Origin of the sequence: Pedobacter segetis (genome assembly GCF_016623585.1) — a bacterium.
GTDB lineage: Bacteria > Bacteroidota > Bacteroidia > Sphingobacteriales > Sphingobacteriaceae > Pseudopedobacter > Pseudopedobacter segetis.
This window is the reverse complement of the sequence record NZ_JAEHFY010000024.1, coordinates 1-51,053: the sequence shown is the minus strand read 5'-3', so window position 1 is coordinate 51,053 and position 51,053 is coordinate 1. Positions and strand designations below refer to the sequence as shown.

49 protein-coding genes and 1 pseudogene are annotated in these 51,053 nt (G+C 35.8%); 29 read left to right on the top strand and 21 right to left on the bottom strand.

Annotated features, from left to right (window positions below):
* Window positions 1–278: 278 nt before the first annotated feature.
* The 3 genes from I5M32_RS14745 to folP form a co-directional block, all read right to left on the bottom strand.
* Window positions 279–947, bottom strand: coding sequence for a metallophosphoesterase (locus I5M32_RS14745; protein ID WP_200587709.1), 669 nt, complete (start codon window positions 945–947; stop codon window positions 279–281).
* 66 nt (window positions 948–1,013) lie between these two features.
* Window positions 1,014–1,805: a diadenylate cyclase CdaA gene (gene cdaA / locus I5M32_RS14740; RefSeq protein ID WP_200587707.1), complete on the bottom strand. Its 792-nt coding sequence runs from the start codon at window positions 1,803–1,805 to the stop codon at window positions 1,014–1,016.
* Window positions 1,806–1,853: 48 nt separating this feature from the next.
* Window positions 1,854–2,711, bottom strand: coding sequence for a dihydropteroate synthase (folP, locus tag I5M32_RS14735; protein WP_200587705.1), 858 nt, complete (start codon window positions 2,709–2,711; stop codon window positions 1,854–1,856).
* A 54-nt stretch (window positions 2,712–2,765) separates the two neighbouring features.
* Between folP and I5M32_RS14730 the strand changes: the two genes are divergently transcribed.
* The 6 genes and pseudogenes from I5M32_RS14730 (at window position 2,766) to I5M32_RS16765 (ending at window position 6,349) form a co-directional block, all read left to right on the top strand.
* On the top strand, window positions 2,766–3,308 hold the full coding sequence (locus I5M32_RS14730) for a DUF1599 domain-containing protein (protein ID WP_200587703.1): 543 nt from the start codon (window positions 2,766–2,768) through the stop codon (window positions 3,306–3,308).
* A 1-nt stretch (window position 3,309) separates the two neighbouring features.
* Window positions 3,310–4,470 (top strand): BT_3928 family protein, encoded by a 1,161-nt coding sequence (locus I5M32_RS14725; protein WP_200587701.1) that lies wholly within the window; start codon window positions 3,310–3,312, stop codon window positions 4,468–4,470.
* The gene (locus I5M32_RS14720) at window positions 4,470–5,525 is read left to right on the top strand and encodes an ABC transporter permease (RefSeq protein WP_200587699.1); all 1,056 of its coding nucleotides are present in this window, start codon (window positions 4,470–4,472) and stop codon (window positions 5,523–5,525) included. Before I5M32_RS14725 ends, I5M32_RS14720 begins: the two co-directional genes overlap by 1 nt.
* 356 nt (window positions 5,526–5,881) lie before the next feature.
* Complete coding sequence (locus I5M32_RS16775) at window positions 5,882–5,992, top strand: ORF6N domain-containing protein (RefSeq protein WP_234461977.1); 111 nt, start codon at window positions 5,882–5,884, stop codon at window positions 5,990–5,992.
* Window positions 5,993–6,001: 9 nt separating this feature from the next.
* Window positions 6,002–6,172: pseudogene (locus I5M32_RS16890) on the top strand (ORF6N domain-containing protein); the annotation flags it as partial.
* A 36-nt stretch (window positions 6,173–6,208) separates the two neighbouring features.
* Window positions 6,209–6,349 carry a hypothetical protein gene (locus tag I5M32_RS16765; protein ID WP_234461980.1) on the top strand — a complete coding sequence of 47 codons (141 nt, stop codon included), beginning with the start codon at window positions 6,209–6,211 and terminating at the stop codon, window positions 6,347–6,349.
* A gap of 334 nt (window positions 6,350–6,683) precedes the next feature.
* Here I5M32_RS16765 and I5M32_RS14710 read toward each other — a convergent pair whose 3' ends face one another.
* The 4 genes from I5M32_RS14710 to I5M32_RS14695 are packed head-to-tail and all read right to left on the bottom strand — an operon-like array spanning window position 6,684 to window position 10,030.
* On the bottom strand, window positions 6,684–7,139 hold the full coding sequence (locus I5M32_RS14710) for a hypothetical protein (protein ID WP_200587697.1): 456 nt from the start codon (window positions 7,137–7,139) through the stop codon (window positions 6,684–6,686).
* 2 nt (window positions 7,140–7,141) lie between these two features.
* The gene (locus I5M32_RS14705; RefSeq protein ID WP_200587695.1) at window positions 7,142–8,374 is read right to left on the bottom strand and encodes a hypothetical protein; all 1,233 of its coding nucleotides are present in this window, start codon (window positions 8,372–8,374) and stop codon (window positions 7,142–7,144) included.
* Complete coding sequence (locus I5M32_RS14700) at window positions 8,374–9,603, bottom strand: DNA cytosine methyltransferase (protein ID WP_200587693.1); 1,230 nt, start codon at window positions 9,601–9,603, stop codon at window positions 8,374–8,376. Before I5M32_RS14700 ends, I5M32_RS14705 begins: the two co-directional genes overlap by 1 nt.
* Window positions 9,593–10,030 (bottom strand): helix-turn-helix domain-containing protein, encoded by a 438-nt coding sequence (locus tag I5M32_RS14695; RefSeq protein ID WP_200587691.1) that lies wholly within the window; start codon window positions 10,028–10,030, stop codon window positions 9,593–9,595. The genes I5M32_RS14700 and I5M32_RS14695 overlap by 11 nt, the downstream gene beginning before the upstream one ends.
* A gap of 333 nt (window positions 10,031–10,363) precedes the next feature.
* On the opposite strand from I5M32_RS14695, the gene I5M32_RS14690 reads away from it, so the two are divergent.
* Window positions 10,364–10,624 (top strand): hypothetical protein, encoded by a 261-nt coding sequence (locus I5M32_RS14690; RefSeq protein ID WP_200587689.1) that lies wholly within the window; start codon window positions 10,364–10,366, stop codon window positions 10,622–10,624.
* 161 nt (window positions 10,625–10,785) lie between these two features.
* The gene (locus tag I5M32_RS14685; protein ID WP_200587687.1) at window positions 10,786–11,310 is read left to right on the top strand and encodes a shikimate kinase; all 525 of its coding nucleotides are present in this window, start codon (window positions 10,786–10,788) and stop codon (window positions 11,308–11,310) included.
* Window positions 11,311–11,323: 13 nt separating this feature from the next.
* Here I5M32_RS14685 and I5M32_RS14680 read toward each other — a convergent pair whose 3' ends face one another.
* On the bottom strand, window positions 11,324–11,833 hold the full coding sequence (locus I5M32_RS14680; protein WP_200587685.1) for a phosphoribosyltransferase family protein: 510 nt from the start codon (window positions 11,831–11,833) through the stop codon (window positions 11,324–11,326).
* Window positions 11,834–12,195: 362 nt separating this feature from the next.
* Between I5M32_RS14680 and I5M32_RS14675 the strand changes: the two genes are divergently transcribed.
* The 9 genes from I5M32_RS14675 to I5M32_RS14635 all read left to right on the top strand — a co-directional run bounded on the left by I5M32_RS14675 (window position 12,196) and on the right by I5M32_RS14635 (window position 21,815).
* Complete coding sequence (locus I5M32_RS14675; RefSeq protein ID WP_234461976.1) at window positions 12,196–13,467, top strand: DUF2130 domain-containing protein; 1,272 nt, start codon at window positions 12,196–12,198, stop codon at window positions 13,465–13,467.
* A gap of 308 nt (window positions 13,468–13,775) precedes the next feature.
* Complete coding sequence (locus I5M32_RS14670; RefSeq protein WP_200587682.1) at window positions 13,776–14,489, top strand: ATP-binding cassette domain-containing protein; 714 nt, start codon at window positions 13,776–13,778, stop codon at window positions 14,487–14,489.
* Between the two features lie 163 nt (window positions 14,490–14,652).
* Window positions 14,653–15,381 (top strand): gliding motility-associated ABC transporter permease subunit GldF, encoded by a 729-nt coding sequence (gene gldF, locus I5M32_RS14665; protein WP_200587680.1) that lies wholly within the window; start codon window positions 14,653–14,655, stop codon window positions 15,379–15,381.
* Window positions 15,375–17,069, top strand: coding sequence for a gliding motility-associated ABC transporter substrate-binding protein GldG (gldG, locus tag I5M32_RS14660; protein WP_200587678.1), 1,695 nt, complete (start codon window positions 15,375–15,377; stop codon window positions 17,067–17,069). Before gldF ends, gldG begins: the two co-directional genes overlap by 7 nt.
* Before the next feature lie 44 nt (window positions 17,070–17,113).
* The gene (gene dnaN, locus I5M32_RS14655; protein WP_200587677.1) at window positions 17,114–18,238 is read left to right on the top strand and encodes a DNA polymerase III subunit beta; all 1,125 of its coding nucleotides are present in this window, start codon (window positions 17,114–17,116) and stop codon (window positions 18,236–18,238) included.
* A 78-nt stretch (window positions 18,239–18,316) separates the two neighbouring features.
* Window positions 18,317–19,606, top strand: coding sequence for a DNA (cytosine-5-)-methyltransferase (gene dcm / locus I5M32_RS14650; protein ID WP_200587676.1), 1,290 nt, complete (start codon window positions 18,317–18,319; stop codon window positions 19,604–19,606).
* Window positions 19,607–19,695: 89 nt separating this feature from the next.
* On the top strand, window positions 19,696–20,316 hold the full coding sequence (locus I5M32_RS14645; protein ID WP_200587675.1) for a hypothetical protein: 621 nt from the start codon (window positions 19,696–19,698) through the stop codon (window positions 20,314–20,316).
* 13 nt (window positions 20,317–20,329) lie between these two features.
* A complete protein-coding gene (locus I5M32_RS14640) occupies window positions 20,330–21,034 on the top strand; it encodes a DUF4397 domain-containing protein (RefSeq protein ID WP_200587674.1) in 705 nt (234 codons plus the stop codon).
* A gap of 124 nt (window positions 21,035–21,158) precedes the next feature.
* Entirely contained in the window at window positions 21,159–21,815 is a 657-nt protein-coding gene (locus I5M32_RS14635) for a DedA family protein (protein WP_200587673.1), read from the top strand.
* A gap of 99 nt (window positions 21,816–21,914) precedes the next feature.
* Here I5M32_RS14635 and I5M32_RS14630 read toward each other — a convergent pair whose 3' ends face one another.
* Window positions 21,915–22,634: an RluA family pseudouridine synthase gene (locus I5M32_RS14630; protein ID WP_200587672.1), complete on the bottom strand. Its 720-nt coding sequence runs from the start codon at window positions 22,632–22,634 to the stop codon at window positions 21,915–21,917.
* A 56-nt stretch (window positions 22,635–22,690) separates the two neighbouring features.
* Window positions 22,691–23,392, bottom strand: coding sequence for an NUDIX hydrolase (locus I5M32_RS14625; protein ID WP_200587671.1), 702 nt, complete (start codon window positions 23,390–23,392; stop codon window positions 22,691–22,693).
* Between the two features lie 124 nt (window positions 23,393–23,516).
* Between I5M32_RS14625 and pfkA the strand changes: the two genes are divergently transcribed.
* From pfkA to gap, 3 genes are read left to right on the top strand one after another with little or no spacing between them, the layout of a single operon-like run.
* Window positions 23,517–24,497, top strand: coding sequence for a 6-phosphofructokinase (gene pfkA / locus I5M32_RS14620; RefSeq protein WP_200587669.1), 981 nt, complete (start codon window positions 23,517–23,519; stop codon window positions 24,495–24,497).
* 3 nt (window positions 24,498–24,500) lie between these two features.
* Window positions 24,501–25,352 carry a hypothetical protein gene (locus I5M32_RS14615; protein WP_200587667.1) on the top strand — a complete coding sequence of 284 codons (852 nt, stop codon included), beginning with the start codon at window positions 24,501–24,503 and terminating at the stop codon, window positions 25,350–25,352.
* A 6-nt stretch (window positions 25,353–25,358) separates the two neighbouring features.
* The gene (gap, locus tag I5M32_RS14610; protein ID WP_200587664.1) at window positions 25,359–26,354 is read left to right on the top strand and encodes a type I glyceraldehyde-3-phosphate dehydrogenase; all 996 of its coding nucleotides are present in this window, start codon (window positions 25,359–25,361) and stop codon (window positions 26,352–26,354) included.
* 232 nt (window positions 26,355–26,586) lie between these two features.
* Here the strand turns inward: gap and I5M32_RS14605 are convergent, their stop codons facing one another.
* Together I5M32_RS14605 and I5M32_RS14600 are read right to left on the bottom strand one after the other, a co-directional pair.
* Window positions 26,587–27,120, bottom strand: a complete 534-nt coding sequence (locus tag I5M32_RS14605; RefSeq protein WP_200587662.1) for a DUF3833 family protein — start codon at window positions 27,118–27,120, stop codon at window positions 26,587–26,589.
* Window positions 27,121–27,162: 42 nt separating this feature from the next.
* A complete protein-coding gene (locus I5M32_RS14600) occupies window positions 27,163–28,068 on the bottom strand; it encodes a WD40 repeat domain-containing protein (RefSeq protein WP_200587660.1) in 906 nt (301 codons plus the stop codon).
* 132 nt (window positions 28,069–28,200) lie between these two features.
* Here I5M32_RS14600 and I5M32_RS14595 point away from each other — a divergent pair, with 132 nt between their 5' ends.
* Together I5M32_RS14595 and tnpA are read left to right on the top strand one after the other, a co-directional pair.
* Window positions 28,201–28,557, top strand: a complete 357-nt coding sequence (locus I5M32_RS14595; RefSeq protein WP_200587658.1) for a hypothetical protein — start codon at window positions 28,201–28,203, stop codon at window positions 28,555–28,557.
* Window positions 28,558–28,571: 14 nt separating this feature from the next.
* Window positions 28,572–29,033: an IS200/IS605 family transposase gene (tnpA, locus tag I5M32_RS14590; RefSeq protein ID WP_200587656.1), complete on the top strand. Its 462-nt coding sequence runs from the start codon at window positions 28,572–28,574 to the stop codon at window positions 29,031–29,033.
* 363 nt (window positions 29,034–29,396) lie between these two features.
* On the opposite strand, the gene I5M32_RS14585 is transcribed toward tnpA, so the two are convergent.
* Both I5M32_RS14585 and gltB read right to left on the bottom strand, forming a co-directional pair.
* Window positions 29,397–30,878, bottom strand: coding sequence for a glutamate synthase subunit beta (locus I5M32_RS14585; RefSeq protein WP_200587654.1), 1,482 nt, complete (start codon window positions 30,876–30,878; stop codon window positions 29,397–29,399).
* A 1-nt stretch (window position 30,879) separates the two neighbouring features.
* On the bottom strand, window positions 30,880–35,400 hold the full coding sequence (gene gltB, locus I5M32_RS14580) for a glutamate synthase large subunit (RefSeq protein WP_200587652.1): 4,521 nt from the start codon (window positions 35,398–35,400) through the stop codon (window positions 30,880–30,882).
* Between the two features lie 356 nt (window positions 35,401–35,756).
* Between gltB and I5M32_RS14575 the strand changes: the two genes are divergently transcribed.
* Complete coding sequence (locus I5M32_RS14575) at window positions 35,757–36,242, top strand: D-glycero-alpha-D-manno-heptose-1,7-bisphosphate 7-phosphatase (RefSeq protein ID WP_200587650.1); 486 nt, start codon at window positions 35,757–35,759, stop codon at window positions 36,240–36,242.
* A 5-nt stretch (window positions 36,243–36,247) separates the two neighbouring features.
* On the opposite strand, the gene I5M32_RS14570 is transcribed toward I5M32_RS14575, so the two are convergent.
* Complete coding sequence (locus tag I5M32_RS14570; RefSeq protein WP_200587649.1) at window positions 36,248–37,078, bottom strand: Type 1 glutamine amidotransferase-like domain-containing protein; 831 nt, start codon at window positions 37,076–37,078, stop codon at window positions 36,248–36,250.
* Between the two features lie 198 nt (window positions 37,079–37,276).
* Here I5M32_RS14570 and smpB point away from each other — a divergent pair, with 198 nt between their 5' ends.
* On the top strand, window positions 37,277–37,732 hold the full coding sequence (gene smpB / locus I5M32_RS14565; RefSeq protein ID WP_200587648.1) for an SsrA-binding protein SmpB: 456 nt from the start codon (window positions 37,277–37,279) through the stop codon (window positions 37,730–37,732).
* A 25-nt stretch (window positions 37,733–37,757) separates the two neighbouring features.
* The gene (locus I5M32_RS14560; protein WP_200587647.1) at window positions 37,758–38,384 is read left to right on the top strand and encodes a DUF2652 domain-containing protein; all 627 of its coding nucleotides are present in this window, start codon (window positions 37,758–37,760) and stop codon (window positions 38,382–38,384) included.
* Here the strand turns inward: I5M32_RS14560 and I5M32_RS14555 are convergent.
* Window positions 38,368–39,561, bottom strand: a complete 1,194-nt coding sequence (locus I5M32_RS14555; protein ID WP_200587646.1) for a Pycsar system effector family protein — start codon at window positions 39,559–39,561, stop codon at window positions 38,368–38,370. The genes I5M32_RS14560 and I5M32_RS14555 overlap by 17 nt on opposite strands.
* 96 nt (window positions 39,562–39,657) lie before the next feature.
* Here I5M32_RS14555 and I5M32_RS14550 point away from each other — a divergent pair, with 96 nt between their 5' ends.
* A complete protein-coding gene (locus I5M32_RS14550) occupies window positions 39,658–40,563 on the top strand; it encodes an SdiA-regulated domain-containing protein (protein WP_200587645.1) in 906 nt (301 codons plus the stop codon).
* Complete coding sequence (locus I5M32_RS14545; RefSeq protein WP_200587644.1) at window positions 40,553–44,302, top strand: metallophosphoesterase; 3,750 nt, start codon at window positions 40,553–40,555, stop codon at window positions 44,300–44,302. Before I5M32_RS14550 ends, I5M32_RS14545 begins: the two co-directional genes overlap by 11 nt.
* A gap of 303 nt (window positions 44,303–44,605) precedes the next feature.
* On the opposite strand, the gene I5M32_RS14540 is transcribed toward I5M32_RS14545, so the two are convergent.
* Window positions 44,606–45,013 (bottom strand): OsmC family protein, encoded by a 408-nt coding sequence (locus I5M32_RS14540; protein WP_200587642.1) that lies wholly within the window; start codon window positions 45,011–45,013, stop codon window positions 44,606–44,608.
* A gap of 145 nt (window positions 45,014–45,158) precedes the next feature.
* Window positions 45,159–45,884 (bottom strand): DUF4397 domain-containing protein, encoded by a 726-nt coding sequence (locus tag I5M32_RS14535; RefSeq protein WP_200587640.1) that lies wholly within the window; start codon window positions 45,882–45,884, stop codon window positions 45,159–45,161.
* Window positions 45,885–46,200: 316 nt separating this feature from the next.
* Here I5M32_RS14535 and I5M32_RS16760 point away from each other — a divergent pair, with 316 nt between their 5' ends.
* Together I5M32_RS16760 and I5M32_RS14525 are read left to right on the top strand one after the other, a co-directional pair.
* On the top strand, window positions 46,201–46,446 hold the full coding sequence (locus I5M32_RS16760) for a type II toxin-antitoxin system RelE/ParE family toxin (RefSeq protein ID WP_317193141.1): 246 nt from the start codon (window positions 46,201–46,203) through the stop codon (window positions 46,444–46,446).
* A complete protein-coding gene (locus I5M32_RS14525; RefSeq protein WP_200587638.1) occupies window positions 46,443–46,748 on the top strand; it encodes a helix-turn-helix transcriptional regulator in 306 nt (101 codons plus the stop codon). Before I5M32_RS16760 ends, I5M32_RS14525 begins: the two co-directional genes overlap by 4 nt.
* Window positions 46,749–46,964: 216 nt before the next feature.
* Here I5M32_RS14525 and sucD read toward each other — a convergent pair whose 3' ends face one another.
* The 3 genes from sucD to truA form a co-directional block, all read right to left on the bottom strand.
* Entirely contained in the window at window positions 46,965–47,837 is an 873-nt protein-coding gene (gene sucD / locus I5M32_RS14520) for a succinate--CoA ligase subunit alpha (RefSeq protein ID WP_200587636.1), read from the bottom strand.
* 351 nt (window positions 47,838–48,188) lie between these two features.
* Window positions 48,189–49,985 carry an ABC transporter ATP-binding protein gene (locus I5M32_RS14515; protein ID WP_200587634.1) on the bottom strand — a complete coding sequence of 599 codons (1,797 nt, stop codon included), beginning with the start codon at window positions 49,983–49,985 and terminating at the stop codon, window positions 48,189–48,191.
* A complete protein-coding gene (truA, locus tag I5M32_RS14510) occupies window positions 49,986–50,744 on the bottom strand; it encodes a tRNA pseudouridine(38-40) synthase TruA (protein ID WP_200587632.1) in 759 nt (252 codons plus the stop codon).
* Window positions 50,745–51,053 lie beyond the last annotated feature (309 nt).

Sequence of the window (51,053 nt, the reverse complement as noted above, 5' to 3'; positions counted from 1 at the left end):
TAGTTCATTGGTTCATTGGTATCTGCATGATGGTTTTTAGTTCATTGGGCATTGGTTCATTGGTATTTGCATGATGGTTTTCTAGTTCATTGGTTCATTGGTATCTGCATGATGGTTTTTAGTTCATTGGGCATTGGTTCATTGGTATTTGCATGATGGTTTTCTAGTTCATTGGGCATTGGTTCATTGGTATCTTCAAAAGCCTTGATTCTTGTCTCTTGGCTCTTGTCTCTTGGCTCTTGATTCTATATTCTTTGCGCTTGTCTCCTTCTAAAAAATCACAAAATACACGCTTCTTCTTCAACAGGTAAATCTTTATCATGGGTATCGATACTTATCAAATCTTTTATCTTCCCTGCCTTATCAATTACTATAGAGGTTAGTTTATTGCATTTATATGCTCCGGTATCGATGTTTATCGCATTGGTTGCTGCATCAAAAACCGCCTCTTCTTTAGGGGTATGCCCATACGCTTGAATTTGCGGCAAATCCTGGATTTCATCTCTATGCCAAACCACCCCATCAGGGTTATTGGGATCAAAAGGGTTTTCTGTCTTCGGCATCCCCGCATGGGAGATAAAAATATTTTCCTCCCTAAAATAAACAGGGAAAGTAGCAAACCATTTAGCATCTTCATCAATATTTCTGCCCATTGCAAGGTATTGGCCAAATGTACGTTCTCCAGATTTTTCGTACCAATCTTGGTTAAATTGGTTTAAACAATGATTGATAAAAAGTTGCTCATGGTTTCCCCTCAGCACAATCGTATCTGTGTTTTCTTTAGCTATTTTTTTGATGAGGGCCGCAACCTGCGGGCTATGATTACCGTGATCTATAATATCCCCTACAAAGATCAACTGTTGTTGGCCAGGGGTCCAATTTTTCAATAAAAGCTCTAAGGTGTAAAAGCAACCATGCACATCGCCAACAATAAAATAATCTTTCATAAACGTTAATAAGCTTAATCCTCTTTGTGGATATTCAAAAAACAGTCCAGTTTTACGTTTAAAGAATTAATTAAAATCTTTGTTCAGTAGCCTTTCCAAATCGGTAAAACTGATATTCATCTTAACCCTTCCTTGTTGGGCATAAGAAATTTCGCCTGTTTCTTCAGATACTATAAGTGCGGTAGCATCGCTAGATTCGGTAACGCCGATCCCCGCCCGGTGCCTTAAACCAAATTGTGGAGGTAATTTATCATTCTCTGTTAAAGGTAAAATACAACTGGCAGATTTAATTTTATTCTCTGAGATTATAACCGCACCATCATGCAATGGGCTATGTTTTTGGAAAATACTTTCTAATAGCCTTTTAGATATTTTTGCATCCATCATCTCACCGCTATTTACAAAAGCATCTTGATCAAAATATTTCGCAAAAACAATAAGCGCACCCGTCCGTGTTTTTTTCATGGTTTTACAGGCATCAACAATGGGTTTGATCTTGGCCATATTATCTTTCTCCAACTCTTCTTTTTTAAAGATAAATTTTAACCAGGTCCTGTTCCTTAACGATATATTTTTACCAATAGTTAATAAAAACCTACGTATCTCTTGTTGAAAAACTACAATTAATGCGATAAAACCCACGCTCACAAAACTCCCCAAAATGCCCGATAAGAGTTTCATCTTTAAAGCAACGGTTAAAAAATAGAGAACATAAATGAGGATAAAACCTATGAAAATGTTTACGGCAATAGTACCGCGTATTAAATTATAAATGTAATAGACTATAAAAGCCACCAACACAATATCAACAACATCAAGTATTGTTAATTTAAGGAAACTAAAGTCTAAAAAATCCATTTTGCAAAATAAGGAATTGTTTATTTGATAGGGTTATATCACAAAGATTTAATTTTTTAACAATTTCACAAGATTTATAGCTTCTTTGGCTTCCTTAACATCATGCACCCTTAAAATGCTTGCGCCATTTAACAAGGCAATGGTATTTAAAACAGATGTGCCATTTAAAGCTTCGTCTGGAGAGATTTTCAAAGTTTTCCAAACCATAGATTTTCTGGATAAACCTGCCAAAATCGGTAATTCAAAAATTTTGAATTCTGCCAATTTATTGAGCAATTCATAATTTTGATCTATGTTTTTCGCAAAACCAAAACCTGGGTCTAAGATAATATCATGCACACCCGCTTTTTTTAAAGCAGCTATCTTCTCAGAAAAATAATAACTAATTTCTTGCACCATATCATCATATTGTGATAAACTCCGCATAGTTTGCGGCGTACCTTTTAAGTGCATTAAAATGTATGGCGCTTTCAATCGCCCAACGGTCTCAAACATTTTATCGTCTAAACTGCCGCCAGAAATATCGTTGATCATATTTGCCCCATTTTTAATTGCCTTTTCGGCGATGCTTGCCCTAAAAGTATCAACAGATATAACCGCATCTTTAAAGTTTGATGTTATCGCTTTTAAAGCCGGCAATAACCTATTTTCTTCCTCTTCCATAGAAATATCATCCGCATCAGGGCGAGAGGAATAAGCACCAAGGTCCAAAATATCGGCACCTTCATCCAACATCTTTTTTGCCTGTATTATTATTTCATCTTCTGTTTGGGTTCTGCTACCTTTAAAAAAAGAATCTGGGGTAATATTTAATACGCCCATTACAATTGGAGTACTTAAATCTAACAGTTTGCCACCAACATTCAATGTAGTGTTTGCTTTAAAAAATGTATCTTTAGCCGTCATTTAACCAACAAATTAGGGATTTATTAATCATTATAACAAACAATAAAAAAAGATTTGGCACATAATACTTCATCAGAGTACGATGCGATAGTTAAGGTTTGCAAAGAACTTTTCATCAAAAAAACCAGAGATTATGGTACCGCTTGGCGCATTTTAAGACCATCATCAATTACCGATCAAATTTTCATCAAGGCACAACGCATACGCACCATTGAGGATAAAAAGATAAACAAAGTTGGTGATGATGTCATTGGCGAATATATTGGCATTATCAACTATTGTATAATTGCCATGATGCAGTTAGAGTTGGATAGTACTGCGCCCCAAGAACTAAATGCTGATGAGGTTGAAAAAAATTTCAATCAAAAAATTAACGAAACCAAAGATTTGATGTTGGATAAAAACCACGATTATGGAGAAGTTTGGAGAGATATGCGGGTAAGTTCTCTAACGGATTTAATTTTGATGAAGATTTTACGTGTGAAGCAAATTGAAGATAATGATGGCCAAACTTTGGCTTCTGAAGGGGTAAAAGCAAATTATCAAGATATGGTAAACTATGCCATTTTTGCTTTGATAAAATTAGGGGTTTCATAAAATGGATAAAAAAAGCACCTTCATAAATATTGCAAAAGTTTTAGTTGGCCTTTTATTTATATTTTCGGGCTTAATAAAACTGAACGATCCTTTAGGGTTTTCTTATAAGTTAGAAGAGTATTTTGAGGTTTTCCATATTACCTTTTTCAACCCGTTTTCTGTTTTTATCTCGGTGGTTTTATGTGCTTTAGAAGTTATTTTAGGTGCATTCTTATTAACGGGCTTTTACGCAAAAAAAGTGATGTGGGAATTATTACTGCTCATCATTTTCTTTACATTTTTAACCTTTTATTCTGCTTTTTTTGATGTGGTTAAAACTTGCGGTTGCTTTGGCGATGCCATCCCTTTAACCCCGTGGCAATCATTCTCTAAAGATTTGATTTTATTGGTTTTGATAGTGTTCTTATTTATTAAAAAAGATGCTTTAAAACCTGTTACAACCAATATAAGCAGCAGAAGAATAACTAGTTTAATTATTGTTGCATTGCCCTTGTTTTTTGGTTTATATACCTACACCTTTTTACCGATCATAGATTTTTTGCCCTATAAAGTTGGCACAAACATTATAGATGCCATGAAAATCCCACAAGGCGCACCGCAAGACGTTTTTGAAATTACCTACACTTTAAAAAACAAAAAATCTGGCGAAGAAAAGAAAATGACCGATAAGGAATATTTATCGACCAAGATCTATGAAAACCCAGATTGGGAGTTAATTAATTCATCAGAGCCTAAATTGATAAAAGCGGGTTATCAACCAAAAATCAAAGATTTGAATGTTTACGATTCTCAAGGCGTAAATTATACCCAAGAAATTTTTGGCAACCCTTATTATAATTTGGTTGCCGTTGGCTGGAAACTATCAAACACAAAAGAAAAAGCCATGGGAGATATTAATGCCATAGCAATCAATGCCGTAGATAATTTTAACATCAGAACGGTTTTTTTAACGGCCAACTCGGCACAAGATGCAACCAATTTTTCTAAGAAATTAAGATTAATGACAGAGGTTTTTTATGCCGATGCCGTTCCGTTAAAGAGTATGGTAAGATCTAACCCGGGTTTAATTTTATTAAAAGATGGGGTTATCATCAAAAAATGGCCTTCTTCTTCTTTACCTACCTATAATGAACTAGCCCAAAAGTATTTTAGCAAACAATAATGTTTAAATATCTACTACAAAAAATTGGTTACGGTGTGGCTGTTTTACTTGGAGTTGTAGTAGTGGTTTTTTTCCTTTTTAATATTTTGCCGGCAGATCCCGCAAGGATGACACAAGGGCAACGTTCTGACGTTCAATCTTTAGAAGCGATAAGAAAAGAATTTGGCTTAGATAAACCACTTCACATCCAGTTTCTTTATTATATCGATGACTTATCCCCTTTGGCGATCCATGGTGCCGATAGTGTTTCACAAGCTAAATATCATTATCAAAAACTTTTCAATATCAATGCCGATAAAGCTTTGGTAATCAAGTTTCCTTACCTCAGGCGGTCTTATCAAACAAAAAGGGACGTAAGTCAGATCTTAAAAGAAACAGTTCCCAATACTTTAATCCTAGCCTCAACAGCCATGGTTTTTGCTACTTTAATTGGGGTTTTATTAGGCGTTTTAGCGGCCGTTTATAAAGATACTTGGATCGATCAAACTGCAATTGCAAGTTCTATATTGGGAATTTCTGCGCCCTCCTTTTTTGCGGGTATCATCATCGCTTGGTTTTTCGGCTTTGTTCTGAGCGATTATACGGGTTTAAAAATGTCGGGCAGTTTATATGATTACGATCCATTTAAAGGAGAAGTAATTGTTTGGAAAAACCTGATTTTACCTATGCTAACTTTGGGTTTAAGGCCTTTGGCCATCATTATGCAACTGACCAGAAGTTCTATGTTGGATGTTTTAGGTCAGGATTTTATTAGAACCGCAAAGGCAAAGGGATTAAATAGCAAACAGATTATATTTAAACATGCTTTAAGAAATGTGCTAAACCCTGTAGTTACCGCCGTATCGGGATGGTTTGCTTCTTTGTTGGCAGGTTCTTTTTTTGTTGAATATATTTTTGGTTATAATGGCTTAGGGAAAGCAACGGTTGATGCTTTAGAACTCGCTGATCTACCCGTGGTAATGGGTGCTATCTTATTCATCGCATTTATGTTTGTGATCATTAATATTTTCGCAGATTTGCTTTATGCTATTTTAGACCCAAGGGTTAAATTATAAATGCTGATAACCAATAGAAGAACGTGATTATATTTCTGATTTCATCCCATCTATCCGTAGTTTTTAGGGTTGGGATTATGGGAAATATTGATCTAATGATTTGAAAGAGTTTGTAACTCTTCCAAAATATACCCGCGATGTTTTTGAGCTTTGAGACATTGATGAAAGTGTTTATCTTAACGATTACGTATAAGGGGTTAAGTTTGTAAAAACAGTTACCTACACCTGAGACATGCCCTAAAAAATCAATCCATAAAAAAAGTAATACAGATATGGGATAGGGGAAAAAACCTAAAAGAAGAATTTATGAAACACTATCTCTTGAAATAAAATGAATTAAAAATATGTTTTTGGATATGAGCAAGTTACAAGCCATTGCCATACCTGATGAAGTAGTGATGAGCAAGATCTTTATCATCAGAGAACAGAAAATAATACTGGATAGAGACCTAGCGAAACTTTACTGAGTAAAAACCATACGTTTAAGGGAGCAGGTAAAGCGAAACCAGAATCGGTTTTCAGAGAACTTCATGTTCCAACTTACCAAACAGGAGGCAGAATACATGGTATCGCAAAATGCGATACCATCGAAACAGGCACTAGGAGGATTTTTGCCTTACGCCTTTACAGAACACGGCGTAATGAGGCTGTCTAACGTACTGAAAAGTGAGAGAGCGATAAAGATGAGCATCCGAATCATAGAAATATTCGTGAAATTGAGAGAACTGCTGCTATTACATAAAGATGTATCGTTGCTGGTGGAGCAGGTAGAAAGAAAACTGCTCAAACAGGACGAGAAGATAGAATTGTTGTTTACCTATTAGAGAAAATTCATAGATAAAGAAGATAAACCGGGGACACCGATTGGTTTCAGAGTCAGAAGAGAAGAATAAACAGGCGTAAACTTTTAGAAAATGTAAATATCGGTTTGCGGCTTGGCGAAGGTGGCGATTTTTATCACAAATGTTGATGCAGAGACCCAAACTTTGATTAATAACAAATGTGTCTGCGGAGTACTGAACCTCCACTTTTGCCAAACCGCTGTTATCGCTTCGGTGTTCTTTTTTGTCCGTTTTAGTGGTGCGGTTGGACAGACACACTCTTTGCCTAGTTTTGGCTTGCGGGTCAACTTGTGCGACTTGGCAATGTGTGTGGCTGTTAGGGTAGGACTTCATTATCGTCAAAGTTTATTTGTACTTCTCCATTTTCAAGTGTGCTAATTAAAAAATCTATTCCGTCAATATTTTCTAATGATTTATTAATGTGTTTCTCAATTGCTGGTATTCCAATACCATAAAAAACTGATGTTATATTGTAATCTGATAGTATTGTATTCAAAGAATTTGAGTAGTTGCCTAAGTTTTTTATTTCTTTTAATTTTTCAAAGTCAGAAAGCACAAATCTATCTTTGTTTTCAAAGAATAAAGCAACAGAATTTCTGGTTGCTAAAATGTCTGGAATTATGCCACCTTTGTTTTTTGTTGTTCTGTTTTCATCTGAATTAGGATGAAGTAAAACTCCAGTACCGCTTTGAGGAAAATCATAACAAATGATTTTCCAGCCATTACTTTCCAACCAATTCAATATGTTTATAGTTACTCTTTCTTCTTTCATAACTAAGCATCTCTCCATAAAGCTCCGTCTGGAAACAAAATTGCATCAGCAAAATATGAAAACACGCGGATATGTTTAACTTTTGAATATGTAGAACCATATCTCACTTGCATATAATATCTTGGGATTTCGTGATTAGCAATATCAGCATATTCTTTTGATAGAATGTTTTTGTTTTCACTTGCTTGAACTGCTTTTACAAAATCATCTACTTTTCCTTTAGTTCCGGGTAATTCGATTGTATGATTTACATCATCAATATTAATATCAGACCAAGCAAGAACAAGATTAAACCTTCTTTCTTCAAAAGATTTACCTTCTCTACAAAGTAAATAGTCAATTGCTGCTAAGGCACCTGGATAAGGGTCGCCTCTAAAAGCTGCATTTACTTTGTAAATAATTGTTTCATCACGACTTCTCAATAATTCACCAATCGAGTAATTGGCATTTTCAAATTGAGAAAGGTAGTTTAACAAGTATTGAGTTGGGATTTTAATTGTGGCTGATAAAGGAGACATATTTAAGTGCCCTCCTTTATTCGTAAATTCCTGATTCATAAAAGTCCTTCTAGCGATTACCGTTCTATTGCTAAGGAGCTTTTCTCTGCCTTTAACTATTCCGTGTCTTTCAAATACTGCAATTATTTCGTTCATAGCGTTGAACATATTGGTCATTTCAGCATCTGTTCCTAATGGACTACCTGAATAATTTCTATTGGGGTCGTGTAAAATCCCTTTACTTAATTGATTTAAAGAGGCTGAAGCATCTGGATGAGTTCTATAGTCGCTTGGGTAATAATAAAGGAGTGCTGGAATGTTATAAATGGACATTACATCATCTAACGCTTTAAAAACTAAAGGATTTATTTTATCCCATTTTGGTAGTGTATTTTGTCGTGTAATGATTGCAGCTTCTGGATAAATGTAGAAAGCTGGAACATTATTTTCGACAGATGCTGCTAATCTAGCAAATCTTTGAAAAGCATTGTGACCTGTTCCAGCTTCGGTTGAAACTTCTACGGAGAAAATTGGCTCGTGGTCAATTTCTACAATTAAATCAGGAGCGTCCAAGTAAAGAATTTTCTTTATGTGGTCGGGCATTGTATGAAAGTTCTTTGCATTATTTGCGTCACTTTCATACATTTTTTTCTTAACGAAAGTTTTGTTTCTGAGTTCTGTATTGGCAATTACAAAATCGGCAAAAGGCTCAGTACTATACCATATTCTAAATTTCATTATAAGTATTTTTTAATTGCAAGAGCAACAGCCTTTGCCAATAACGGTGGAACAGCATTTCCAGTTTGTACTCTTCCTTGAACAATACCGCCTTTAACTATAAAATCATCTGGAAAACTTTGAATTCTGCAACGTTCACGAATTGACAATCCTCTTGCATCTTTGGGATGGCCAAATTGAAATTGAGGTCTTATTCCTCCAGAAACTTGTGTTGGACTTTGAATATCCCAAGCCAAACGAATCCTCTGTTTAAATTTTGGATACATTGGTTCTCCTGGTGTAGTGTTTTTGATTTTTTCGATTGTATCCTTTGGATGATTTGGTGCAGTATGACACTCCACAGAACCGTTTGTATTTAATCGCATAAGTTCCTGATACTCTGAAAATGGTTCTGTTTTATATTTCTTTTTTGTTTCTTTTGGCTTTAATGAAGGTAAATCACCAATCGCATCTTTAATAGTTACATAAGGTTTTCCAGTTTCAGGGCCGTGGGTTTTTTGAATTAAGTTAAAGTCAAATTCTTCGTCTCTGATTCCAACAAAAATTAGTCTGCTTCTTTTTTGAGGAACACCGTAATCTGGAGCATAAAGCAATTTGCTTTTTACGGTCATTTTACCTGCTCTTGAAAGGTCTTTTTCTATGTCCTCTACAAAATTACCTGTACTTTTCATTCCAGATACATTTTCTAAAACTACAACCTTGGGTTGCAGAATCTCAATAAAACGGACAAACTCTTTGTACATTAAATTTCTATCATCTTCTTGGTGTCTCTTTCTATTGTTTAATGAAAAACCTTGACAAGGAACTCCTGCAATAATTACGTCTAAAGGTCTACGATTAAGCAATTCCTTAATTGTGTATGGGTCAACTTTTTTAACATCCCCTAAAATTGTTGAACAATTTGGGTGGTTTGCTTTGAATGTTTGAATTGATGGAGCGTGTATATCACAACCTAAAACAACTTCAAAACCTGCCATTTCAAATCCCATTGAAGTCCCGCCACAACCACAAAACAATTCAACAATTATTGGTCTATCGTTTGGAATTTCTCCACCTTTGGTAAAAACAGGGTCTTTTTTCCAATAGTAACCATTTTCTTCAACTTTAACTGACTTGTCCCAAGCACTTTTTTCTAACACATCTGGCTCAACTTCTCCATAGATGTTGATTTGAGGTTCTTCAACAACTGAAATTTCTGTCGGCATTGTATCAATTAATTTATTTTCCATTTTTTAAAGTGTTGTAAGTGATTTGTTCTTCAGCAACTTTCAATGCTGATAAAGCGGATTCTTCATCTCTAACAATTGAGTAAACCTTGTTTGCAAGCCACAATGATTCAAGCTCTTCAATAGGCGTTTTAAAGAGTTCATTCAACTTTGTTAAATCTTCTCTTTTAAGGGGTTTTTGGTCATTTTCAACTTTGCTGAGAAATCCTTCTCCAATTCCAAGTTGATATGCTAATTCTCTCTGCTTAAGACCAGCTTGTTCCCTTAATTCTTTTATTTTCTGTCCAAGTGTCATTGTATGTTTTTGTACTTGTCTAATTTTGGTCAAAAGTAATATATTATTTTGATTATTCTGTCGAGCGTTGGAAAAAATGGCTCTTTTGGTTTTTTGAGATTTGGCTCGTGTGTCGGAAAAAACCAAATGTGCCATTTGCGGGTCGGCTTTTTACACTAAGCGGTATCATACCTCCAGATAATAGAAAAACCAATAAAAACAAAAAATACTATCTTTATATAAATTTAAAACGATGGATATTACAATGAAATATAAAATAGTAGAGAAAATCATCCAGAGCAATGATGATAACCTGCTTAACAAGTTAAATTCCCTTATGGGCTTATAAGAAACAGATTTATGGACAGAAATACTTTTAGAGATAAAACAGGATATTAATACTTCTAAGGCAGAGCTAAAACGTGGAAAGGGTGCTTCCTCATTCCCAAATCATGACTGAAATAAAGACAAGATTTCTAAATAAATAATATGAATGGTTACGCTGTTAAGTGGTCACCCAAATCAAAAATAAGCTATTTTAGCATATTAGAATATCTTGATGAGAAATGGACTTTTAAGGAATTAGAAGCTTTTGTTAATCGTAAAGAAGAAACGATAGATCATATTTCTAAAAACCACTTGTTATATCCTTATTCTAAAGAAAGCGATGCCCATAAATGTGTAGTGGTAAAGCAGGTAAGTCTTTTTTACAGAATAAAAGATAATAATATAGAGCTATTGGTGTTTTAGGATACCCGACAGAATCCTTCTAAAATAACTTTATAAGTCCGTATTCTTACCTCACAAACCGTATCCAAGTGCTTTTCACTCAGGAGAGCAGATTGACATAAATAATAAATTAACCATCAATAAAGTAATAAGATAAACATACTAATTATCAAGAAATAGAAATGCAAAATAATATCTCAAACATCGATAAAAAAATATTTTTAGTGGGCTTTATGGGCTGTGGGAAAAGCAAAATGGGTAAGGCTTTGGCTTCTAAATTAAATAAAACTTTTATTGATCTGGATGACTTGGTTGAGGCCAAAAACCAAATGAGCATCCCTGAAATGTTTTCTGCCTATGGCGAAGAAGGATTTAGAGAAAAAGAAAAAGAAGTTTTACAACAATCTGCTTTCGCCGATGATATAGTTATTGCCACAGGTGGCGGTGCATCTTGTTTTTTTGATAATATGGAGTGGATGAAAAACAATGGGCTTACTATTTTTATTGATACACCTGTAAAAGTTTTGGCAGATAGATTGATCAATGCCCGTGTAGAAAGACCGCTGGTAAAAGGTAAAAGTTATGAAGAATTAATTGAATTCATCCAAATAAAATTAACCGAAAGAAAGCCATTTTACAACCAGGCTCATATTATTTTAAAAGGTATTGATCTAAATGTGGAGACGATATTAGAGGCGATAAAATGATTTGAAAAACAACCTATTTCAAATAAACGCCATCTTCTTCCCCATTTTCATCTAAAATAACAGAAACGTGTTCTTTTAAAACTGTAGAAAGTTCTAAGCCAACAAAATCCGTGGCCACGGGAAAGTTTTTATGACTTCTATTTACCAAAACCACCGAACGCAACTTTTTAAGAGGGATATTTAAGAAAACACCCAAACCATAGGCTAAAGTTCTACCGCTGTTTAAAACATCATCAACCAAAATAATTACTTTGTTCTCACAGCTTGCCAAGGTAACATCAATCTTTGATTCTAGTTTAGAACTATCTTTTTCTAGCTCAAGCTTAATAATGGTGATTTTAAAATCGGCTATTTTGTTTAACACATCCTTTAACCTCAAAGCTAATCTATAGCCTCTAGCAACCACGCCCGCCAATATGATCTCATCCTCACCAAAATTATCTTCTAAAATTTGATGCGCAATCCTGTTTATTTTTTGTTGTATCTGGTTATGGTCTAATATCAATATTTTTTTCGCCGTCATGATGGTGTAGTTTCAGAGTTAAAATTAACCTTTTCTTGTGAAAGCTAAAATTTTTTAAATTCTGCCCTTGGCGCTAAAATTTGCAAAGTATAATGTCTTTATCGGTTTTTTAGCTATTGTTTAGGCAAAATACTAAAAATTCAATTTTAAGGTATCCTCGTGGCAGCACCTTTCAAAAAAAATCCTTAAACCTTTAAGGGTTTTAGTGGTAAGCTATTTCAATAGCATTAAACAAAAATTCAAGAGAAACAATCATCAAAACCCTAGCAAATAACGATTTTTAATAGAAGCTAAATCAAAATTTTAATTTTACATCTTCGAAACTCATAAAAAACCTTACCTTAATTATTCATTTTAAGATTATGTCAACAGAAGTTAAATGCCCTAATTGCGCCCATTCTTTTCCCATTGAAGAGGTTATGGCCGAAGAATATAAAAAAGGTTTACAAAAGCAGATGGCCGAATACAAAAAGAAGAAAGAAGATGAATCTGCAAAAGAACGATTAGAATATCAGAAAAGAGAACAAGAACTTTTGGATAAACAGAAACAACAAGAACAAGTTTTTCTGAAAAAGTTAGATACAGAAAAAGCGCAACTGCAAAAACAGCTAGAAGAAAGCATTAGAAAAAGCATTCATTCTGATTTTGAGAACCAAATGCAGTTGCTGCAAAACTCTAATAAAGAAACTGAAGAAAAACTTAAAGCCGCAAGGTTAAAAGAATTGGATTTTTTAAAGAAAGAAGCCGAATTAAAGAACAAAGAAGCCGATTTAGAGCTTTCTTTACAAAGAAAACTGCAAGAAGAACGTTCTGTTTTAACCGAGCAGATACGCAAACAAGAGATCGAAAAAAGTTTATTGAAAGATACCGAATACCAGCTCAAATTTAAAGAATATGAAAAACAGATCGAAGACCAAAAGAAATTGGTTGACGAGATGAAACGCAAGGCCGAACAAGGCTCCATGCAATTGCAAGGCGAAGTACAAGAACTGATCGTTGAAGAATTGCTACAAAATAATTTCCCATTCGATATTATATCTGAAGTGGGCAAGGGCATACGTGGTGCAGATTGCATACAAACGATAAGAAATACCAGCGGGCAAGAATGCGGTAAAATAATTTATGAAAGTAAGCGTACCAAAGATTTTGGTGGCGATTGGATAGAAAAATTGAAGAAAGATAAAATTGCCATTGGGGCAGATGTTGCCGTAATAGTTACCCAATGTTACCCAAAAGGAATGGATTGCTTTGGCGAAAAAGATGGCGTTTGGATTTGTTCTTTTGAAGAATTAAAAGCCGTAGCCTTTGTTCTGCGAGATAGCATCACCAAATTATTTGTGGCAACAAAATCTCAAGAAAACAGGGGCGATAAAATGCACATGCTTTATGATTATTTAACAAGTTCAGAGTTCTCTAGCCAGTGGAATGCCATTAGCGAGGGTTTTATGAGTATGAAAATGAGCATCCAAAGTGAAAGAAACGCCATGGAAAGAATGTGGAAATCGAGAGAAAAACAATTGGAAAAAGTATTATTGAACGCAGTACACATCAGCGGCTCCATAGAAGGAATTGCGGGCAAAGATGTGGTTAAACTAAGTTTAGGCAATGGCGACGAAGATTTCTTTTTAGAGTAAAACGATTTTGAGGGATTGCAGAATTAAAAGATAGAGAAGTTGGTGCCGCGAATTGGTTTCTTTTGATGATAAGTAGCTTTTTTTTGCGTTTATCTTTTTTTTTGCGTTTTAACACGCCATACACTGTATCTTTTTTTTTGCAACTGCATGGTTAAATAAGCAAAAAAAAGGATGCCGTTTCTGTCGTTAACGCTCTTACAAAACCCATCAAATTTCAACCGCCCTAATCCTTATTAAAAAATGTTAATTAACGTTTAATTTGATTTCCTTTTTTTTAGCTTTGGGTTTCAATCTAAAAATCCACAAAATTGGGCATTAGCGTACAATTATTAAGTAAAACCTATGGAAGCCAAAAAGCGGTAGATCAAATTTCATTTGAGGCAACAGAAGGCAAAATTTTGGGCTTTTTAGGGCCAAACGGTGCCGGTAAATCTACCACCATGAAAATACTGACCTGCTTTTTGCCACAAACCTCTGGGAAAGCATTTGTTTGTGGTTTCGATACTTCTAATGATTCTTTACAAGTGCGTAAAAACATTGGCTATTTGCCAGAGAGCAACCCGCTTTATCACGATATGTATGTGAAAGAGTTTTTATATTTTGTTGGGAACACCTACCATCTACAAAACTTAAAAACCAAAGTAGAGCAGGTAATTTTAGCTACCGGTTTAGAAAAAGAACAGCACAAAAAAATAGGCCAATTATCTAAGGGCTATAAACAAAGGGTTGGTTTGGCGCAAGCCATCATCCACGATCCAAAAGTTTTGATCTTAGACGAGCCAACATCGGGCCTAGACCCAAACCAATTGATAGAGATCAGAAAACTCATCAAAGAATTGGGCAAAACCAAAACCGTGATCCTATCAACCCATATCATGCAAGAGGTAGAAGCCATTTGCGATGAGGTAATCATCATCAATAAAGGAAAAATTGTTGCCAATAATACGTTACAAGGATTATTGGAAGAGCACCAAGAAAAAAGTTTGGAGCCAATTTTCGTAAAACTGACACGTGATGTTTAACCATGTAGATCACTATTAAAGCAAGCAAAAAACAGAAATGATTACAAATTTGAAAATAAACATGAAGGATCTTATAGGCAATAAGCCCATCTATTTTCTTCATTTATTATTAACGCCTTAACGGTTAATTTTTTTGCTCTCTATGCAATTGCAGTAAATAATTATGTTAACGATTTATAAAAAAGAACTTTACTCTTACCTCAGCTCTTTAGTGGCTTATATCACTATTGGCCTGTTTCTGGTGGTTTTAGGTTTGTTTCTATGGGTTTTCCCCGATACCAGCATTTTAGATTACGGGTATGCTACATTAGACAGCCTTTTTAGCACCATCCCATATTTGTTTATGTTCTTGATCCCCGCTATTACCATGCGTTCTTTGGCCGAAGAAAAAAAAGAAGGCACTTTTGAACTATTGGCAACACGCCCCTTAACCGATTGGGACATTGTTTTAGGCAAATATTTGGCCGCTTTAACGCTGGTTTTATTCTCGCTTATCCCAACATTAGTTTATTACATCTCGGTTTATCAATTAGGCACAACGCTTGGCAATATTGATAGCGGGGCCGTTATAGGCTCTTATATTGGCCTATTTCTACTAGGTGGTGCTTTTGTTTCTATCGGGATATTTTCTTCATCAATCACCAAAAACCAGATCATCGCTTTTGCGATAGCCGTGTTTTTATGTTTTTTCGCCTTCAGCGGATTTGAATCTGCAAGCCAAGTTTTATCGTTACAAAAATTTGATAGCATATTGATCGGTTTAGGGATAAATGAACATTACCAATCTATTAGCCGTGGGGTTTTAGATAGCCGAGACCTTCTGTATTTCTTAAGTTTCATCGTTTTGTTCTTATTGGTTACCAAAACAATTTTAGGAGGCAGGAAATGGTAAATCAACAAAAAAAGAAAGACCTGATACAGCTGCTGATTATTTTGATCGCCATCATCATCATCAACGTTTTATCGCAAAACACGTTTACACGGATAGATTTCACAAAAGAGAAGCGTTATACCATTTCTAACATCAGCACCCAGATCCTTCAGGGTTTAAAAGCACCCGTAAACATTACCGTTTATCTAGAAGGCGATTTCCCCGCCGGATTTAAAAGATTGAGAAATGCCACCAAAGATTTATTGATAGATTATAAAGCTTATGCGGGCAATAATTTAACCTATCAATTTATTGATCCCGTTGGTGGCAAAAACCAAAAAGAGCAAGAAGATATTTACAATCAATTATCGCAAAAAGGCATAGAACCAACCAACCTCAGCGTAAAAACAGAAAGCGGATTAACACAAAAAATGATTTTTCCCGCGGCGGTAGTTTCATTCAACGGCAAAGAAATTCCCGTTAAGCTATTGCAAACAAGAATTGGCGTAAGCCCAGAAGAGGTATTAAACAACTCCATCCAAAATTTAGAATATGCCTTTTCATCGGCCATAAAAAAGGTAAGCTCTGGCGGCAAACCCAGAGTTGGCTTTACAGAAGGCCATGGCGAATTAGATGATGCCCATTTAGAAGATGCCATAAAATCTTTATCTGATGGCTATGAAGCCGGCAGGATCAATTTATCACAGCTCACTTATAACGGCATCCAAAAATTAAAAGTGATGATAATTGATAAACCAGAAACGCAATTTTCTGAATTGGAAAAATATAAGATAGACCAATTTTTGATGAAAGGCGGTAAAATTATATGGGCCATAGACCAAGTGAACGCAGATTTAGATAGCATGAGAAGATCTAGAAACGGCGAGCAATTGGCTTTTCAGAAAAAACTCAATCTAGACGATCAACTCTTTACCTATGGCATCAGGATAAATTACGATCTAATTGGCGATATGAACTGCGGGCAGATCCCGGTAAGCGTTGGCGAAGTTGCAGGGCAAGCACAAATACAAATGGTGCCATGGTTATTTTATCCGATCATAATGCCCGTTAGCAAACATCCAATGGTAAAAAATTTAGATGGCATTAAAACAGAATTCGTAAATACCATTGATACCATCGCTATAAAAAACGTTAAAAAAACAATATTGCTCACCACTTCTCCATTTAACAGAGAACTAGAAACGCCAACAATCATATCCTTAAACATGATTGAAGACACCCCGGACCCCAAACGCTTCCAAAGCACCCCAAAACCAGTTTGCGTTTTGTTAGAAGGAAGCTTTAAGTCTAATTTCTTAAACAGGGCCGTACCAGAAGGCGTTAACTTTCCCATTGCAAGCATCAATAAAAGTGTAAATACCAAAATGTTGATATTTAGTGATGGCGATGTTTTTAAAAACGATGTTAGTGCAAAAGACGGTTCTATTTTTCCTTTGGGTTTTGATCGGTACAACCAGCAAACCTATGGCAATAAAACCTTTTTGCTAAACGCTTTAGATTATTTAACAGATGATTCTGGTTTAATTTCTTTACGCACCAAAGAGATAAAACTTAGGTTATTAGATAAAGGGAAACTGGTGGCAGAAAAAACGAAATGGCAGCTAATAAATACCTTATTGCCACTCATAATGTTGATAGCTTTTGGTATTTTTCAACATATTTACCGTAAACGAAAGTATGCAGTTTAAAATTTATATTTTTGATTTTTAAAAGCTAAAACCAAAACAGCAAAATGAGATTCATTGTTTCTACATCAACATTATTAAAGCACCTACAAGCGGTAAGCGGTGCACTTAGCAATAGCGCAGTTTTACCGATCTTAGAAAACTTCTTGTTTGAGATAAAAGACAACAGCTTAACCATTTCTGCAACAGACCTGCAAACCAGCATGACAACCTCTTTAGCCGTAGAATCTAAAGAAAGCGGTAAAATTGCGGTTCCCTCAAAAATATTGTTAGATACTTTAAAAACTTTATCAGAGCAACCCATTTCTTTTTCTGTAGATGATAAAACATTTGCGATAGAAATTAGTGCTGGCGACGGTAAATATCGTTTGAGCGGAGAAAACGGAGAAGATTTCCCTAAAATCCCTACCGTAGATGATGCTTCATCGGTTAATTTGCCCGCTTCGGTTTTAGCAGAGGCCATTAACAAAACTATTTTTGCGGTGAGCAATGATGAGCTAAGGCCAGCAATGACGGGCGTTTTTTGTCAGCTCTCGCCACAAAACGTAACATTTGTTGCTACAGATGCCCATAAATTGGTAAGATATAGAAGAAACGATGCCAAAGCAGAAACCGCAACTTCTTTTATCCTACCCAAAAAAGCCCTAAACCTTTTAAAATCATCGCTCCCAACAGAAGACGTAAATGTATCAGTAGAATACAACTCTACAAGTGCGTTCTTCAAATTTGCGAACATCAATTTGATCTGCAGATTGATTGATGAACGCTACCCAGATTATGAGGCGGTTATCCCTCAGAATAATCCAAATAAGCTAACTTTAGATAGGAGCCTGTTTTTAAATTGCTTAAAAAGGGTGGTGATTTTTGCTAACAAAACTACGCACCAAGTAAGGCTAAAAATTAACGGCAGCGAATTAAATATCTCTTCTGAAGATATAGATTTTGCTAACGAAGCCCACGAAAGAATTGGTTGTCAGTTTGATGGCGAAGATATGGAAATTGGCTTTAACGCAAAGTTTTTGATCGAGATGCTGAACAATTTATCTGGTGAGGAAATCACGATAGAAATGAGCACCCCAAATAGGGCTGGTATTCTTTTCCCAAGCATCAAAGACGAAAACGAAGATATTTTGATGTTGGTGATGCCAGTGATGCTGAACAATTACGCTTAAGTTTAAACAATTAAAAATATTAAATTGGCTTGGTATAAATACTGAGCCTTTTTTGTTGATGAAAAATTAGAAATTTTGATGGCTAAAAAAATAAGGACCATAGAATTATTTGCTGGCGTTGGCGGCTTTAGGTTAGGGTTAGAAGGTTGGGAAGGAAAATCGGCAACATCTGGATATAAAGAAAAAATCAGTTCTGATTTTGAGGTGGTTTGGAGCAACCAATGGGAACCTTCTACAAAAACGCAACACGCTTCTCTGGTTTACGAAAACAGATTTGGTAAAGATGGGCACACCAATTTAGATATCGCAACAATAGAAGTTGCTGAAATCCCAGAACATGATCTATTGGTTGGTGGCTTTCCTTGCCAGGATTATTCTGTGGCAACAACATTAAAAAATTCTAAAGGCCTAATTGGCAAAAAAGGGGTTTTGTGGTGGAGCATCCATAAAATAATCAGCCACAAGCATACAAAATACCTTTTTTTAGAAAACGTAGATCGTTTATTAATTTCCCCATCTGGCCAACGAGGACGCGATTTTGCCATCATTTTGCAAAGCTTAAATGAATTGGGTTATGCGGTAGAGTGGCGTGTGGTTAATGCCGCAGAATTTGGTTTTCCGCAAAGACGAAGAAGGATCTTTATCATCGCTTATTTAAAAGATACGCCGATATACCAATCCATAAAAAAAACAACAGAAGAAAATTGGATATTAAATAGCGGGATTTTAGCCCAAGCGCTGCCCGCAACCAATGTTTCACAATTGCCAATAAAGCATTTCGAGCTTAAAGGCAACATGGTAGAAATTTCTGAAAACTTTAACAAAAAAGAAATTGACGGCGTTTTCGAAAATTCGGGCTTGATGATCGGTGGTAAAGTAAGCACCTTAAAAACACAAGCCAATTACGAAGGAAATTATACCCTGATGAAAGACATCGTTTTAAAAAACAATATTGATCCCGTGTTTTACATCAAAGATGAAGATTTTGATAAATGGCAATATTTAAAAGGCGCAAAAAAAGAACAGCGCACAAACAACCAGGGTTTTACCTATAATTACAGTGAAGGTGGGATGGTTTTTCCCGATCCTTTGGATAAACCTTCTAGAACGATAATTACCGGCGAGGGAGGCAAATCTGCATCGAGGTTTAAACATGTGATCCAAACGGCAAACGGGTATAGAAGGCTTACGCCCGTAGAATTAGAACGCCTGAATATGTTCCCCGATGACCATACCAAAATAGATGATGTTTCTGATTCTAAACGAGCGTTTTTTATGGGCAATGCTTTGGTAGTGGGCGTGATAGAAAAAATCGGGATTGCTTTGGCCAATAAAATCAATAAAAACCAGCAAGAAGTTAAGCATTAAAAGCAAAAAGTAAAAAGAAGAATTGTACTAAAATCTTAAATTTATCGATCTAGTTTTTAGCATCTTGCATTGCGCCTTAAACCTAAAACATGAGCCATTTTAAAAGCGATCTTCACAAAGAAAGTATCCTATCAGAGTTTTTAGATGCTCAATATATTGAAGCAAACCTCAATATGTTTAGGATTAAGGACCTTAGTTTACAGCATAAAGGCGTAGATTTAATTTTTTATCGCGATGCCGCTTTAAGTTTCAAAATTGATGAAAAGGCACAGTTGCATTATCTAAACAAAGGCCTGCCAACTTTTGCCCTGGAGATAGATTACTTAAAAGATGAGATACAAAAAAAGGGCTGGCTATTTAATACGCATAAAATTACAGAGATTTATGCGTTTATATTCAGTATCTATTTAAAAAATAATTTAACAGAGCTAAAAAAAGTTGATGATATTTTAAGCTGCGATTTAATCTTCGTAAATAGGTTAAGGCTAATTAATGAATTATCTTTATTGGGCATTAATCACGATCTTTGTAAAGCAAAGAGCAAGCAATTACGTATGGATTTAGAAAGCTCAAAATTAGAACACCCATCGGGTTTTAATTTTCAAATATCTAGACATTTAGAAGAACAGCCTGTAAACTTAATCGTAAGAAAAAGCTTTTTAGAAAAAATAGGCCAGCAATATCTCTTTAAAGCCAAAATTAAAAACTGACGTACCAGCATCTATGAAAAAAACCATTAAAAACTTTCAATATATCTTTATCCTATCAACGCTTTGCTATTTGGCATCTTGTACTGCCCCAACAAAAAAAACTTATTTTGGCCAGGCTACCTTGCGCATTGTAAACGCAGTACCAGAAAATTATAACCTCACGTTGTTTGTAAACGATACTTCTAAAACTCCAACCCCATTAAAATTTACAGATTTTTCTGCTCATCAAAATGTAATGGCCGGCACTTCTACTATCTACACCAAATCTAACGGAAATGTAATTAACAGATCTGATCTAACCTTTCTGTTTCTGCCAAAAGAAAATTACACCATTTTTATTGCGGGCAAAATATCTAAAGATTCTCTTTCTTATATCTCTTTTAAAGATAGCTTAAACGCACCTATACAAGGGCAAGCTAAAGTAAGGTTGATCAATACCAGTTATAACTCGGCTAGTTTAGATGCTATATTCTCTAATAGGTCTATCGATAGTTTAAACACTTTTGGGAATATCGGTTTTAGATCTGGGAACAATTACCTGCAATTTAAACCGGGGGTTTATTTTATAAAATTAAGGCAAACAGGGTCTAAAAACATCATATTTACTAAAAGTAACATAGAAATTAAAGCTGGTAAAATTTATACGTTATGGGCCAAAGGCTTAATAAACGGCAACGCTAATTACAGTTTAGATGTTGGGGTATTGAATGATAATTAGGTCTAAAGTTTGGTCTTGGTTCCCATAACGAAGCAACCTTAATACTTGGCTCTCTTGTTTCTTTTAAGCAAGCCACCTTTCTTAAAAGCGATTTATAATTTATACTTTTGCAAAAAAAACAGTTGTGGAAATTATCAAAACCATCATAGATTTCATTCTTCATATTGATGTTCATCTGAGCGAGATAATTAAAGATTACCGGGTTTGGACTTACTTAATCTTGTTCATCATTATTTTTGCCGAAACAGGCTTTGTTATTACCCCTTTTTTACCCGGAGATTCTCTTTTAATTGCAGCCGGGGCATTGATTGGGGTTGGGGATACAGGTCTCAATATTTATATTTTAGCAGTACTGCTCATTCTTGCTGCCATTATGGGAAACACCGTAAACTATGAAACCGGTAGAGTTTTAGGTGCAAAGGTATTTAAGCCAGAAAACAAAGTGCTAAAACTAGAATATTATACCCAAACCAACATTTTCTTTGAAAAGCATGGTGCCAGGGCAATTATAATAGGGAGATTTTTGCCTATTTTAAGAACAATTGTCCCTTTTGTTGCAGGGATCGGGAAATTAGAAAGAACCAAATTTAATTCTTACAATATTATTGGAGGTGCTACTTGGGTCTCCTTATTTCTTTTTGCCGGTTATTTTTTAGGGAATTTTCCCTTTTTTAAGAAAAACTTCTCTCTTATTATTTTATTGATAATTGCATTAACCATTTTACCCGCCATTTATGCAGTAATACAGAACAGGCTATCAAAAAGAGTTAAAAACGTATGAAATTATTTTGCAACACGTTTAAAGGAATTATTGATCGTATAAAGGTTATATAATTCTTAAACTGAAAAAAATCTCAATACCCAATACCCAAGTTACCGCTTAACTATCATTTTTCTGCAAAAGCTTAATTAAAACCGCAAAATCTTTAGGGTAATCTGCAATAAAAGTACGTGTTTCTGTTTCGGATATTTTAAACGTAACTTCTTTAGAATGTAAAGCAAAACGTTTCATAATGGGTTGCTCTTCCTCGTTTTTACTCAGCCTAAAGTTCCTTTTTATCTTAGATAGATAAGCTGGCTGCCCACCGTATGCGGTATCTCCAGTTATAGAAGCCCTTTGGGTTGCCAAATGGATCCTAATCTGGTGCATCCGCCCGGTTACGGGTTTTGCCTCAATTAAAGTGTAATGTTTAAAATAAACCAAAGAATTAAAATAGGTCTCTGCTCTTTTACCTTCTCCCCTACTAATTACCACTTTGCCCCTTCCGGCGTTTAAAATCGGTAAATCAATAAAAAGATCATTAAAAGCATGGCTACCATCAACAACCGCATGATAAACTTTTTTAACGGTTCTGTGTTCAAATTGCATAGACACAAAACGATAAGCTTCTGGATTTTTAGCAATGATCATTGCGCCAGAGGTATCTTTATCTAACCTATGGCAAATTTGGGCATCAGCAAAATATTGCTTTGCTAACCTTAAGATATTTGGTTCTTCACTTTCACGTTCATCTAAAGAGCTTATAAAAGCGGGCTTGTTAACAACAATTAAATTATCATCCTCAAAAATGATGATGTCTTGCAATGATGGGATTCTCATAAATGGCAAATATACAATAAGCTGGTTTAATAAGGCATAAGCTAAAGCTTGGTTAGCTACCTTGTAAATGAGAGCTCTTTTTGAAAGTTTTTGATGTATTTGCGTTTATCAAACTTATAAAGTTTAGCGGCCCTGTAAGAAACCCCTTTTTGCTTTTCATCTAGTTCTTTTAAAATATCATAGGCCAACATCTTTTTTCTAAAATTGCGCTTATCTAGCTTTTTATTTAAAACAACCTCATAAAGTTGCTGTAATTGGGTAAGCGTAAATTTCTCTGGCAAAAGTTCAAAAGCTATGGGCTGGTAACTTATTTTGTTTTTTATCTTCTCAAAACTTTTTCTAAAAATCCGGCTATGGTCAAAAGCTAATTCTGGCATATCCTTAACCGGCATCCAAACAGCTCTTTTGGCAAAATGTGCGGTTGGCAAAGGTGCTACCTCCTTATTCCCGGTAAGGCGTATCATAGCATAATAAGCAACTGTAATAACCCTTCCCTGAGGGTGCCTGCCTAGTGCGCCAAATGTATAAAACTGCTCCATAAAAATCCCTTTAAGCCCGGTAGATTCATATAATATACGTTGTGCAGCGGTTTCAATGGCTTCTGTATGCTCTACAAAATAACCCGGTAAAGCAAACCATCCTTTAAAAGGATCTTCATTTCTCTCAATCAATAAAATCTTCAATTCCCCTTCGTCAAATCCAAATATGACGCAATCCACAGAAAACAGGGAATCAAAATGTTCTGGTAAATTTTCCAATCTATATTGCTTTTTTTAAGGTGCTAATTAATACAAATTTGGAAAAAAATTTCGATAAAATTGCTTAGTGTAAAAAATACACCTTATATTAGTACCTCCAAACCAAAATATCCGAAATTTATATATGTCAAAAATAAAAAAAATAGCCGTTTTTACATCAGGAGGAGATGCCCCAGGAATGAATGCCTGTATTAGGGCCGTGGTAAGAACCGGTATTTATTTGGGATATGAAGTAGCAGGGATTAAACAGGGTTATCAGGGCATGATAGATGATAACATCGAAAATATGTCTCGTCATTCTGTCAGTAATATTATGCAATTGGGGGGTACTGTGCTAAAAACGGCCCGTTGCTTGGCGTTCAAAAATCCCGATGGGATGCAAAAAGCCTATGAAAACCTCAAAAAAAGAGGGATTGATGCCTTGGTTGCCATCGGTGGCGACGGTACTTTTACGGGTGCCGAAAGATTTTCTTCTACTTATGACATTCCCGTGATCTGTGTGCCGGGTACCATTGATAATGACCTTTATGGCTCTGATTTTACCCTCGGATTTGATACCGCTACCAATACCGTAATAGAAGCCATAGACAAAATTAGAGATACCGCAGAGTCTCACGATCGTTTGTTTTTTATTGAAGTAATGGGCCGTGATGCTGGCTGTATCGCGTTAAGGGCAGGTATTGCTAGCGGCGCAGAGGCCATTATGCTTCCCGAAAAAGATACTGCCATTTCTGAACTGATAGATTTGCTAGAACATGGTGCAGCAAACAAAAAATCTAGTAGCATAGTTATTGTAGCAGAAGGCGATAAGAACGGTGGTGCGTTTGGGGTTGCAAAATTGGTAAAAGAAAAGTTCGATTTTTATGATACCAAAGTAACCATACTAGGCCATCTGCAAAGGGGCGGAAGCCCAAGCAGCTTTGATCGCATATTGGGCAGTAGAATGGGTTATGCTGCGGTAAAAGCCCTGATAAACGGAGATAATAGAAAAATGGTTGGTTTAAGAGGTAATGAAATTGTTTTAACTGATCTAAAAGAAGCCTTAACAGACCATGAGTTCAAGTTAGAAGATGATTTGATGGAAATGTCGATCATATTAGCTTAATAAATGATAGCAATAGTTTATAGCGGATCAAGATATGCCAATTGGCGATTATCGAACAAAGGAAAAGAGGTTATAGAACTCCGTACAAACGGCATTAACCCCTTCTTTAACGATGAAAAATATATTACGCAACTATTGAATAAAAATACAGAGCTGATTAACCACGCAGAAGAGATAAAGAAGATATATTTCTTTGGTGCTGGATCATCCTCACAAGAAAGAAACGAAACCGTAAGAACGGCATTATCAAGTTTCTTTAAACACAGCAAAGTATATGTTTCACATGATATTGAAGCAGCTGCAAAAGCCTCTTGTGATGATAAGCCCGGCATAGTTTGCATTATTGGGAGCGGTTCTAACACTGGCTTTTTTGATGGTAAAAAAGTATTGCCAAATAATTACGGCCTAGGCTATGCCATAGGGGATGAAGGTTCTGCCAATTGGCTTGGTAAAAGCATTTTAAAAGCTTATCTTAATAAATCTATGCCGGTTAAATTGGCCGCTCAATTTGAAAAAAAATATGAGTTGGATAGGAAACTGATCCTAGATAAAATTTATAAACAGACCCACGCATCAACATTTCTAACCTCTTTTATGGCATTTTTTAAAGAACACAGAGATGATGAGTTTATCAAAAATATGATAAAGGATGGTTTCCGCTTATTTATGGATATTTATTTAACCCCAATTTCTAATAAATACGGAGGCAAGCACCCCATTTATTTTGTGGGTTCGGTTGCGGCAAACTATCAGGATAGTTTAAGGGAAGTAGCAAAAGAAAAAAAAATCAACATCAGTTCTGTAATCAAAGAACCTATTTATAATTTATTGAATTATTACGCAAACAAAAATTAAATAAAAATGAAAATTGGAATCAATGGCTTCGGCCGAATTGGAAGATTAGCTTTTAGAGCAGCTATCAAAAGAAATGATATAGAAGTTGTAGGTATAAACGACTTGGTAGAGCCAGATTATTTGGCTTATATGTTAAAATACGATTCTACCCACGGTATTTTTGATGGTACGGTAGAAGTAAAAGACGGGCATTTAATCGTTAACGGGAAAAAAATCCGTATCACTGCAGAAAGAGACCCCTCAAACCTTAAATGGAATGAAATTGGTGCAGAATACATCATCGAATCTACTGGTTTCTTCTTAACACAAGAATTGGCGCAAAAACATATAGACGCTGGCGCAAGAAAAGTAGTAATGAGCGCCCCGGCTAAAGACGATACCCCAACATTTGTGATGGGCGTAAACCATAAAACACTAACAGCCGCACAAAACATCGTTTCTAACGCATCTTGTACTACCAACTGTTTAGCTCCAATTACCAAGGTATTGATGGATAACTTTGGAATTATTGAAGGCTTAATGACAACCGTACATGCTACAACGGCAACACAAAAAACAGTAGATGGGCCATCTGCAAAAGATTGGAGAGGCGGGCGTGGTGCTTCACAAAACATCATCCCTTCATCAACGGGCGCTGCAAAAGCAGTAGGTTTGGTTATCCCGGCTATAAAGGGAAAACTGACTGGTATGGCTTTCCGTGTACCAACTCCAGATGTTTCTGTAGTAGATTTAACGGTACGTTTAGAAAAACCAGCTACCTATGATCAAATCAAAAAAGCAATGAAAGATGCTTCTGAAGGCGAGTTGAAAGGAATTTTAGGCTATACCGAAGATCAAGTTGTTTCTAACGACTTTTTAGGAGACCCGCGTACCTCTATTTTTGATGCCGGTGCGGGTATCGCATTAAACGATAACTTTGTAAAAGTTGTTTCTTGGTACGATAACGAGTGGGGATACTCTAACAAAATTGTTGATCTGTTACAACACATGGCTACTTTGTAGTTAGCAGAAGGCTGAAGGCAAAAGCTGAAAGTTAAATACAAACATTAAATAATCATAGCTCGGGGAACATTACCCGGGCTTTTTTTATAGCTCATATTTTTAATAATTTGGGCGACTTAACGGGCTGTTCAGGGGTACCGTTAAGTTTTTGAAAAAAAAACTTAACCGTCGTTGCACTCCGCCCTTACCATCCCTGCCGCAATATAAAGAGCTAATTATTAAAATTTTAGGATCAATCATCTTTATGAAACTGTTCAGTGATCTCTGTTACAATAACACCAAATTTCCTAAAAACACTACGGACAATTAACGTTTTACCACCTTCCATCAAATACATATACTGTTTGATGTTCACATGCTTTACTAAGCCTTTACCTGATAACTTTAAGCGGTAGCCCCAAGTAAAGTAGTTGCAATAAAATGTTCCAATTGTTTTACCACTTATATCGCTACCCGTACTTTCTACATGATGATCATCAATACGTTTTAATTTAAAACTACGATGGCTTTTCTTGCTATTTTCCGGAATCACATCTTGTTCCATGTTTAAAACACCATTAGCAAATGTTCCTGTTGTTTTAGTGATTATATTTTCTGAAGGTTTGCCATTTCTCTCTTCCATCACACCTGATGAATGTGTATGACCAGCAAAAAATTTCATCAAATCAAGCTGAGGCTCACTACCTTGAAAGCTTTCAGGTTTTAAACTAGAACAACTTGCTAAAAAACTAAGAATTAATAATGCAGGTAAGTATTTAATTTTCATGCTTTCGGATAATCATTAACCATGCCACCCAATTGGTGTTTTCTAATTATCCAATTCATCAAAATCCCAAATCTTAACCATTTTATCATCACCAACGGATAACAATTTATTCCCATCAGAACTCCAACAAAGATCATTTACAGATAGCAGATGGCCTTCTTTTGCCTTATCTATGCTAAGGTTTTTATATAAAGAGAAATCTTCTGTACGCCATATTTTAATAGATTTATCCCTACTTGCTGTAGCAAAATAAGGTAAATTGGGATGAACGGCTATTTGATAAATCGCAAATAGATGGGCTGCAAAACTATATTTACATTCCCAATCGTTTATATCCCAAACTTTTAAATGCGCATCTCGCCCACCAGTGATCAAAAACTTTCCATCAGCTGTAAAAGCAACAGAACCAACACCCTTTTCATGTCCTCTAAATTGAGTAACAAAAGTATAATCATCTAAAGCATAAATTCTTATCCATTCATCATTAGAAACTGTTACCATTAAATTTAATTTTTCATGGTAAGCCAAAGAACGAATTTTATCATTTCCAGATTGGAACTTATGAATTATTTCCCGTGTTAATGGACTAAGAATCAGAACTTCTCCTTTATCTGTACTTGCAATAATCTCTTTTTTATTGGCAATATATTTTAAATCGAAAATTGCTTCACCTGCTTTGGTAAAACTTGTTAATTTTCCAGATTCAAGATCAAAGAAACAAATACTTCCATCTTTACAACCGGCAATCAAAAGATTTAATTCATGGTTAATTGTTAAACTGTAAACCGTAGTTTTTACATCATTAAAAACTCTTGTATGCAAACCAGAAATTAGATCCCATTCTACTATACCTTTATCATTACCGGCCGTGTAAAATAAATCTAGTTTTGGGTGTGCAACAACTGCATAAATAGGGTTACCATGTCCGGGTAGGGTTTTAGCTTTCATTTTAACGTTATTTATGGCAAAGATAAAATTTGTTTGCTCGCATACTTTAACAATAGTTTTTACAGCTAAAATCTATATTTACTTAAATCATAAGATTTTGATTAAGTTTATATTAGTAAAAAGGAGTTTATAATGGAAAAACAATGTTTAGATTGTGGTAACAACATTAAGGGCAGGGCCGATAAAAAATTTTGCGATGACCAATGTCGTTCTAATTACAATAATAGGATAAAAGCTACCGAGCATCCACAAATAAAAAAAATAAACCAGATTTTGCTCAAAAACTGGAAAATCCTAAATACCTTAAATCCAGATGGTAAATCTAAAATTACGAAATCTAAATTGATCAAAGAGGGTTATAATTTTAATTACCATACCCATAACTATCGAACCAAAAATGGTTCAAATTATATTTTTTGTTATGATAATGGCTTTTTAGAACTTGAAAACGAATGGTATTTATTGGTTAGGAATAATGAGGAAATCTAATTACTTTTTAAAAAATGGCAAACACTTATTCTCAGATAACTATTCATTGTGTTTTTGCCGTTAAAGGGAGAAAAAATTTTATTGATATAAATTTCCGAGATGAATTACATAAATATATGTCGGGAATAATGAAAAATATTGGAGCCTTTCCTTTAGCTATTGGCGGATGGAGCGACCATGTTCATGTGCTTTTTGAATTAAATCCTAACACTAAAGTCTCAGATTTAATGCGGGAATTAAAAGCAAATTCATCAAAATGGATTAATGAAAAAAACTTTTTAAAAGAAAAATTTAACTGGCAAGAAGGTTATGGTGCATTTTCTTATTCTCGTTCCCAAAGAAATAATGTAATAAATTATATTCTAAACCAAGAGCAGCACCACTCCAAAAAAACATTTAAAGATGAATATTTAGAATTTTTAGAAAAATTTGAAATAGAATTTAAAAATGAATATCTCTTTGAATTTTATGATTAATAATCAAAATATATATTCCAATTAACCATAATATTACCCCTATGGGGTTTTCCGATGTTGTTGGTAAACCAAAATCTACCGTAATGTTACCCCGATGGGGTTTTTCTTTATGATTGATTATAAAATATTTAATGATTTCGCCATTATTGCATTTGAACAGGTTGATAATGAAATATAAATAATGGTTTTATCGATTTAACGTTTACCTATTTGTCTAAAATCCCCTAGGGATGTAATTTTGGTAGAATTAGAATGCCGTAGGTATGACATTTTAATAAACCAAATAGTAAATAATTCAAGATTTTATTACAAAACAAAAGCCCCACAAATAATTTGTGAGGCTCTGTAATAAATATTATTATTTTAATACGCTTCCTCAAATAAATTGATGGCATCTTTACTTTCTAAAGTAGAATAACCTCCGTTTAAAAACTGATCTACTTTTCTAGCGGCTTCCCTACCTTCAGAAATTGCCCAAACCACTAAAGACTGGCCTCTGCGCATATCCCCTGCGGCAAAAACCTTATCTACGTTTGTTCTATAATCACCTTCAATAGCTTTTACGTTTTTACGCCCGTCTAATTCTAAACCTAATTGCTGTATCATCCCTTCGTATTGTGGGTTTAAGAAGCCCATCGCTAAGAACACACGTTGGCAAGGGATAATTCTTTCTGTCCCTTCAACTTCTTTAAACTTAATTGGCCGACCTAAAAAATCTGTTTCCCATTCTACGTTTACAATTTTTAGCTCTTTTAAATTCCCCTTACCATCACCAATAAATTCTTTGGTATTAATGCCCCAAAAACGCTCGCAACCTTCTTCGTGAGAGCTTGTGGTTTTCAATAACATTGGGTACTGTGGCCAAGGCATATTATCCGTACGCTCTTTTGGTGGCTGAAACATCAACTCAAATTGGGTAATAGATTTTGCACCTTGGCGGTTAGAGGTCCCTACACAATCAGACCCTGTATCACCACCGCCAATCACAACAACATCCATTCCTTTTGCAGAAATTTCTTCATCAACAACTTTAATATTGCTAACACGTTTATTTTGCTGCTTTAGAAACTCCATGGCAAAATAAACCCCTTTTAATTCCCTACCGGGTATAGGCAAATCTCTTGGAACTGTAGAACCACCGGCCAGAACAACAGCATCGAAATCGTTTACCAAACCATTGGCTGATATATCTTTGCCCACTTCTGTATTGCACCTAAATTCGATACCACTCTCTTCCATCAGCTTTATCCTTCTCTTAACTACGTTTTTATCCAGTTTAAAATCAGGGATGCCGTAACGCAATAAACCACCAGCTTCATCATCTCTTTCAAAAACGGTAACTTTATGCCCTACTTTATTCAGTTGTACTGCCGCTGCTAAACCCGCTGGGCCAGAACCAACAATAGCAACTTCTTTCCCTGTTTTTAATATGGGCTGGTATGGTTTAACATATCCTTTTTCAAAAGCAATCTCTATAATGTGTTTTTCAATTTCTTCAATAGCAATTGCGGGCTTGTTGATCCCTAAAACACAAGCTGCTTCACAAGGCGCAGGGCAAATTCTACCCGTAAACTCGGGGAAATTGTTGGTAGAACTTAATATTTTGTAGGCTTCTTCCCAATTTTTCTTGTAAACGGCATCGTTAAACTCGGGGATAACGTTCCCAAGCGGACAACCATTATGGCAAAACGGGATACCACAATTCATACATCTGGCAGATTGTTGATTGAGTTTTTCATCGGAATACATCCCAACAAATTCTTTATAATTTTTTCTTCTTTCTTCTGCCGATACTTTTTGTGGAAGTTCTCTTCCGTATTCTTTAAATCCTGTTGGTTTTCCCATCTTAATAAATTGATTCTAATTGCTGCTTTTGTGACAATACTTTTTTAAATTCTTTAGGGAAAACTTTAATGAATTTTGCCGATTCATCGTTCCAGTTTTCAATCAAAAATTTAGCTACTGCACTTTGCGTTAATTGGTAATGTTTCTTTAAAAGTTTAATGATCAATTCTTCGTCTTTTACGTTCAAAGGGTCCAAATCAACCATTTCTCGGTTACAGTTATCTACAAAATCGCCATCAACATCGTAAATCAGGGCAATCCCACCGCTCATACCAGCAGCAAAATTCCTTCCTGTTTTACCGATGATCAAGGCTTTACCACCCGTCATGTACTCGCAACCGTGATCGCCAATACCTTCAACAACTGCGGTTGCGCCAGAATTTCTAACCGCAAAGCGTTCGCCTGCCTGCCCTCTAATAAATAGCTCGCCAGAAGTTGCCCCATAAAGTACAACGTTTCCAACAATGATATTTTCTTCTGGAGTAAATGTAGCTTCTTTTGAAGGATAAATGGCAATTTGCGCTCCAGACAAACCCTTACCTACATAATCATTTGCTTCCCCTTCTAATTCAAAAGAGATTCCTTTTGCTGCAAAAGCACCAAAACTTTGCCCTGCAGAACCAGAGAACTTGAAGTTTATGGTATTATCTGGCAAACCAGCAGAACCATATTTCTTTGCTATTTCGTTTGATAAAACCGTACCAACCGTTCTATCTGTATTTTTTAATTCAAAATTACCGAAAACAGGTGTTTTACTTTCTAATGCCGCTTTTGCCGATTCTAGTAATTTCCAGTCGATGATATTATCCATACCATGATCTTGCGATTCACTATTATAAAGCGTCATCCCTTTTGGATAAGCCATTGGGTGTAAAATGGCAGAAAAATCTAATTTCTTGGCTTTCCAATGGGTAATACCTTCTTTCATTTTTAAGAATTGCACCCTACCTACCATATCATTGATAGATTTGAAGCCCAATTCGGCCATGATTTCACGTAACTCTTGCGCCATAAATTTAAACAGGTTAACCACGTGTTCTGGCTTACCTGTAAATAATTTCCTCAACTCTGGATCTTGTGTGGCCACACCAACCGGGCAAGTGTTTAAATGACATTTACGCATCATGATACAACCCCCAACAACCAAAGCTGCTGTGGCAACGCCCCATTCTTCTGCACCTAATAAGGCGGCAATTGCCAAATCACGACCGGTTTTTAATTGACCGTCGGTTTGTAGCACCACCCTGCTTCTTAATTTATTTTTAACTAAAGTTTGGTGTGCTTCTGCTAAACCAAGTTCCCAAGGTAAACCAGCATGTTTTACAGAACTTAAAGGAGATGCACCTGTACCACCATCGTAACCTGCAATTAATATTACATCGGCATGTGCCTTTGCAACACCTGCTGCAATGGTGCCAACACCAGCTTTAGAAACCAATTTCACATTGATCCTTGCTGCTCTGTTTGCATTCTTTAAATCAAAAATCAGCTGTGCTAAATCCTCGATAGAATAAATATCGTGATGTGGAGGAGGAGAAATTAACCCTACACCCGGAGTAGAGTGTCGGGTTTTAGCAATCCAATCATCCACTTTATGCCCAGGAAGCTGTCCGCCTTCTCCAGGCTTGGCTCCTTGAGCCATTTTTATTTGTAGCTCATCTGCATTTGTTAGGTAATTGATGGTAACACCAAACCTCCCTGATGCAACTTGTTTAATAGCCGAACGCATAGAATCTCCGTTCTCCATGGTTTCATAACGCATCTCATCTTCGCCACCTTCGCCTGTATTGCTTTTACCTCCTACCCTATTCATGGCAATGGCCAAAGTACTGTGTGCTTCATGAGAGATAGACCCGAAAGACATCGCCCCTGTGGCGAAACGCTTCATGATATTCTCTGCTGGTTCAACCTCATCTATAGAAATTGGCTCTCTGTGTTTCGCAAAATCTAGCAATCCACGTAAAGTGTACATTCTTTCTTTTTGGTTATTTACGGCATGAGCGTATTTTTTATAGGTGTCATAATCGCCAGTTTTAGTAGAATGTTGCAATAAATGAACCGTAGTTGGGTTAAACAAATGCGCTTCGCCCCTACGTTTCCACTGATAGATACCACCTTCTGGCAATAAATGTTCTGCGTCTCCTTTAAAACCATTGATGTGTTTTGATAATGCTTCGCGAGCAATTTCATCTAAACCCAAACCACCTATGCGGCTTACGCCTCCACAAAAATATTGATCAACAACTTCGCTGTTAATTCCTAATATTTCAAATACTTGTGAACCATGATAGGATTGCAAGGTAGAAATACCCATTTTGGAGAATATCTTTAACAAACCATCACAAACTGATTTCACATAGTTTTTAACCAATTTCTTTTCTTCTAGATCGGTCTCTAATTTATCATCCACTTTAAGTGCATGGATGGATGCCAAAGCCAAATAAGGATTGATCGCCGTTGCACCAAATGCCAATAAACAAGCAAAATGATGAACTTCCCAAACGTCTCCGGCTTCCACCACTAAACCCACTGCGCCACGCAATCCTTTTTTAATAAGATAATGATGAACAGCAGAAACTGCTAATAAAGAAGGGATCGGTGCGTGTTCAGAATCAATGGCTCTGTCTGATAATATCAGAACTTCAAAACCGTCATTTACCGCATCTTCCGCGTAGCGGCAAAGTCTTTCAATGCCTCTTTGTAAAGAGCCATCTAGTCCATCGGCTTTGAAATAAGTTTGTAATGTTTTGGCATGGAATAAGCCGGTATCAATACTCCTTAGTTTCTCTAATTCATTATCTTGTAAAATTGGTTGGCTAAGCATTACGCAATGGCAGTGCATTTTATCCTCATCTAAGATATTACCGTTATTGCCTATGAAAGTTGCCAAGCTCATTACCAAACGTTCTCTAATTGGATCGATCGGTGGATTGGTTACCTGAGCAAAGAACTGCTTAAAATAACTAGAAATATGTTGCGGACGATCTGATAAAACTGCCAAAGGAACATCGGTACCCATGGAGCCAATTGGTTCTTTACCATCCAATGCCATCGGTTTAATGATCGTTTCAATATCTTCTCGGCTATAGCCAAAAACTTTTTGGTAACGATAAACAGATTCTTTAGACATACTGGTAAAAGACACCCTAGGCTCGGGCAATTCTTCCATCCTGATTTTATAATTTTCTATCCAGGTGCCATAGGGCTGGCGACTTGCGATTTGATGTTTTATCTCATCATCGGTAATAATTTTACCATGCTCGGTATCTATCAAGAACATTTTACCCGGTTGTAACCTGCCTTTTCTCAACACCTTTTTTTCATCTAAAGGTAAAACACCCGCTTCTGAAGCTACAATAACAGTATCTTCATTAGTAATGGCGTACCTTAGCGGACGCAAACCATTTCTATCTAAGATAGAACCGATTAATTTACCATTGGTAAATGTTAAGGCGGCCGGCCCGTCCCAAGGTTCCATCAATGTTGCATGGAATTCATAAAATGCCTTTTTGATCGGGTCCATTGCTTCGTTTCCGTCCCAAGCTTCTGGCACCAGCATCATCATTACGTGGGGCAAAGATCTGCCAGAGTGCATCAAAACTTCAACAATGTTATCCAAACAGGCAGAATCTGATTGGTTATCATCAATAACGGGTAAAATCATCTCCATTTCTTCATTGCTGAAAAAAGGCGAGGCATAAGATCTTACCGCAGCATAAAACCAATTCAAATTACCGGTAAGTGTATTTATCTCTCCATTATGAGACATATACCTAAAAGGTTGTGCCAATTTCCAAGATGGGAAAGTATTGGTAGAAAAACGAGAATGGATCATCCCCATTGCAGAAACAAAACGTTCGTCTCTTAAATCTGCATAATATTGGCGCACTTGATAGGTGGTTAACTGCCCTTTATAAACAATAACCCTAGAAGATAAAGAGGCAAAATAGAAATCGCCAAAAGCATCTTTCAATTCTTCTTTAATTTCTTTTGCTATCAATCTTCTTAAAACGTATAATTTTCTCTCAAAATCATCATTATCCAAAATATGCTGAGGCCTACCAATAAATACTTGCTTTACAAATGGCTCTACCGCTCTTGCCGTTTCGCCAACCACTTCGGGGTTAACCGGTACTTTCCTATAACCCAAAATAGGGAGGTTAAGCTTATTGGCACAAGATTCTATGATTTTTTTTGAGGCTTTTCTTGCATGGGAATCCTTAGGCATAAACATCATACCTACACCATAATGCCCTGGTTCCTTTAGATCAATGGCGAGGCTGGTACACTCGTCGAGAAGAAATTCATGCGGGATCTGTACCATGATACCAGCTCCGTCTCCGCTATCGGGATCGCAACCGCAGGCCCCCCTATGCTCCATGTTTTCGAGCATGGTAAGTGCATCAACAATGATTTGATGTGATTTTTTTCCGTTGATATTTGTGATAAATCCGGTACCGCAAGCATCATGTTCAAATTTTGAGTTGTATAAACCTTCTTGTGTAAGAATTGGTTGATTCATTAAAATATTATTTAGTTGGGTTGAAAAAGCAAAATAGGGAAATTATGAGAAATATTGAAGTATATGCGTTTTTTTGAATATTTGATAATTTATAATATCCTATAATATAAATATATTAAGCAAGAAAGGCGTTTGAAGTTTTATTTTTAACATATTAATAAAAATCAGTTAAGCTTAAAATTATCCTTTTTAATATAAAAACGGCAATTTATGATCAAAAACATCAAATTTTTCTGTGATGAGCATAAAAATTTTAAAAAATGAACTGTTTTTAATTTGGGTATGTTTTCTTTAATTGGCGTAAGATTTACAGAAGATTTATTTTTATATCTTCGCAAAAACGAAAATTTAATAGCATGCAAAAAGCGGTTTTTTTAGATAGAGATGGTGTAATAAATAAAGAACTTGGGGATTATGTTTGCAGGTTTGAAGATTTTGAAATTTTGCCACACAATTATGATGCTTTAAATGAATTGCAAAAGCGGGGATACTTGATTTTGGTTGCCACTAACCAAGGCGGTTTGGCAAAAGGCTGGTACACCGAGGCAACTTTAAATAAAATGCATGATCATTTAAGTGCAGATTACCTTAAACACGGCATTACGATCAGCGGTTTTTACTATTGCCCTCACCACCCCAATTTTACGGGAGAATGCGATTGCAGAAAACCTAAGCCCGGTATGTTGCTAAAAGGGATAAAGGACCATAACCTGGATGCTGCTGCCTCTTATTTTATAGGCGATAAGTTTACGGATGTGGAGGCGGCTGAAGCAGCCGGGATAACGGGGATCAAGATAGATATAGACCAACCAATAGGTGAGGTTTTACATTTGATCAAATAGAAAAATCATCGTAGTCGAAAAGAATCGCCATCTGTATAAACACTAAAATCTATATTCTGAAACTTAATCAATCCTTTTTGGTTAACGTCTAGGCCTAAGGGATTTGCTATTTTAATTACCTGGCCATCACCATAAACCCTAGCCATGTTTTGATGGATAAATAAAGCGGTTCCATCATCAATACCTATACCATCGAAATTTGGTTTTTCATAAACTGCAGATAATAATTGATTGTATTTACTATCATTCACAAAATTTGTGGTTACGATTATAGAATCTGTGAGGCCAAAGCCACCATAAAATACAATATTATCTGCATACAGCGCCCTCACTTTGTCATTAGTTAAAGAATCTACCCTTTGTTGTTTTTCAGAGATCATGTATTTGCATAAACTTTTACCTCCAGAAATTGTGCTTCCGTTTTTATACGCCCTTTTAATGGCATCATAAATTGGAGTTTTTGCTACAAGATCCATAAAGCTTTTGTTCTCTCCGTTTAAAACCAAAATTATTTTGGCGGTACCTAATTGATCTAACATGGTTAAATTATGGATATTAACTTCATCAAACTGTAATTGGATTACTTTGTTGGCACAAACTTTATAAAATTGGTTTTTGATGCTTTCTAAAACCGAATCGGGTTGTTGTGATAAAGTTGGCAAAACAACAATATGGTCGCGTAGGCCCAATTGTGATACCTCTACCAGTTTCTCTGCTAGATTGCCGTTTAGATCACCGCCAAGCAAAAAAAGATTCCCCTTTGGGTATATTTGTGATTGTGTTTCAGCTTTTAACAAAAGCCCCATCATCATCAAAAAAAACATTGATTTCTTCATTCTTAAAAAAGCATTTTTAAACAAACGCAAATAATTGCCTTATTTTATTAAAAGCCCCAATATTAAGAATTATAAATATGCCCGAAAATTAAGAAAGGTAAAAATTGGGTTAAATAATTTAGGTTTGCTATTTGTTGTAAGCCTTGGTAAAACTTAGGCTAGAATTTAATTTTATCTTTGCAGCAATATAAAACAGTAATGGGGTCAGATATTAACATCAAGAACAAAAAAGCGAGTTTTGAATATCTTTTTTTAGAAACTTTTGTAGCCGGAATTAAACTTTTAGGTACAGAGATTAAATCTATACGTGAAGGGAAAGCAAACATCAGTGATGCCTTTTGCACTTTCATCAACGAAGAATTATATGTGAGAAACCTGCATATTTCTGAATATTCTCACGGTTCTTTTTATAACCACGAGGCAAAACGAGACAGAAAGCTTTTGCTAACAAAAAAAGAATTAAAAAAGTTATTGGTTAAGAGCCAGGATAAAGGTTTAACCGTAATTCCGTTTAAAATCTTTATCAGTAACAGAGGCTTTGCAAAAATGGAAATAGCTTTAGCCCAGGGAAAGAAATCTTTTGATAAAAGAGATGCTTTAAAAGAAAAAGATGTAAAGCGGGAAATGGACAAGGCAATGAAAAACTTTAGCTGATCAATTAAAACCTAATAAGCCATAAATGAATAAAAAATCTACGCTCCCGGTTTTCTTCTGCATCCCAGATCTTACCGGTTTTACTAGGTTTATGACTTCTACCGATCCAGAGTTTGCCAACAAGGTTATTACTGCGCTTTTGAACAAAGTAATTGCTGCAAACATTTTAGAGATGAACGTAGCCGAAATTGAGGGCGATGCTATATTTTTTTACAGAACGGGAAGACTGCCAGCAGTTGGGAAAATAGCCAAGCAATGCACCGTGATTTTTGAAACATTTAACGATGTAATCGCATCGTTTGAAAAGAACGACAATAAAAATTACGAGAAATATTTGGCTAAAAACCAATTAGGTATAAAAATAATTATCCATTATGGGCATATCAACATCACCAAAATACAAGGAAGGGTAAAATTATTGGGCGAAGATGTTATTTTGGTGCATAAACTTTTGAAAAACAGTATAGCAGTACCATGTTATATATTACTCACAGATAATTATCTTGAAAAAATAAGAGATAAAAAAGTGGTTAAAAATTGGTTTAACTGGGAAAAATTGAAACGTGGGAAAGACAAATACGATCACTTTGGCGTAACCTATTATTCTTACATAGCTTTGCCAGAGTGTAAAGATTTTAATAAGAATAAATAGTAATCCCTAAGAAACCGATGGCACACAATATCAAACCGCACATAAAAATGTTGTAAGACCAGCTCAACAATTTATATTTCTTTATCAACACGCCCCCTAGATGGTAAATATCAACCGTCATGCTATCATAAAGATCATTTTTTTCTTCTTTTAAGCTTTTAATATGTGCAACAAATTCGTTCAGTTTTAATTGGGCAAAATTGCCGAAGAACAATACGCTACTATCCTTGTTCTGCAACTCAAACTTTTGTTTTGTGGTGATATTTGGCTTTGCAGACAATATGGCGAAGGTTACAGAAATAAGACTTGTGATCACCAAAAGTAACATCGGGAAAACAAAACGCACATGCCTAAAGCCTTCAGAATCTCCAAATGTATATCCCGATCCAAAGAGCGTAATGATCACAGAAACAACAATGGTATTTATACTGATCATAATATTGGCCTTTTTATCAGCCATAGAGCTTAACTCCATGTGGTAACCATAAACCGATCGGTATAGCGTTTCTATACCCCTTCCTAGTTTCTCTACCTTTGCTTTGGTGCTTTCTTCTTTTAGGTGTATCTTATACTGGTCGTTTTTTGATTTTTCGATAGATTCTCTTTGCTTCTTAATGTTTTTTTCTCTTCTGCCTCCATATTTGGCAACCGCAACAGAAGTCTTAAATCTTTTAGATATTAAAAACTCCAATTGTAATTGAGCCCATTCTAAATCAGAATAAATCTTATTGTTGATTTTCTCCCATTCACATCTCAAAAGCTCGGCCCTTTCTTCAAATTTCTTTTTGCCCATGTTCACATAATCGGCATCATGTATGATCTCTTCGCTTAAAGATTTCTGTTGGTTCCCTACCTTGGTACTCAAAATCAAATTGCAAATATTTTCCAGTCTTTTTTCGGGGAAACCCTTGCCAAGGTATTCCTTAACCATCTTAATGCTCTCTTCTTCGTGATTTTCTGGGCTTTTGGTATAGCCCGAATCATGGAACCAAGCGGCGATGATCAAATCTTCCTTTTCGTCTGGTGCCAGTTCATAAGCCTCTGCTAACTCTTTAACCGTATCTGCGGTTTGTTTGGTATGGGCAAAATTATGATAGATATAGGTCTCTTTTAATTCTTCTTTAAAAAGTTTAAAAATATGTTTAGAGATTTCCTCTTCGGTATGTTTTGCGATCATAATTAATTTTAAAAAACCAATTTAATATTAAATCAAAGGATGGTATAAGTTTTGATTAAATTCTACAAACTTTTAATTCACAATTTTTACTCCAAAATGCATAAATTTTTATTACTATCATCTTTTTTGATTTTAACTGCCTGTATTGATCCTACAAAAATATTCAACGATGAGCAAAAAGGAGAAGGGATTTTTAGTGATGATTATGAGGTTTACGAGATGCCCAGAGAGCTTAAAGAAATATCTGGATTTACCTTTATAACCGATAGCATTGTGGCCGCAATTGAAGACGAACATGGTTTGATCTACTATTATGATCTTAACAAAAATAAAACTATCAATACTTTCAGATTTGCAGGCGATGGCGATTATGAAGACATCTTGAGAGTAAAAAAAGATTTATTTGTGCTAGAAAGCAAGGGAGATATTTATCAGGTTGCCAACTTTAAATCAAAACCAATGGTAACAAAATTTAAAACCCCCTTAAAAAGCAAAAATGATATAGAAGGTTTGGCTTATGATGAAGATAGCAACAGCATTTTGATGTCTGTAAAAGAAAAGAATTTAGAAAAAGACGATGATGAGGCAAAACAAAAGAATATCTACGCTTTTTCTTTGAACACCAAGAAATTTAATACCATACCTGCCTATAAAATAAAGTTTGAGACCATAGAAAAACATTTTGAAGGAGATAAGTTAACCGAAATATCTAAAAGGTTTTTAAGAGCCGTTGGTAACGAGAACCAAAATGAGATAATAAAACCTACTGCATTAGCTTTTAAACCAAGCACACAAGATCTATATGTGCTTTCTTCTATCAATAATATTATTGTGGTAATGTCTAAAGCAGATACCATAAAACAGATCATCCCATTTCACGGCAAAGCCTTTAGCCAGCCAGAGGGCATGGCTTTTAATAGTAAAGGAGAATTATTCATATCAAACGAGGGTCATAAACATCCGGCAAATATCATTAAAATAAAAAAATTAGATGCAAAATAAATTTACCAAAACCATTGGCCTAGTAGCTATTAGCCTATTTTATTTCTCTTGTACCACCTATAAACCTTTTTATGCCAAAAGCGAAAAAGATTGGAAAAAAGCAAACAACCCAGATTCCCTTTCTCTCTCTTATACTGTTTTTTTAATTGGGGATGTGGGCAAGCCCGATATTGATCAGCAAGAGCCAACTTTAAAGTTGTTGCAATCTCAGATGTATCAAACGGATACCGTTTTTTCGGCCGATAAATCAGATACTACCGTAAAAGTAACCTCTAGCCCAAAAGATGCCGTAATTTTTATGGGAGATAATATTTACGAACACGGAATGCCAAAACCCGATGCGCCAGATCGTAAGCTGAAAGAGCAATATATTATTGAGCAGATGAAAGTGGTTAAGGACTTTAAGGGCAAGAAAATTTTTATTCCCGGCAACCATGATTGGGATAAAAGCCATCCTGATGGTTTAGAGACCTTAAAAAGAGAGGAAGATTTTGTGGAGAATTATTTAGACAGTGCCGATGTTTTTTTGCCCACCAACGGCTGCGCAGGCCCCGTAGAGATTCAAATGAATGGCAATTTGGTAATCATAGCTATTGATAGCGAATGGTGGTTAACGCCATATCACCGATCAGACCGCCATGAGCAAGGCTGCTCGGTAGAAAACGATGATCAACTAATTGCACAGATCAAAGATATTTTAATCAGGAACAAAGGAAAAAACATAGTTTTTACAGAACACCACCCGCTTTTCTCTAATGGCAAACATGGTGGCCATTTTACTTTTTTAGATTATATGTTCCCTTTAACATTGGTTAGGGATAACCTCTATATTCCGCTTCCCGGTTTAGGTTCTCTTTACCCACTTTTAAGGCAATACGGTTTATCTAGGGAAGATATTTCTAACAAACACTACCAAGATTTGAAAAATAGGTTATTGGCAACTTTTAACGATGAAAAAAGTTTGGTTATAGCATCAGGCCATGAACACGCCTTACAACTAACTCCCTATAAAAACATACACCAAGTTATAAGCGGGGCAGGGAGTAAAAATAGTGCCCTATCTAAAGGTAATGGTGCTTTATTTGGCCACGGCACTAAAGGTTTTGCAAGATTAAACTATTACAGTAACGGACAATGCTGGGTAGAGTTTTGGGAGCCTGTTGGCGATGGCAGCAAAGGTAAACTGATGTATAGGTCCCCGTTATATTCTTTACCAGCTGGCAAAAAAGAGGTAATTGCAGAAAAAAAAGAGAACTATAGCGACAGTACAAAATTTGTTGCCGTTGGTGAGAGGTACAAGGCATCTAAATTTAAGCAGTGGGTTTTTGGCGAGCATTACAGAACAGTTTGGGCTACACCAATTACCATCCCTTATTTAGACCTAACAAAATTTGCCGGTGGATTAAAACCCTTACAATTGGGCGGCGGCCACCAAACCACTTCTTTGCGTTTAGAAGGGAAAAACAAAATCCAATATCAATTTAGAACCATAGACAAAGATCCATCTGCGCTATTGCCAGAAGGCTTTAGGCCTACCTTTGCAGATGACATAGTGCAAGACCAAATTTCTTCGGCACATCCCTACGGGGCTTTAGCAATCCCCGGCATGGCTGCTGCAATTGGCGTTTTCCATACAGACCCGAAAGTTGTTTATATGCCCTACTCTAGGCTATTAGGCCCTTATCTGCAACAAATTGGTGGCCGTATAGGTATTATAGAAATAAGGCCCGATGAAGATTTATCTGCATTCAAAGAGTTTGGATACACAAAAAATGCGGTAAGCACAGAAACAATGTATGAGAAGCTAAAAAAAGACAATGATAATAGCGTTGATCAAAAAAGCTTTTTAACCGCTAGGTTATTTGATATGTTGATCGGCGATTGGGACAGGCATGAAGACCAATGGCGCTGGGCAGAGTTTGAAAATAAAGGAAAAGGAGCCGTTTACAAACCTATACCAAGAGATAGAGACCAAGTATTTACAAAATTTGATGGTTTGCTCCCCAAATTGGCCTCAAAAGCAATCCCAGATGTGCAAAATTTTGGGTTCAAAATTGAAGACCCGGCAAAACTCTCTACCTCTGCTAGAAATCTAGACAGGCGATTATTAAACGAGCTGACTTACCAAGATTGGATTAGCATTGCCAAAAAAATGCAAAAGGAATTAACTGATAAAGTGATAGAAAACTCGGTTAGGCAAATGCCAAAAGAAGCTTATGCCCTATCCGGAGATGATATTGTTGCAAAATTAAAATCGAGAAGAGACCAATTGGTTGATGTTGCCAAAAGTTATTATAAAACCTTGGCCAAAGAAGTAACCGTTTCTGGTTCTGATAAACATGAATTTTTGAATATTGACAGAGAAAAAGACAGTACGGCAGTTACCATGTACAAAACCAAAAAAGATGGTAAAATTGATAAAATAATTTACAATAGAATTTTTAATAACGATGATACTCATGAACTTAATTTTTATTTATTGGATGATACCGATAGTTTGGTGATCAAAGGGAAATCAGATTATCCGATAAAAATTAGGGTTGTTGGTGGCAAAAAGAAAGATTATTTGGCAGATGATGCCGAAAACGGCAAAACTATATTCTTTGATAATCTTAATACCACTTTTAAAACGGCCGGTAATACAGATGTTAGAAAATCTGATAAAGATTGGGTAAATGAATACTTACCTAACAACTTTAATTACGATAAAAAATCGCCTTTTTTAAATGCCGATTATAGAAACGGGAAAGACGGCCCTTTGCTAGGTTTGGTTTATAACGTAAAGCATTATGGTTTTAGAAAAGAACCATATAGTTATGAAGAAAAATTTTCTTTGTTACATTCTTTAACCACTAAAGGTTTATTTGCAAAATACAATGCTACCTTTTATGATCTTTTGGCCCATAAATATGATTTGGTGGTAAAAAGCAGCTATTCTGGCCCGGCCTATAAATTTAATTATTACGGCATTGGTAACGGTACCCAAAACATTGACGATAAAATAAATTTTTACAGGGTAAGATCAGAAACCATTAATGTGGCCACTTATTTCCAATACCATATATCTGATGATATAAAATTTGGCATCGGCCCTGGTTTCGATTATTTTAGGATAATCCCCTACTCTGACCCTAATTATTTAGCTACCTTAAACTTAAGCTTTACCAACCCCGCTAAATTTTTAAGCTTAAAATCTTACTTAAATTTCAGTTTTGTTGATAATGATAAAATGCCAAAAACTGGCTTTAAATGGGAAAACGCTGCCGAGTACTTTGCCGAGATTAAAGGAGAAAGCGACAAATACCTTCATTTAAGCTCTATGGCTTCGTTCTACGCTACACCAAACGGAACTTTCCCGGTTACTTTTGCGCTAAGATTGGGCGCAATGACCAATATTGGCAGCTACAAATTTTACCAAGCAAACTCCATTGGCAACAGAGATTATTTGAGAGGGTTTAGAAACGAGCGTTTCTCTGGAAAATCGGCCTATTTTGCCAATACCGAGGTTCGTTTGCCTGTATCTTCTTTTAGAAACTATATTTTTACCGGCGATTTTGGGGTTTATGGCTTTTACGATATAGCAAAAGTGCGCAATAATTTTGCAGAGAGCAGAGATTGGCACCAAGGTTTTGGCCCAGGTTTATATATCAATTTTTACAATAAGTTATTGGTTTCTGCAGGCTATGGCTTTTCTAGGGAAAGTAAATTGATTTCTTTTGATTTTGGGTTTAGATTTTAGGCTAGAGGCAAGAGGTTAGAGGCAAGAGGTTAGAGGCAAGAGGTTAGATGCAAGAGGTTAGAGGTTAGAGGCTAGAGGCAAGAGGTTAGAGACAAGAAGCAAGATATGAGTATCAAGACTTGTCCTTCGCTTTATCCTCAAAATTACGTCATTTAGGATTAAAATTATTTTAGGATTGCCTGTGTTAAATAAACCTGATTGGAGTGGAAATCCTTTTATTTTTTTTTGGGAAAAATTAAAAGATTGCAACAAAAAGCAGGGCTAGCTTAAATTGTTTTGCACTAGCCTTGCTTTTCAAAAAATTTACCACCCGAAATTGATTTTCTTGTCTATATCTGGGTGCAAGCTGTAATGCACCGGGCAATTTAATGCGGCGTTCTCTAAAATTTTCTTTTGCTTATCAGAATAATCTGCCGCTTTAGGAAATTTGAAATTAACATGAATTTCAGAAACCCTTCTTGGATCGGCAGCCATTACCTTGGTTACTTCTGCCGTTGTATTATGGATATTGATCTGATGCGTATTCGCGGCAATACCCATAATGGTGAGCATGCAATTGGCCAACGATGTTGCCAAAAGGTCTGTTGGCGAAAAAGCTTCGCCTTTGCCTTGGTTATCTATCGGTGCGTCTGTAATAATTTCTTTGCCCGATTGTAGATGGGTAGAGGTGGTTCTTAGGCCGCCGTTATAAATCACTTTAGAAGTTGCCATAATTTTATTTTTCCCAAAGCTAATCATTTAGGCAAAAGTTAAGGCTAAAGCCATCCCGATAAATTTATAGAACATAAAAAACGGCCTCAAAACCCTTGACCCAATAAAGTTGAGGATTTGAGACCGCTTAGTTGATCATTTGTTGTTAATAATTCTGTTGTACTTTTAACCCTACTTTTGTGGTATCATTTGTAGAACTGATCAAGCCTTTGCTCCAGATAGTGTAGATTTTACCGCTTTCTATGTTTACGTTATCTAAAGTGGCAACGGCAGTTTCACTGTTAGACCTAGTGGTAAAGCTGTAGGTTTTACCCCCATCAATCTCTGTAAACAAACTTTGAGATTTATAAGTTTGGTTAGAAAAAAGGGTAGAATCTGAGGGGTTTGAAGTACTTTTTAAACTTAAACTTAATGCGGGTGCATCTGGGCTTAAATTTAGAAACCTTACCCTGGCTTTACCTACCGTTGGGACTGTTAATGAATCTTTTAAGATCAAAAACTGTGGTTCTGTTGCTTGCCCAATTACGTAAATAGAATAGAATTTGCCGCTTTCTGCTAAAAAGTTGCCGGTTTTGATGCTATCTGCGCTACCTGCTTTAAAGATCCCGAAGGTCCTGTTGCCACCATAAATATTGAAGTAAGGCAAACGCTCAGAAAAATTGAAGGGGGCAGAATTAACCCTTTGGTTATTGATCACAAAATCAAACGATTGCAAACCGGGTGCTGCATGGATTACAGACAATGCCGCAATATTTGGCGTTGCGTTATCATTATTATTTTTTAAGCAAGAACTTAACGAGAACATTAAGGCAATTGCCGCTAAGCCATGGATAAGGTATTTCTTTTTAGAGATTTTAATTGAATTTTTCATATCTTAATAATTGTTGTACTAGTTATAAACGAAACTATCATCTGTTTCGCTACAATCAATTGTCATTTTTTTGAAAAAAGAACATTACAACATTATTAGGTTTAATTTATTGCGGTTATAAATATGTTAGCGGTAAGCGTACAAAAAATCTCGACCGCAATTAAATATCTGCAAACTTGGAATTCGATAACTTTTGAGTTAACATTACGCAATGAATTCTCAAAAACAAATCATTTTTTATGAATACTATTTCACTGACTTCTATTTGGAGCAAACCGAAAAAGCGCAAGAAAAAATTTAATACGTTTTTAAGATTGTGAGAACTGTACAAAATGTTCCTAAAAAATTCCTTGGCCACATGACAGGGACCGACGGGCTTTACGAAATACGAATTGAATTTGAAAGCAATATTTACAGAATATTTTGCTGTTTTGACAAAGGAAATTTAGTTGTCCTGTTCAACGGCTTTCAAAAGAAATCCCAGAAAACACCGAAAAAGGAAATCGACTTGGCATCGAAATTAAAAAACGAATATTTCAATTCTAAAAAGGAAAAATCATGAACAAAGAAAACCTAAGAAATGCTAAAAACTTTGACGAGTTATTAGATATTAAATATGGAAAAATCGGGACCGAAAAGCGGGATGAATTTGAGGAAAAAGCTCAATATTTTGTAATTAGCGAAATGTTGAAGGAAGCCCGAAAAGAAGCAAATATGACGCAGGAGCAATTGGCTGACAAAGTTGGAACAAAGAAAAGTTATATTTCTAGACTAGAAAACGGAAAATGCGACATTCAACTTTCGACGCTTTACAGAATTTTTGAGTTTGGACTTGGAAAACGAATAAATTTAATTTTTGGATAAAAACGCCTACCGCTAACCGTAAATTTGCACAAAAATGGCTGACGGTGGTTTACGTTAATTCATTCGTTAATTATTTAGTTATGTGCGGTACTACAAAGGTTCTGCAAGCAATGCCATTTCTGCGCAAATTTCCAAACCGATAAATGATCTGAAACAAAAAAGGCCAGCTTACATAGCCGACCTTTAAATGATTTAAACATCTATTTTATTTCTTTTTTATTTCTTTAAAAGCTTTGCCATTGCAGCTCCAATTTCTGCGGGAGATTCTACAACGGTAATCCCACATTCTCTCATGATCTTCATTTTTGCCGCTGCAGTATCATCGGCACCGCCAACAATAGCACCAGCATGCCCCATTCTGCGCCCAGCAGGTGCAGTTTGCCCGGCAATAAAACCAACAACTGGCTTAGTGCCATTTTCTTTGATCCACATAGCAGCTTCGGCTTCCATGCTACCGCCAATCTCACCGATCATAATAATTCCGTGAGTCTCTGGATCGTTCATCAATAATTCTACCGCATCTTTAGTAGGCGTACCGATAATTGGATCGCCACCAATACCAATGGCAGTGGTAATACCTAAACCGGCTTTTACAACTTGATCAACAGCTTCATAAGTTAAAGTACCAGATTTAGAAACCACACCTACATTACCTTTTTTGAATATGAAACCCGGCATAATACCAATCTTGGCTTCATCGGCAGTAATAATTCCTGGGCAGTTAGGGCCAATTAAACGGCAATCTTTACCCGTGATATATTCTTTTACTATGATCATATCCTTAGTTGGGATACCTTCGGTAATGCAAACAATTACTTTAATACCAGCTTCGGCGGCTTCCATAATGGCATCTGCGGCAAATGCTGGCGGTACAAAAATAATAGAAACGTTTGCTCCAGTTTTATCAACCGCATCTTTAACGGTATTAAAAACAGGTTTATCTAAATGTGTTTGCCCACCTTTACCCGGCGTTACGCCACCAACAACTTTGGTTCCATACTCGATCATTTGGGTGGCATGGTAAGTACCCTCATTACCCGTAAAACCTTGAACTATAACTTTAGAATCTTTATTAACTAGAACACTCATTTTTATTTTTTTTGTAGGGCAAAGCTAACAGAATGAACAAGAATCTCAAAGCTTAAAAAAGAAAAATTAAGGTTTTAATTCAGTTAAGTGTAAAATTGGATTGGTTTTGATAAAAATTGAGCGTTTTTAAAAAAATTGGGTGTTTTTGATGAATTAATTTGAAGTTTAAATTAAAGATTTGGGAGTTTTAACATTCTTGCCCGTACAGGCGTGTTATCCACTATAGCTTTTTTTCTGTCCTTCGACCCTGCTCAGAGCGACAATGCCCAGGATGACAGAAAAAAAGCCTACCCAAATTACAGGCTGCGCTGCCATTGCTATCGCTAACCGCACTTATATTATGGAAACCAACTAGGTTTCTGTTTTATTTATACCACCAGAGCTAAATTGCAAATCGTAAAGCTTTTTATAATAACCATCTAATTTCAACAATTCTTGGTGGGTTCCCATTTCCATCATTTCGCCCTTTTCTAAAACGATGATCCTATCGGCATTTTGAATGGTTGATAAACGATGGGCAATAACGATAGAAGTTCGGCCAGTCATCAATTTCTCTATCGCAGTTTGTATCAATTCTTCTGTTTCTGTATCTACGGATGAGGTTGCCTCATCTAAAACCAATATCTTAGGATCATAAACCAAAGCTCTAATAAAAGAAATCAATTGCGCTTGCCCAACAGATAAAGTTGCGCCACGTTCTTGCACATCGTACTGGTAACCACCGGGCAACCTCATGATAAAATCATGTGCACCAACATCTTTTGCGGCCGCAATAATCTGTTCTAGGGTAATATCCGGATTATTTAAGCTGATGTTATTTTGTATGGTATCAGAAAACAAGAAAACATCTTGCAAAACCGTAGCAATTTGCGAGCGTAAAAATTTAAGTTCTAAATCAGAAATATTAATGCCATCAATAGTTACTTGGCCTTTGCTGATCTCATAAAAACGGTTTAAAATATTGATGGTAGATGATTTACCAGCTCCGGTTGCACCAACCAAAGCCAAAGTTTCTCCTTCTTTTACCTCAAATGAAATATCCTTTAAAATCCATTCGTCATCTTTGGGCATTTCGTTTGTTTGTTTGTAAGAAAACCAAACGTTTTTGAAAGCTACCTCCCCTTTTAAATTCATCGGCCTAAGCTTGCCCTCATTTAAAGTTTTCTCTTTGGTATCCAATACCGTAAAAATCCTATCGGCGCCCACCATGCCCATTTGTAAGGTATTAAACTTATCTGCCAATTGGCGAATAGGCGTAAACAACATATTTACGTACATAATAAAAGCCACTACCACGCCCGGCGAAACTTGGTTATTTAAAATGCTCTTTGATCCGTACCAAACCAATAACCCGATTGAAAGTGCAGATATAATCTCCACCACAGGAAAAAATATAGAATAATACCAGTTAGAACGTATATGCGCATCGCGATGCAATTCATTAATATCATTGAATTTCTTAAACTCTTGATCTTCCCTTGCAAAATATTGGATGATACTTACCCCAGAGATATGCTCTTGTAAAAAAGTATTGATCAATGATATTTGAGTGCGAACTTCTTGGAAAGCAACTTTTATCGCTTCTTTAAAAACATAAGTAGCTATCATCAAAAAAGGCATCGGTATTAAAATGATCAGGGTTAAGCGCCAATCTTGATAAAGCATTACCCCAATAATGGCAATAACGGTTAGGCTGTCGCCGATGATGGAAATCAAACCTTCGCTAAATATATCTGCGATGGTTTCCAGATCTGAAACGGTACGGGTAATCAACTGCCCAATGGGTGTTTTATCGAAATATTTTAAACGGAGTTTGGTAATATGGTTAAAAACATCCATCCTTAGATCTTTGATAACAGATTGCCCCAAAGAATTGGTTAAAAAAGTCTGGAAATATTGTATGCCTGTTTGTGCTAATAACAAAGCAACCATCAATAAAACCATTTGCAGCAATCCGCTGGCATCGTTAAAAAAGATATATTTATCTAAGGTAATCTGAATCAAAAACGGACGAACCGGAGCAATTGCAGCGATAGACAAAGTGAGTAAAACCGACCAAAAAAACTTTGATCTATAGGGTGTTGCATAAGACATTACCCTTTTAAGCAATCCCCAATCGTATGTTTTCCCGGTTACTTGGCTTGCCATTTATTTGATGTATGGATATTTTACTGATGTTAAAAATAAGCCACAAGCAGGTACAGATGCCCCTGCCGATGAACGGTTTTGACTTTGGATGATCAGGTGCAAATCTGAAGATTTTAGTTTCCCTTTACCTACTTCTACCAAAGTACCTACTATTGCCCTAACCATATTTCTTAAGAATCTGTTTGCCGATATGTGAAAAATTAATCCTTCGTGAGTTACTTCCCATTCTGCTTTTGTGATTTTGCAAATATTGGTAAAGTTATCTGCATTGGCTTTACAGAAAGCTCCAAAATCTTCATATTGCATTAAAATGGCAGCCGCAAAGTTCATAGAGGCTACATTCAATTGATCCCTAACCAGCCAACTTGTTTCTGTTTTAAAAGGATTTTTATTAAAATGAATATGATATTGGTAAGAACGTGAAACGGCATCAAACCTGGCATGAGCGTCATTTTTTACTTTAATGATATTTTTTATGGCAATATCATAAGGTAACAGACCATTTAAAGATTTAATGACATTTGAAAAATCTGTTTCAGCAATGTCATTTTCTAAATCAAAATGGAGATAGAACTGTGTGGCATTAACTCCTGCATCTGTTCTACCGCAACCCAAGGTTTCAATAGGTTTTCTAAAAAAAGTATGTAATGCTTTGTTTAAAACTTCTTGGACGGTAATGGCATTGGGTTGGGTTTGCCAACCATGATAAGCTGTACCTTTATAAGAAATCTCTAAAAAATAACGATCAAAATTATCCAAGCAGCAAATTTAACCCAAAATGCTTTTTACAAAGAAATTTATGTGAAGGATTTTTTAAGTTTGCAGTTGTAATCTGTGGCTTTTAGAATTGGCAAGATGTAATCGGTTCTTTTTATGATGATGGACTGGTAATCGGTAATCGGTTTCTGTTATGATTGGAAAGGTGTAATCGATTCTTTCTATGATGATGGACTGGTAATCGGTAATCGGTTTCTGTTATGATTGTAAAGGTGTAATCGGTTCTCCTTAGGGCGATGGACAGGTAATCGGTAATCGGTTTCTGTTATGATTGTAAAGGTGTAATCGGTT

Coding starts and splice junctions, on each gene's coding strand:
- I5M32_RS14690 (WP_200587689.1), top strand. CDS start 10,364: ATGAATGGTTACGCTGTTAAGTGGTCACCCAAATCAAAAATAAGCTAT.
- I5M32_RS14555 (WP_200587646.1), bottom strand. CDS start 39,561: ATGATCGCAAAACATACCGAAGAGGAAATCTCTAAACATATTTTTAAA.
- dnaN (WP_200587677.1), top strand. CDS start 17,114: ATGAGATTCATTGTTTCTACATCAACATTATTAAAGCACCTACAAGCG.
- dcm (WP_200587676.1), top strand. CDS start 18,317: ATGGCTAAAAAAATAAGGACCATAGAATTATTTGCTGGCGTTGGCGGC.
- gldG (WP_200587678.1), top strand. CDS start 15,375: ATGGTAAATCAACAAAAAAAGAAAGACCTGATACAGCTGCTGATTATT.
- pfkA (WP_200587669.1), top strand. CDS start 23,517: ATGTCAAAAATAAAAAAAATAGCCGTTTTTACATCAGGAGGAGATGCC.
- I5M32_RS14560 (WP_200587647.1), top strand. CDS start 37,758: ATGAATAAAAAATCTACGCTCCCGGTTTTCTTCTGCATCCCAGATCTT.
- I5M32_RS14585 (WP_200587654.1), bottom strand. CDS start 30,878: ATGGGAAAACCAACAGGATTTAAAGAATACGGAAGAGAACTTCCACAA.
- I5M32_RS14605 (WP_200587662.1), bottom strand. CDS start 27,120: ATGAAAATTAAATACTTACCTGCATTATTAATTCTTAGTTTTTTAGCA.
- I5M32_RS14705 (WP_200587695.1), bottom strand. CDS start 8,374: ATGAAATTTAGAATATGGTATAGTACTGAGCCTTTTGCCGATTTTGTA.
- I5M32_RS14640 (WP_200587674.1), top strand. CDS start 20,330: ATGAAAAAAACCATTAAAAACTTTCAATATATCTTTATCCTATCAACG.
- I5M32_RS14570 (WP_200587649.1), bottom strand. CDS start 37,078: ATGAAGAAATCAATGTTTTTTTTGATGATGATGGGGCTTTTGTTAAAA.
- I5M32_RS14725 (WP_200587701.1), top strand. CDS start 3,310: ATGGATAAAAAAAGCACCTTCATAAATATTGCAAAAGTTTTAGTTGGC.
- I5M32_RS16775 (WP_234461977.1), top strand. CDS start 5,882: ATGAGCAAGTTACAAGCCATTGCCATACCTGATGAAGTAGTGATGAGC.
- I5M32_RS14700 (WP_200587693.1), bottom strand. CDS start 9,603: ATGGAAAATAAATTAATTGATACAATGCCGACAGAAATTTCAGTTGTT.
- I5M32_RS14675 (WP_234461976.1), top strand. CDS start 12,196: ATGTCAACAGAAGTTAAATGCCCTAATTGCGCCCATTCTTTTCCCATT.
- gltB (WP_200587652.1), bottom strand. CDS start 35,400: ATGAATCAACCAATTCTTACACAAGAAGGTTTATACAACTCAAAATTT.
- I5M32_RS14545 (WP_200587644.1), top strand. CDS start 40,553: ATGCAAAATAAATTTACCAAAACCATTGGCCTAGTAGCTATTAGCCTA.
- I5M32_RS14685 (WP_200587687.1), top strand. CDS start 10,786: ATGCAAAATAATATCTCAAACATCGATAAAAAAATATTTTTAGTGGGC.
- I5M32_RS14745 (WP_200587709.1), bottom strand. CDS start 947: ATGAAAGATTATTTTATTGTTGGCGATGTGCATGGTTGCTTTTACACC.
- I5M32_RS14720 (WP_200587699.1), top strand. CDS start 4,470: ATGTTTAAATATCTACTACAAAAAATTGGTTACGGTGTGGCTGTTTTA.
- I5M32_RS14540 (WP_200587642.1), bottom strand. CDS start 45,013: ATGGCAACTTCTAAAGTGATTTATAACGGCGGCCTAAGAACCACCTCT.
- I5M32_RS14630 (WP_200587672.1), bottom strand. CDS start 22,634: ATGAGAATCCCATCATTGCAAGACATCATCATTTTTGAGGATGATAAT.
- I5M32_RS14575 (WP_200587650.1), top strand. CDS start 35,757: ATGCAAAAAGCGGTTTTTTTAGATAGAGATGGTGTAATAAATAAAGAA.
- I5M32_RS14615 (WP_200587667.1), top strand. CDS start 24,501: ATGATAGCAATAGTTTATAGCGGATCAAGATATGCCAATTGGCGATTA.
- gldF (WP_200587680.1), top strand. CDS start 14,653: ATGTTAACGATTTATAAAAAAGAACTTTACTCTTACCTCAGCTCTTTA.
- I5M32_RS14515 (WP_200587634.1), bottom strand. CDS start 49,985: ATGGCAAGCCAAGTAACCGGGAAAACATACGATTGGGGATTGCTTAAA.
- I5M32_RS14695 (WP_200587691.1), bottom strand. CDS start 10,030: ATGGCACATTTGGTTTTTTCCGACACACGAGCCAAATCTCAAAAAACC.
- cdaA (WP_200587707.1), bottom strand. CDS start 1,805: ATGGATTTTTTAGACTTTAGTTTCCTTAAATTAACAATACTTGATGTT.
- I5M32_RS14550 (WP_200587645.1), top strand. CDS start 39,658: ATGCATAAATTTTTATTACTATCATCTTTTTTGATTTTAACTGCCTGT.
- I5M32_RS14595 (WP_200587658.1), top strand. CDS start 28,201: ATGGAAAAACAATGTTTAGATTGTGGTAACAACATTAAGGGCAGGGCC.
- I5M32_RS14680 (WP_200587685.1), bottom strand. CDS start 11,833: ATGACGGCGAAAAAAATATTGATATTAGACCATAACCAGATACAACAA.
- gap (WP_200587664.1), top strand. CDS start 25,359: ATGAAAATTGGAATCAATGGCTTCGGCCGAATTGGAAGATTAGCTTTT.
- I5M32_RS16765 (WP_234461980.1), top strand. CDS start 6,209: ATGAGCATCCGAATCATAGAAATATTCGTGAAATTGAGAGAACTGCTG.
- I5M32_RS14645 (WP_200587675.1), top strand. CDS start 19,696: ATGAGCCATTTTAAAAGCGATCTTCACAAAGAAAGTATCCTATCAGAG.
- I5M32_RS14710 (WP_200587697.1), bottom strand. CDS start 7,139: ATGAAAGAAGAAAGAGTAACTATAAACATATTGAATTGGTTGGAAAGT.
- sucD (WP_200587636.1), bottom strand. CDS start 47,837: ATGAGTGTTCTAGTTAATAAAGATTCTAAAGTTATAGTTCAAGGTTTT.
- I5M32_RS14525 (WP_200587638.1), top strand. CDS start 46,443: ATGAACAAAGAAAACCTAAGAAATGCTAAAAACTTTGACGAGTTATTA.
- I5M32_RS14535 (WP_200587640.1), bottom strand. CDS start 45,884: ATGAAAAATTCAATTAAAATCTCTAAAAAGAAATACCTTATCCATGGC.
- I5M32_RS14600 (WP_200587660.1), bottom strand. CDS start 28,068: ATGAAAGCTAAAACCCTACCCGGACATGGTAACCCTATTTATGCAGTT.
- smpB (WP_200587648.1), top strand. CDS start 37,277: ATGGGGTCAGATATTAACATCAAGAACAAAAAAGCGAGTTTTGAATAT.
- tnpA (WP_200587656.1), top strand. CDS start 28,572: ATGGCAAACACTTATTCTCAGATAACTATTCATTGTGTTTTTGCCGTT.
- folP (WP_200587705.1), bottom strand. CDS start 2,711: ATGACGGCTAAAGATACATTTTTTAAAGCAAACACTACATTGAATGTT.